This is a genomic window from Microbacterium tenebrionis (assembly GCF_903645325.1).
Lineage (GTDB): Bacteria > Actinomycetota > Actinomycetes > Actinomycetales > Microbacteriaceae > Microbacterium > Microbacterium tenebrionis.
Map to the genome: position 1 here is coordinate 1 of NZ_CAHJXQ010000005.1, position 55,338 is coordinate 55,338.

Genomic DNA, 55,338 nt, shown 5'->3' on the forward strand with positions numbered 1-55,338 from the left:
GTCCCACATGACGGCATCCGTGCGTCCGATGAGCTGCCAGCCGCCGGGGCTCTCGCGCGGGTACACGCCCGTGAAGGCTCCGGCGAGCGCGACCGACCCTGCGGGCACGCGCGTGCGCGGTGACGACCGGCGCGGCACGTCGAACAGCGGATCATTGCCGACGACGTACCCGAACCCGGGGGCGAAGCCCGAGAACGCGACCTGCCAGTGCGCGGCGAGGTGCCGGTTCACGAGCTCTTCCGCCGAGACGCCCAGGAGCGCCGCGGCCTCGGCGAGGTCTTCGCCGTCGTACTGCACCGGAATGGTGACTGCGCTGGTGTGCGGCACGTGCTCGGCATCCACGACCGTCGCCGAGAGCACCGCCGCCAGGGAGGCAGCTGTCGTGCGCACCGGGTCGAACCTGACGAGGACGGTCCGAGCGCCGGGAATGCGCTCGACGACGCCGGGCGTGCCGTCCCACGCGAGGTTCAAGCGCATCGCCTCGTCGAGATCGGCCGCCTCGACGAGGAGTGACCGGTCGGATGCCGTGAGGATGCGCATCAGACGATGTACTCCGCATCGGGCACGTCGGTGATGAACATGTATCCCGGCGCGTGGGTCACCGCGAACGGGGGCTTGGACGCCATGATCGCCGCCTGCGGGGTGACGCCGCAGGCCCAGAACACGGGGATCTCGCCGTCGCGCACCTCGGGGGCGTCGCCGAAGTCCGGCCGCGCCAGGTCGGCGATCCCGAGCGAGGCCGGGTCGCCGATATGCACGGGCGCGCCGTGCACAGCCGGGGTGCGACCCGAGATCTGCACGGCATCCGCCACCCGCCCCGCGGGGATCGGCCGCATCGAGACGACCATCTCGCCCCGCAGGCGTCCGGCGGGGGTGCAGTCGATGTTCGTGCGGTACATCGGCACATTGCGCCCGAGCTCCTGGTGACGGATCGGGATGCCGGCATCCACCAGCCCCGTCTCGAACGTGAAGCTGCAGCCGATGAGGAACGCGACGAGATCGGGATGCTCCTCCCACGCGTCGCGTGCATCGTTCTGCTCGCTGACGAGCTCACCGTCCCGCCAGATGCGGTACCGCCCGATGTCGGTGCGGATGTCGCTCCCCGGCGCGAGCGCGGACTCGACCTGTCCCGCCTCGATGACCTCGAGCACCGGACACGGCTTCGGGTTGCGCTGCGCGTACAGCAGCGTCTCGTAGGCCCAGTCCGCCGGCACCGCGATGAGGTTCGCCTGCGTGAGGCCTGCGGCGATGCCGCTGGTGGGCTCCGAGACACCGGAACGGTATGCGGCGCGGGCTGCCCGCGCGGAGGCGAGCTGATCGGCGGACGCGAGCACGGCCACGCTCACGCCCCCGCAAACGGCGCGATCGTGATGCCGGCGTCCTGCAGCATCCGCTTCGTCTCGGCCGCCATCGCGATCGACCCGGGGCTGTCGCCGTGCACGCAGATCGACTGCGCGTCGACGCGCACGTCGGTGCCGTCGATCGCGCGGATCACGCCCTGGTCCGCAAGCCGCACCATGCGCTCGGCGACCGCGGCCGGGTCGTGCAGCACGGCCCCGTCCTGGGCGCGCGAGACGAGCTGACCGTCAGGCTGGTAGGCGCGGTCGGCGAACGCCTCGGCGGCGACCTGCAGGCCGGCGCGGGATGCGACCTCGAGCACGACGCCGCCCGCAAGCCCGAGCAGCACGAGGTTCGGATCGATCGCCTTGATGGCCGCGACGACATCGGCCGACTGCCGCTCGTCGCGGGCGATCGTGTTGTACAGCGCGCCGTGCGGCTTCACGTAGGCCACGCGTCCCCCGACAGCGGAGGCGAGTCCGATCAGCGCGCCGAGCTGGTACTCGACGTGCGCCTGCAGCGTCGGCGAATCGATCTCGACGTTGGTGCGGCCGAAGTTCTCGTAGTCGCGGTAGCCGGGGTGGGCGCCGATCACGACGCCGCGCTGCACGGCTGCGGCGAGTGTCTCGCGGATGCCTTCGGGGCTCCCCGCGTGGAAGCCGCACGATACGTTCGCGCTCGTGACGATCTCGAGCATCGCCGCGTCGTCGCTGACGACGCGGTCGGCGACGTTCTCACCGAGGTCGGAGTTCAGGTCGATCACTGCCATGGTCAGGCCCCCGTTCCGAGGAAGGCGAAGATGGGTCCGACCGAGACGATACCCATGTACCAGGTCAGAAGGGTCACCAGGGTGCCGGCGATGAGCAGCCACAGCGGGTACTTGCGGGTGCCGAGCAAGTCGCGGCGGAACCACCCGATGTACATGAACACCGTGAGGCCGATCGGCAGGATCAGGCCGTTGAAGCCGCCGACGAACACGAGGATCGCTGCGGGCGCTGTGCCGATCAGCAGATAGATGATCAGCGAGACGATGATGAAGCCGATCGTCGCCCACTGCAGCGACCAGCCGCCCAGGAACCGCTTGTGGAATGTCGAGAGGAACGTCGCCGAGGTGTAGGCGGCGCCGATCACCGAGCTGATGGCGGCTGCCCAGAAGATCGCGCCGAAGATCCGCAGACCCGCCTCGCCGAGGACGATGCCGAACGCCTGACCCGCCGGGTTGGCGGCCTGCGTCGTGAGGTCGAGGGCGACGCCGGATGCCACGACACCGAGGATCGCGAGGAACAGCACGTAGCGCATGATGCCGGTCACGAGGATGCCGTTGGCCGCGGCGCGCATGACGGGGCCGGCGTGCTCGGGGCCCGTGTGACCGGAGTCGAGGTAGCGGTGCGCACCCGAGTAGGTGATGTACCCGCCGACGGTGCCGCCGACGATCGTGGTGATGGTGGCGAAGTTCAGGGTGTCGGGCACGAAGGTCTGCCGCAGCGCGTCGCCGATCGGCGGCTGCGACATGATCGCGACGATCACCGTCATCACGATCATGCCGACGCCGAGGACGACGAGGACGATGTCCATCACCTTCCCGGCCTTCTTGATGAGGAAGATGATGATCGCCAGGGCGCCGGTGAGCAGTCCGCCCCACTTGGCGTCGATGCCGAGGAGGGCGTTGAGGCCCAGCCCGCCGCCGGCGATGTTGCCGATGTTGAAGGCGAGGCCGCCGATGACGACGAGGATCGCGATGACGTGGCCCGAGAACGGGATCGCGGCGTTGGCCAGTTCGCCTGCGCGCTTGCCCGAAGAGGTGATCATCCGCCAGATGTTCAGCTGCACGGCGATGTCGACGAGCACCGAGATGAGGATGGCGAACGCGAACGCCGCGCCCATCGTGGCGGTGAAGGTGGCGGTCTGGGTGATGAAGCCGGGGCCGATGGCGCTGGTGGCCATCAGGAAGATCGCGCCGATGACGGCGCTGCGACCTGCGCGCTTCTTCACGGCCACGAGCTTCGCGTCGGTCTGAGACTGCTCTGATTGCGTGTGCTCAGGCATGGAGGGGGTTCCCATCGTCGTTGTTGGGTGTCGAGTGACACCGAGTGTAGAACACTTCAGGGTCTGATTGTTCTACAACTTTGTTTCGGGGATGCTACGACCAGGTCGCAGACGCCTAACATGAAGGCGTGATCCAACAGGGCCTGATCCAGCAGGGCGTGCTGGCCGACTCGCTCCGGCAGAGCATCATCGACGGCGAATTCGCGCCGGGATCGAAGCTGTCCGAGGCGATGCTGTCGGAGCGGTTCGAGGTCTCCCGCAACACCGTGCGCGAGGCCTTCCGCGTGCTCGCGGAGCAGGGGCTGCTCGACCACGCACCGCACCGCGGCGTCTCGGTCGCCGCCCCCACGATCGGCGACGTCATCGACATCTACCGAGCGCGGCGCACGATCGAGTGCACGGTGCTGCGCGAGTGCGAACCGGAGCACCCTGCCGTGCAGCGCATGCGCGACGCGCTCGCCGAGTCGGAGCGGTGGCTGCCCAAGGAGCAGTGGCAGCGCGTCGGCAGCGCCAACATGGCCTTCCACGTGGCGATCATCGATCTCGCCGACAGTCCGCGCCTGGCGCGCACCTATCGCAACCTGGCCGCAGAGCTGCGACTCGTCTTCCTCGAGATCGACGACCCGAGGGCGCTGCACGAGCCGTTCGTCCGGCGCAACCGGATCGTCCTGGATGCCCTGCTCAGCACGGGTCCGGCCGCTGCTGCCGACGCGCTCGAGGACTACCTGATCCAGTCCGAGCGACTCGTGCTGGGCGCTTTCGCCCGGATGGGCCGGAGCTAGGGAATAGATCGCGACCGGAGGCGTTTCACCAGTCATGAACGAGAAGCTTGCCGCGGCAACTACGATGGGTGCCGTCACCCTCTACGTCGCCGATCTCGACGCCATGACAGCCTTCTACCGCGACGTCATCACCCTGCAGGTGCTCGGCGCCGAGGGCGACGCCGTGACGCTCGGGCGGGCCGGCGTGCCGCTGGTCGTGCTGCACCACTCGCCCGGCCTCCAGCATGCGGCGCGCGGCTCGGCCGGCCTGTTCCACACGGCGATCCTGTTCGAGAAGCAGGCAGCGCTGGCCTCCGCCCTGCTCTCGGTCGCGCAGCGCGCGCCGCAGCTGTTCACGGGCAGCGCCGACCACCTCGTCAGCCAGGCGTTCTACCTGAACGACCCCGAGGGCAACGGCATCGAGCTGTACTGGGACCGCGACCGCACGGAGTGGTCGTGGACGCACGGCCAGGTCGAGATGGCCACGCTGTACCTGGATCCGAACACCTTCCTGCAGGAGCATCTGACGGAGCAGGCTGCGGCCGGCGCCACGGCGTCCGACGCCGCACGCATCGGCCACGTGCACCTGTCGGTCGGCGACGTCGCGACCGCCCGCGACTTCTACGTCCGCCGGCTCGGGTTCGACACCACGGCATCCCTGGGCGAGCAGGCTCTGTTCGTCAGCGCCGGCGGCTACCACCACCACATGGCGATGAACGTCTGGAACTCGCGCGGCGCAGGGCCCCGCATGCCCGCGCTCGGCCTCGGCCAGGTCGACCTCGCCCTGCCGGATGCCGACGCGCTCGGCGAGCTCGGCGAGCGTCTGACGCACTTCGGCACGCAGGTCGCCGACGACGGGCGGACGCTGACCTTCCAGGACCCGTGGAACAACACCCTCAAGGCGCAGCTGGCCGCGTAGGCGCCGCCGCGCGACGGCGCGCCGCTCACGCCGATCCGCGCACCACCAGCTCGGTCGGCAGGATCGTGACCTCGGGCGGCTCGTTGCCGGCCAGGCGCGACAGCAGAACCCCTGCCATCGTCTTGCCCATCGCGTACATCGGCTGCCTGACCGTCGTCAGCTGCGGATCGGTGCTCAGGGCGACCTGCGAGTCGTCGAAGCCCACGATCGCCACATCGTCGGGAACGCGCACCCCCTTGGCGCTGAGCATCCGCAGCGCGCCGCGCGCCATGAGGTCGCCGGCGGCGAAGATCGCATCCGGCCGTCCTGCGGCCAGCAGACGCCTGGCCGCCTCCGCCCCGCTGGCCTCGCTGTAGTCGCCCGCCGTCTCGGCGAACGGCTCGAGCCCGGCATCCGCGAGCGCCGATCGAAACCCCTGGAGCCGATCGACCGAGGCGAGCATCGTCCGCGGGCCCGCGATGGTCGCGATGCGCTTGCGACCGGTGTCGATGAGGTGCTGCGTGGCCGAGCGCGCGGCCGAGGCGTTGTCGACGTCGACGACGTACTCACTGGGCCGTTGGTGCAGCGGCCGGCCGCCCCAGACCACCGGGACGGCGTCGGCGATGCGCTCGACGAACGCGTCACTGGTGTGGTGCGAGACGATCAGCGCCCCGTCGACCCCGCCGTTGCGCACGAAGCTCGTCATCTTGTCACCGGGGTCGTCGGTCGCGATCAGCAGATTGAGCAGATAATCCGAACCGCCCAGCGCACCCGTGATCCCGGCCACGATCGACGCGAAGAACGGGTCGCCGAAGAAGCGCGTGGTGTCCTCGGGAACGATCAGCGCGATCGCGTGCGTCTGCCGGGAGGCGAGCGAGCGCGCCGCCCTGTTCGGGACGTAGTTGAGCTCGGCGATCGCCGACTGCACGGCGTGCAGCGCCTCGGGGCTGACCGCGGCGGAGCCGTTCACGACGCGCGAAACCGTCGACCGGGAGACCCCGGCCGCGGCGGCCACCTGTTCGATCGTCGCGCGTGAAGCCACGATGCTCCCTTCTGCCGCCGCTCCCGGCGGTCAGAGGGATCGTGCGGCGATGATCCGAGCGTACTCGCGACCGCTGTCCTTCACCGTGCGCTGCTGGGTGTCGTAGTCGACGCGGACGATGCCGAAGCGCTTGTCGTACCCCCACGCCCACTCGAAGTTGTCCATGAGCGACCAGTAGAAGAAGCCCCGCACGTCCACGCCGGCGTCCACGGCATCCAGCACCGCGCCGAGGTGCGCACGCACGTACTCCGCGCGATCCGCATCGCGGATGCGGCCGTCGGCATCCACGACGTCGTCGAACGCGGCGCCGTTCTCGGTCACGTACAGCGCCACACCGCGCTCGCCGGTGTACTCGTCGGAGAGCCGGCGCAGGAGGCGCGTGAGCCCTTCAGGCTGGATCTCCCAGTTCTGCGCGGTGCGCGCGAGCCCGCGCTCGACCGCATGGATACCGGCGTCCGAGGGGTAGGGGCTGCGCCCGTTCCGCGTCGTCGCCGGTGCACCGGAGACGGGCGGATGCTCCGGCGCCGTGCCCGACAGGAGGTCGCCGTGATAGTAGTTCACGCCCTGCGTGTCGATGCGCTGCGAGATGGTCGCGAGGTCGCCGTCGTGCACCGCCGCCTCGAAGCGGGCGACCGCCTCGGCGTCGACCGCGCGGATGTCCTCGACGATGTCGGCCGGGTACTCGCTGCGGTGGATGGGGTCGAGGAACCAGCGGTTGAACTGCCCGTCGACCCGGCGCGCGGCATCCGCATCCGCTGGATTCTGCGGGTCGGCCGCGTCGGCGACCGTGTGGTTCAGGGTGATGCCGAGGTTCAGGCCCGCATCGCGCCCGCGGAGCTCGCGGATCGTCTCGCCGTGCGCGAGCAGCTGGTGGTGCGCGGCGAGCAGACCGTCGGCGATGCTCATCCGTCCCGGGGCGTGCTCACCGCCGGTGTACGAGAGGAACGACGAGCACCATGGTTCGTTGAGGGTCGTCCACACGTTCACGCGGTCGCCGAGCGCGTCGTGCACGGCTCCGGCGTAGTCGAGGAACCTCCAGACGACATCGCGGTTCGTCCAGCCGCCGTCCTCCTCGAGCGCCTGCGGCATGTCCCAGTGGTAGAGCGTCAGCCAGGGCAGGATGCCGGCGCCGAGCAGCTCGTCCACGAGGCGGCTGTAGAAGTCGATGCCCTTCGCGTTCACCGCGCCGCCGTCCGGGCGCACCCGCGACCAGGACGTCGAGAAGCGGTACGTCTGCAGCCCCAGCTCGCGCATGAGCGCGACGTCGTCCCGGTAGCGGTGGTAGTGGTCGCACGCGAGGTCGCCGTTGTCGCCGCCGATGACCGCTCCGGGCACGCGGGAGAAGGCATCCCAGATCGAAGCCGTGCGCCCGTCTTCGAAGGCCGCCCCCTCGATCTGATAGGCGGCGGTCGCCGCACCGAAGAGGAACGGATCCGGGAACGGCCGAGACGTCATAGGGGTCATCCTTTGTTCGCATCAATCTATGGGAGCGCTCCCAGAATTGTCAAGAGGCTGTTGTCCACCGCATGACGAGTACCCTTGCTCCGTGCCCTCCTCCGCGCTATCACCTGCTCTCGCCCGCGCCGAATCGCTGATCCGCAGCATCCCCGACTACCCGGAGCCCGGCATCCTGTTCCGCGACATCACGCCGCTGCTCGCCGACGCCGAGGCGCTCCGGGCGACCACCGACGCGATCGTCGAGCCGTTCGCCGGGCAGTTCGACGTCATCGCCGGCATCGAGGCGCGCGGTTTCCTCATCGCCGGCGCCGCCGCGATCGTCGCCGGTGTCGGGCTCATACCGATCCGCAAGGCGGGAAAGCTGCCGCGCCCCGCGGCATCCGTCGACTACGCGCTCGAGTACGGCACTGCGACGATCGAGATGCACGACGACCTCCCGGCCGGATCACGCGTCCTGCTCATCGACGACGTGCTCGCCACGGGCGGAACCCTCGCCGCCGGACGCGAACTCGTCGAAAGGCTGGGCTCTCACGTCACGGGCATCTCGGTGCTGTTCGAGATCGACGGGCTCGGCGGACGCGACGCGATCGGCGACCTGCACACGGTCTTCCACTCCTGAGGAGTCCGGCCTCGCCGCCTCAGCGTCCGGCGGCGGGCGGCTTCGCGAGATCCGGCGGCGCGACGCCGAGCTCGATCGCGGTTCGGATCGACATCGCCGCATGCGCGAGACTGCTCACGGCGACGAGCTGCCGGGCTCGGGCGTTGACGGCCAGGAGCATCCGCCGGGCGACCACGTCCGGAGATCCGTCCGGCTGGAGGGCTGCGATGTTGCGACCGGCGAAGGGCTCGAGCGCGTCGGCGTACTGCATGAGCTCGTCGACGTCGTAGTCGAGGCCCACCTCGGCGGCCTGCGCGAGCGCGTGGGCGAGACCCCGTTCGGCGGCCCCTGGGTAGCCGCGCCAGTCCCGCCGCCGCATCAGCTCGTACGTGCGCTCGCGGTACGCCGCCAGTCCGGGGTCGGTCTCGGATCCTCTCGGAGTCCCCAGCGCGAACGACTGGCAGGCGTTCATCACCTCCAGCGTCGAGACCCCGTCCGAGTCGATGAGGTCGGTGAGCGCGCGGATGGCCGCGGTGGATGCTGCGTACGAGTCGCGCATCACCGCGATCAGCAGCGCCCGGTCGACGTGACTCTGCTCGTAGACGGCCGTGGTGCGATTGCGCAGCGTGCCCGCAGGCAGGATGCCGACCCGCATCCAGTGCTTCAGCGTCGTCGTGCTGACCCCGCTCTGAGCCGAGAGCTCGCTGAGCTTCATGCTTCCTCCCCCGATCCGACCGTTGGAGAGCGGCGGGCCCCACCACTCTCCACGGTGCGAGATCTGTGCCAAGACTCTAGCCTGCCTTGTGCAGGGACACCCTCGCCGCTGGGGAACAGGGTGCGGGATCGTCGATGAGCATCGCTCTCGACGCGCCTGGGCGGATGACCGGGGGGTTCCAACGTCCGCCCGGGCAGCCTCTCCCGGCATCGGCCCCGCAGCCTGGGCGATAGACTGAGCCCGCCCGCCATCCCGCGACATCCGGAGCCGTTCATGCCCACCATCGTCGTCGACGTCATGCCCAAGTCCGAACTGCTCGACCCGCAGGGGAAGGCCGTCTCCGGTGCGTTCGCGCGCCTGGGCGTCACGGACTTCAGCGACGTCCGCATCGGCAAGCGCTTCGAGCTCACGGTCGACGGCGAGGTGACCGACGAGGTGCTCGCCGCGGCCGAGAAGGTCGCCGGCGACGTCCTGTCGAACTCGGTCATCGAGGACGTCGTGGGCATCGAGGTCGTCCAGTGACGCAAGGAACGGCCGCGACCGGCAAGAGGACCGTCCGCATCGGGGTCATCACCTGGCCGGGATCGCTCGACGATCGTGACGCGCAGCGCGCCGTCCGCCTTGCCGGCGCCGAACCGGTCGCCCTGTGGCACGGCTCGCACGACCTCGAGGGCGTCGACGCACTGGTGCTGCCCGGTGGATTCAGCTACGGAGACTACCTGCGCTCGGGCGCGATCGCCGCGCTCTCGCCGATCATGGCCGAGGTGAAGGATGCCGCCGCGAAGGGCATGCCCGTGCTCGGCATCTGCAACGGCTTCCAGATGCTCGTCGAGGCGCACCTGCTGCCCGGCGGACTCATCCGCAACGATCACCAGCACTTCGTGCGACGCGATCAGAAGCTCACGGTCGCGAACTCCGACACCGCGTGGACCAATACGTTCAAGACGGGTCAGGAGATCGTCATCCCCCTGAAGAACGGCGAGGGCGGCTACATCGCCGACGACGAGACGCTCGACCGGCTCGAGGGCGAGGGGCTGGTGGCCTTCCGCTACGCCGGGGTCAACCGAACGGTCGGCGCGCGACATCGCCGGCGTCACGAACGAGGCGGGCAACGTCGTGGGCCTCATGCCGCATCCGGAGCACGCCACGGAGCCGGGCCGGCCCCGACACGTCGGCGGCCATGCGCTCCGGCACCGACGGCCTCGGCTTCTTCGCGAGCGCCATCGCCGCCGTCGCCCGCGTCGCGGCGTAGATCCCGCTCAGACCGAGCCGAGGAAGAACGACCCATCGTAGAAGTGCCAGGCGATGGCGGATGCTCCGGCGAGCACCCACTGCGGTCGATAGGGTCGAAGGGTGAGACTCTTCGTCACCGTACCCACAGCTCGGCTGGCCGAGGACCTCGGCACCCTCCCCGAGGGGGTCGAGCTCGAGATCTGGGATCTCGAGTTCCCCGCCCCGCGCGAGCGCATCGACCTCGTGGTCGGTCCGTACATGGGCGGCACGAAGGCTCTCGGCGCTCTCGCCGGCCTCGACATCGGTCTCGTGCAGAGCCAGTCCATCGGCTACGACGGCGTCGAGGACACCCTGCCCGCCGGCATCCCGTTCGCGAACGCCGCGAGCGTGCACGAGACCTCGACGGCAGAGCTCGCGCTCGCCCTCACGCTCGCCGCGCAGCGTCAGCTCCCCCGGTTCGTGCTCGCTCAGCAGAGCGGCCAGTGGTCGCCGGTGTTCGCCGAGAGCCTCGCGGATCGCAAGGTGCTGCTGGTCGGCTTCGGCGGCGTCGGCGAGGCGATCGCGATGCGCCTGGAGCCCTTCGAGGTCGACATGACCGTCGTGGCCCGGACCGCGAGGCCGGTCTGGCACGAGCGACTGGGGCGCGTGCAGGTGCACGCGATCGATGAGCTCCCGGCGCTGCTGCCCGATGCCGAGATCGTCATCCTCGCCCTCCCCGGCGGACCCGAGACCCGCCACCTGTTCGACGACGGGATGCTCGGCCGCATGGCCGACGGCGCGCTGCTGGTCAACGTCGGCCGCGGCACGCTGGTCGACAACGACGCGCTCGCCCGCCAGCAGGGTCGCATCCGCGCCGCACTGGACGTGCTCGACCCCGAGCCGCTGCCGGCGGAGCATCCGCTGTGGAGCACACCCGGAGTCCTCATCGCGCCGCACGTCGGTGGGGCATCCACCGCCATGAATCCGCGGATCACGCGCCTGATCCGCAAGCAGATCGAGCGGATGCTGCGCGGCGAGACCCCCGCGAACATCGTCATCGACGGCTGAACATCGAACCGATTCGATCCGCACGGTAGCGCGTCTGTAAGCGCTTGCCGTAGGCTCGAGCCATGACAGAGCTCGAACAGTTCGCAGCCCCCGGTTCCGAGTGGTGGCGCAGCGCCGTCATCTACCAGATCTACCCCCGCTCCTTCGCCGATGCCTCCGGCGACGGCATCGGCGACCTGCCCGGCATCACCAGCCGCCTGGACGCGCTGAAGGACCTCGGCATCGACGCGATCTGGCTGAGCCCGTTCATGACGAGCCCGCAGAAGGACGCCGGTTACGACGTCGCCGACTACCGCGACGTCGACCCGATCTTCGGCACCCTGGCCGACTTCGACGAGATGCTCGCGCAGGCCCACGCCCGCGGCATCCGCGTCATCGTCGACCTCGTCCCCAATCACTCCTCCGACCAGCACGCCTGGTTCCAGCAGGCGCTGAAGGCGGCCCCCGGCAGCCCCGAGCGCGCCCGCTACATCTTCCGCGACGGCAAGGGCGAGAACGGCGAGCTGCCTCCGAACAACTGGGAGAGCGTCTTCGGCGGCGGCCAATGGACCCGCATCACCGAGCCCGACGGCAGCCCTGGCCAGTGGTACCTGCACATCTTCGATGTCTCCCAGCCCGACTTCGACTGGACGAACGACGAGGTCCGCGAGGAGTTCCGCGGCATCCTGCGCTTCTGGCTCGATCGTGGCGTCGACGGCTTCCGCGTCGACGTGGCGCACGGCATGATCAAGAAGGACGGCCTGCCCGACTACACGCCCCCGGCCGATGCCGACTCGATGGGCGGCGGCGAGGACGACGTGCCGTACTGGGGTCAGGACGGCGTGCACGACATCTACCGCGACTGGCACGAGGTGCTCGCCGAATACGACGGCGACCGCGCGCTGTGCGGTGAGGCGTGGCTGCCGACGCTGAAGAAGACGGCGCTGTGGGTGCGCCCCGACGAGATGCACCAGACGTTCAACTTCCCGTACATGATGACCGAGTGGGATGCCGAGAAGATCCGCGACATCATCCGCGAGTCGCTCGACGAGTTCGGCGGTGTCGGAGCCCCGAGCACCTGGGTGCTGTCGAACCACGACGTGATCCGCCATGCCTCGCGGCTGGCGCTGACCGCCGACAGCCCGCAGGGCGACGGCATCGGGCCGAAGTCCCAGGGCAAGCCCGACCAGGCGACCGGTCTCGCGCGCGCCCGTGCGGCGACGACCGTCATGCTGGCGCTGCCCGGTTCGTCGTACCTGTACCAGGGCGAGGAGCTCGGACTCCCCGAGGCCATGGAGATCCCCGACGAATTCCGTCAGGACCCGACCTGGTTCCGCACGAACGGCGAGCGCTACGGCCGCGACGGATGCCGCGTGCCGCTGCCCTGGGAGGCGGACGCCCCCGCCTTCGGCTTCAGCCCCACGGGCGCCTCGTGGCTGCCGCAGCCGGCCGAGTGGGCGTTGTTCGCGCGCGACGCCGAAGAGGGGGATGCCGCATCCACCCTCAACCTGTACAAGCGGCTGCTGACCCTGCGCCGCGAGCGCGAACTCGGCACCGGGTCGCTCGTGTGGGAGGACCTCGGCGAGAACGCGGTCGCGTTCCGTCGCGGCGACCTGCACGTGGCCATGAACCTCGGCGCAGAGCCGCTCGAGCTCGGCGAGGGCGTCTCCTTCGTCGTGCAGAGCCAGCCGTTCGAGGGCACCGCGTTGCCGACCGACCACGCCGTCTGGTACACGAAGGCCTGAGCAGACGCCAGATGGTGAGCATCGATGAGGTCGCGCGGAAGGCCGGGCTGTCCACGGCCACGGTCTCCCGCGCCCTCAGCGGTCGCGGCTACGTCTCGGCGGCGTCACGCGAGAAGGTGCTGCTCGCCGCGCAGGAGCTCGGCTACGTCGTCTCCTCCCGCGCGTCGAGCCTCGCCTCGGGCCGCACGCGCAACATCGGCGTGATCGTCCCGTACCTCGACCGGTGGTTCTTCAGCATGGTGCTCTCCGGGGTCTCCAGCGCCCTCATGAAGCACGGTTACGACATCACCCTGTACAACATCACCGCCGACAGCGACGCCCGCAAGGACGTGTTCGAGACGGCCCTGCGCCGCCAACGGGTCGATGCCGTGATCGCCGTGGCGATCGAGCTCGACGAGGACGAGACGGAGCACCTGCTGGCACTCGACCTGCCGGTCATCGCGATCGGAGGGCCGAACCCGGCCCTGGACACGCTGTCCATGGACGACGTCGCCCTCGCACGCCTGGCCACCGAGCACCTGCTCGGGCTCGGGCACACCGAGATCGCCCACATCGGCGCGAACCCCGAGTTCGACATCGACTTCCACATCCCCACCAACCGCCGGCTCGGATTCGAGCAGGCGCTGGCGGACGCCGGCATCGCGCCGAACCCGGCCTACCTCGAACCCGCCGACTTCACGGTCGATGGCGGCTACCGGGCTGCCAAGCAGCTGCTCGGACGGCCCGGTCCACGGCCGACCGCGGTGTTCGCGGCATCCGATGAGATGGCGATCGGCGCCGTGCTCGCGGCGCGCGACCTCGGCTACCGGGTGCCGGAGGACCTCTCGGTCGTCGGGATCGACGGCCACGAGCTCGGCGAGTTCTTCCGTCTGACGACCGTCGACCAGTTCCCGCTAGCGCAGGGCGAGCGGGCGGCGGATGCCGTACTGGCCAAGCTCGAGTCGAGCGACGAGCCCACCGCGCACGGCGAGCTGCCCTTCGAGCTCATCGTCCGCGGCACGACGGCCCGGCTTCCGAAGGCCTGAACGGAGTCGAAGCCGCACAGCTCCCACGCTAAACTGGTCCGCGGAGCGTCGGGAAGCCTGGTCGACATGTACTGCTGTCGACCCGAAAGGCGCCCATGTCGCGCATCCGCTCCTTGTTCCCCTCGTCCTCCGCCTCGGAGTCGATCCGCATCGGCGAGATCCTCCGCAAGGAGACCGTCGGCGGCATCCTGCTCGTCGCCTGCGCCGTCGTCGCGCTGGTCTGGGCGAACTCGCCATGGGCCGAGACGTACTTCGCGGTCCGTGACTTCGAAGTCGGATACGAGCCCTGGCACCTGAGCCTGAGCATCGGGGCCTGGGCGGCGGACGGTCTGCTGGCGATCTTCTTCTTCCTCGTCGGTCTCGAGCTCAAGCGCGAGTTCGTCAGCGGTGACCTGCGCCGTTTCAGTACGGCGGTCGTGCCGATCGTCGCCGCCGTCGGCGGTGTCGCCGTGCCCGCCCTGATCTACCTGGCCGTCACGGCCGGCTCCGCTGAGGCATCCCGCGGATGGGCGATCCCGACCGCGACCGACATCGCCTTCGCCGTCGCCGTGCTCGCCGTGATCGGCTCGCACCTGCCCAGCGCCCTGCGGATCTTCCTGCTCACCCTCGCCGTGGTCGACGACCTCATCGCGATCGGGATCATCGCGATCTTCTACACCGAGACGGTCGAGGTCGTCCCGCTCCTGCTCGCGCTCGGAGTGATCGCCGTCTACGGCACGATCGCGCAGCTGTACCGCCGCTTCTTCCGGCTGCGCCCCACCGCGGCCTGGTTCATCCTGCTTCCGATCGGGCTCGTCGCGTGGGCGCTGCTGCACGCCTCCGGCATCCACGCGACGATCGCCGGCGTGCTGCTCGGATTCACGGTGCCCGTGCTGCACCGCAGAGCCGACCGCGGCGAGGATGCCGGGCCCGGCCTCGCCGAGGAGTTCGAGCACCGGTTCCGTCCGCTGTCGGCCGGGTTCGCCGTGCCGGTGTTCGCGTTCTTCTCGGCCGGCGTCGCGGTCGGCGGTGCGGACGGGTTCGCCTCCGCGTTCTCCGACCCGATCGTCATCGGCATCATCGTCGCGCTCGTGGTCGGCAAGCCGCTCGGGATCACAGCCGCGACATGGATCATCACCCGCATTCGGCGGATCGACCTCGACCCGGCACTGCGCTGGATCGACATCGCCGGGGTCGGCATCCTCGCCGGGATCGGATTCACGGTGTCGCTGCTGGTGGCCGAGCTCAGCTTCGCCGCGGGCAGCGCGGCGGCCGATCATGCCAAGGTCGCGGTACTCACGGCATCCGTGGTGGCCGCCGCCCTGGCGTCCGTCCTGCTGGGCGCACGCAACCGGCGGTACCGGCGGCACCGGAATCAGGACAGTTGACCGAGATCAGGATGATTCGGCGCGAAGGATCCTGATCCGGGGCACCCCTCCTGATCTCAGATGATGTCGCCGGTCAGGCCGGCGGAACCCCCCGCCCCCCGCTGAGCCGTCCGTGGAAGCGGCCGCTCGGCTCGTTGAGTCCGATGAGCTCGACCGTTTTGCCGTGCCGCACGTACTTGGTCTCGATGGCGTCGAGCGCGGCGACCGTCGACGCATCCCACACGTGCGAACGCGACAGGTCGATCACGACGTGGTCCGGGTCGGTGCTGTACTCGAACTGGGTCGTGAGGTCGTTGCTGGAAGCGAAGAACAACTCGCCGTCGACGGCGTAGTGCGCAGCATCGGCCGTCACCGTGCGCGTGACGGTCGCGAAGCGCGCCACGCGCCTCACGAACAGGACGGATGCCGCGATCACTCCAGCCACGACCCCGATCGCCAGATTGAGGGTGATGACCACGGCGAGCACAGTCAGCACCATGACCGCGGTCTCGCTCTTCGGCATCCGCTTCAGCGTGGACGGGCGGATGCTGTGCCAGTCGAACGCCCCGATCGCGACCATGATCATCACGGCGACGAGCGCGGCCATCGGGATCGTCGCGACGAAGTCGCCGAAGGCGACCACGAGCAGGAACAGGAAGACCCCCGCGAAGAACGTCGAGATGCGGGTGCGCGCGCCGGATTCCTTGACGTTGATCATCGTCTGCCCGATCACGGCGCATCCGCCCATGCCGCCGAAGATGCCCGACAGGATGTTGGCCGCGCCCTGCGCCCAGGCCTCGCGGGTCTTGCTCGAGTGGGTGTCGGTGATCTCGTCGACGAGCTTGGCGGTCAGCAGCGACTCCATGAGCCCGACGACCGCCATCGCGAGCGCGAACGGCGCGATGATCGTGAACGTCTCCCACGTGAACGGCACGTTCGGGATGAACAGCTCGGGGAGGCTCCGCGGAAGCTCGCCCTGGTCGCCGACCGTCGGCACCTGGATGGCGAGAACGATGACGACAGCGGTCACGATGATCACCGAAACCAGCGGTGCAGGAACCACTCTCGTGATGCGCGGCATGACGATCATCACGATGATGCCGAGCGCGACGAGCGGATACACCAGCCACGGCACGCCCAACAGGTGCGGCACCTGCGAGCTGAACACGAAGATCGCCAGCGCGTTGACGAACACCTCGGGGGTCAGATGCGGGGGCTCTTCAGCGCGGTGAGGACGGTGGGGTTCGACAGGTAACGGGCACGGTCGTCGAGGATGCTCATGCGGACTCGGTGACCTTTCGAACCGGGGGAATGCTCCGAGTGGGGCAGGTCAACTGTAGCGAGACGAGCCAGTTCGCGATCCGCGCGATCGTCAACGCCGTGCTGAAGCCGGGCCCCGCGCTGGAGACGTACGCACACAGCTAGGCTCGGCCCCATGAGCATCGACCTCGACGCGCTGTACCGCGATCTGCACCAGCATCCCGAGCTGTCCTTCCAGGAGACCAGGACGGCCGGCATCGCCGCCTCGCACCTTCGAGACCTCGGGCTGGAGGTCGAGGAGAGCGTGGGCATCACCGGCGTCGTCGGCATCCTCCGCAACGGCGACGGCCCCGTCGTCTGGGCGCGCGCCGACATGGACGCGCTGCCCGTGGAAGAACTCACCGGCCTGCCGTACGCGAGCACCGCGACCGGCATCGATCCGGACGGCAACACCGTGCCGATCATGCACGCGTGCGGTCACGACATGCACGTGACGGCCATGATCGGCGCCGTCGAACGCCTGGTCGCCGAGCAGAGCGCCTGGTCGGGCACGCTCGTCGTGCTCATCCAGCCGGCCGAGGAGTACGGCGCCGGCGCCAGGGCGATGCTGGATGCAGGGCTCCTCAACCGCCTGCCGAAGCCCGATGTCGTGCTCGGGCAGCACGTCACTCCCCTGCCGGCCGGTGTGATCGGCGTGCGGCCGGGCCCGCAGATGGCGGCCGCCGACGGCATCACCGTCACGCTGCACGGCCGGGGCGGGCACGGCTCGCGCCCGCACACGACGATCGACCCGGTGGTCATGGCCGCCGCCACCGTGATGCGACTGCAGACGATCGCCTCGCGCGAGCTCGACCCGCGCGAGGTCGGCGTCGTCACGGTCGGCTCGTTCCACGCCGGCACCAAGAGCAACATCATCCCCGCGGATGCGACGCTCGCCCTGAGCCTGCGCTACCCGGACGACGCCGCCCGCGCACAGATCATCGCGGCGGTCGAGCGGGTCGTGCGTGCGGAGGCCGCGGCATCCGGGGCAGAACGCGAGCCGGAGTTCCGCACCGAGCACACCCTGCCGCCGACCATCAACGACGCCGAGGCGACTGCGCGGGTGACCGCAGCGATGGAGCGCGCGCTCGGCGAAGGCACCGTGATCGACCCCGGCATGTTCACCGGCAGCGAGGACGTGTCGTGGTTCGCCCGTGATGCCGGAGTGCCGCTGGTGTTCTGGTTCTGGGGCGGGGTGGATCCCGAGGTGTTCGCGCAGGCGAAAGCCGCGGGGACGCTGTCGAGCAGCATCCCGACGAATCACTCGGCGTACTTCGCACCCGTCATGCACCCCACGATCGAGGTCGGAGTGACGGCGATGGCGACCGCGGTGCGCGAGTTCCTGGACTGAGAACGACCCCCTAGACCTGCACGACGCGAGGCGGCGGCGGGGGCGGCAGTTGCCGACGCGGCACGCCGTGCGCCTCGCGGTGCAGCCGCTCCATGCGGGCGTCGAGCTCGGATGCGGCATCCGCGGCGTCGGTCAGGCTCTCGACGAGGTGCGAGGGCACCTGGTTGGAGAACTTGTAGTAGATCTTGTGCTCGAGGCTCGCCCAGAAGTCCATCGCTATGGTGCGGAACTGCACCTCGACCGGCACCGGCAATGGCCCGGTCGAGAGGAACACCGGCACCTCGATGATCGCGTGCAGACTCTTGTAGCCGTTGGCCTTGGGCTCAGCGATGTAGTCCTTGACGACGCGGACCGTGACGTCGTCCTGCTGGGTCAGCAGCTCGAAGAGCTGGTAGACGTCGGCGACGAAGCTGCAGGTCACCCGCACGCCGGCGATGTCGGTGATCTCGGCGCGGATGCGCTCGAAGTCGGGCTCGTCGATGCCCTTGCGCGCGATCTTCTCGACGATGCTGTCGGGCGTCTTCAGCCTGCTCTTGACGTGCTCGATCGGGTTGTAGGCGTGGTCGTGCAGGAACTCGTCGCGCAGGATCGAGATCTTCGTCTCGACCTCCCGCATCCCGAACTCGTATTCCCGGAGGAAGCGCTGGAACTCGTCGCGGAGCTCGCGGGTCTGGCGGACGGAGTCTTCGGTGACCTCGATGGTCGTCATGGTTTCGACGTTACGGGTTCGTGATCGGAACGGGCTGTGCGTTCGGCACGAGCGGACAGGATGCCGCTTCCGCCGCCCGCGCTCGTAGGATCGCAGCATGACCGATGCTCTCTGGCCCCTCCACACCGAGCGACTCGAGATCCGGCCGGCCGCCGCCGCCGACCTCGGTACGATCTGGGAGTACCGGCGCCTGCCCGAGGTGAACCGCTGGCTGGGGCCGGCGCCCGCGACGCGCGAGGCCTTCGACGAGCTGTACCTCGACCCCGAGCGGCTCGCGACGACCCTCCTGATCACGCGGCAGCAGGACGGCGCGGTGACCGGCGACCTCATGCTGAGGATCGGCGATGCCTGGGCGCAGCGCGAGGTCATCGAGCAGGCGAAGGGCACCGAGGCGGAGCTCGGCTGGACGCTCGCACCCGAGCACACCGGCCAGGGCTACGCGACAGAGGCGGTGCGCGGGGTGATCGACCTGTGCTTCGGGGCTCTCGGCCTGCGCCGGGTGCACGCCGGATGCTTCGCCGACAACGAGCCGTCCTGGCGCATGATGGAACGCCTCGGGATGCGGCGCGAGGAGCACAGCCGCAAGACGGCGCTGCATCGCTCAGGCGAGTGGATGGACGGCATGAACTACGGCCTGCTCGCGGAGGAGTGGCCGGCCTCCGGCTGACGCCGTGAGGATCGCGTGAGGGTCGCGCACGCCGCCGTAGGGATTTCGTGAGGATGCCGTCCGGACGGCTGCCGCGAGCGTAGGTTCGTCGTTCGTGACAGACCAGACCCCGGATGCCCCGCCGCTCGCGAAGCGGCTCATCATCGGCGACCCGCTCACGAGCGAACAGGCCGACGAGCAGCTCCTGCCCAAGCGCCGCGCGCTGCCGATCTTCGCCTCGGACGCGCTGAGCTCGGTAGCGTACGCGCCGCAGGAGCTCGTGATGATCCTCCTCATCGGCGGACTGTCGTTCCTGTCGTTCAGTCCCATGGTCGCCGCAGCCGTCGTCGTGCTGCTCATCGTCGTCGTGCTCAGCTACCGGCAGCTCATCAAGGCGTACCCCTCCGGCGGCGGCGACTACGAGGTCGCCCGCACCAACCTCGGCGAGATCCCCGGCGTCGTCGTCGCCGCAGCTCTGCTCGTCGATTACGTCCTCACGGTCGCGGTGTCGGTGGCATCCGGCGTCGACAACATCATCTCCGCCCTCCCCGGTCTGAACCCCTGGCGGGTCGAGCTCGCCGTCGGGTTCGTGATCGTGCTCGTCATCGTGAACCTGCGAGGCGTCCGCGAGGCATCCACCGTCTTCGCGATCCCGACGTACGTGTTCATAGGCTCGGTGGGCGTCATGATCGTCACCGGCCTCGTGCGCACCGTCCTCGGCGACGCCCCGGTGGCCTCCAGCGCCGAGTTCGCGGTGCACGCCGAGAGCCTCAGCCAGGCGGCGGTGATCCTGCTGATCCTGCGCGCGTTCTCGAGCGGATGTTCCGCCCTCACCGGCGTCGAGGCGGTCTCCAACGGCGTGCCGGCATTCCGCACCCCGAAGATCCGCAACGCCCGGAACACCCTCGTGCTGATGGGATCGATCGCGATCTGCCTGTTCGCCGGCCTCACCGCCCTCGCGCTCATCACCGGCGTGCACTACGCCGAGAACCCGTGCGACCTCATCGGGTTCGACTGCTCGAACCCGCAGCCGAGCCTCATGGCCCAGGTCGCCGCCGCGACGTTCGGCGGAGGCAGCATCCCGTTCTACATCGTGCAGGCGGCCACCGCCTGCGTGCTGCTGCTCGCGGCCAACACGGCCTTCAACGGCTTCCCGCTGCTGGGCGCCGTGCTCGCCCGCGACGGCTACGCCCCCAAGGCGCTGAACACCCGCGGCGACCGATCAGGTGACCGACTCGGGCTATCTGCGGCTGTACATGTCGCAGCTGCGCAAGAAGCTCGAGGCGACGCCCGCCGAGCCCGTGCACCTGCTGACCGAGGCGGGCATGGGGTACCGGCTCGTGGTGTAGCCGGCCGGTCCCGACTAAGGCGTCATCCGGTTCGTCCGCGCACCCCGCCCGACGCCGTTCACCGTCAGCAGCGACCCGGTGTCGGTGAACTCCTGCAGGATCTCGTTCTGCCGTTCGGAACCCTCCCGGTAGGTGAGCAGGCTGACGACCACGGCGACCAGCAGGGCGCACACGAATCCGGGCAGCAGCTCGTACATCTGCGGCCATACGGCCTTCCAGAAGAAGACGCCGGCGGCTCCGACGAACATGCCGGCCAGCGCACCCCAGTTCGTGAGCTTCCGCCAGAACAGGCTCAGCAGGATGATCGGGCCGAAGGCCGCACCGAACCCCGCCCACGCGAACGACACGAGTCCGAGGATCGTGTCGTTGGGCACGATCGCGAGCAGCGCCGCGATGATGCCCACACCGAGCACGGTCAGCCGGCCGAGCGTCACCAGGAGCTTCGGCGACGGGTCCTTCCTGACCACCTTGAACAGGTCCTCCACGAGCGCGGACGACGCCACGATCAACTGACTGGAGATCGTGCTCATGATCGCCGCGAGCACGGCGGCCAGCACGAGGCCGGCGACGAACGGATGCAGCAGCGTCTGCGACATCACCAGCACGACGGTCTCCGGGTTGCTCAGGTCGATCCCCTGCTGCGCCATGTAGGCGATGCCGACGAGCCCCGAGAACACCGCGCCGATCAGCGAGATGATCATCCAGGTCATGCCGATGCGGCGAGCGCTCTTCGCCTCGCGCGGGCTGCGCAGCGCCATGAACCGCACGATGATGTGCGGCTGCCCGAAGTAGCCCAGGCCCCAGGCGAGCGCGGAGACGATGGCGAGGATCGTGCCGCCGGTCAGTGCGGTGCCGCCGATGAGCGACACGTGATCGGGTGCCAGCTCGTCGATGTACGCACCGACCTCGCCGAAGCCGCCGACGGCGATGACGGCCGCGACCGGCACGACGATGAGGGCGATGACCATCATCAGTCCCTGCACCACGTCGGTGAAGGATGCGCCGAGGAACCCGCCGAACAACGTGTAGAGCAGCGTGACCCCGGCGACCAGCCCCATGCCGAGCAGGTAGTCCGAGTTGAACGAGCTCTCGAAGAACACGCCGCCGGCGACCATGCCGCTAGAGATGTACAGCGTGAAGAACACCAGGATCACGATGCCGGCGAGGATCCGCAGCAGGCGTGACGAGTCGCGCAGCCGGTTCTCGAAGAAGCTCGGCACCGTGATCGAGTTGCGCGACACCTGCGTGTACGCGCGCAGGCGCGGCGCCACGAGCAGCCAGTTCAGGTACGCGCCGATCGTCAGGCCGACGGCGATCCAGGCCTCGATGAGCCCGGACAGGAAGATCGCGCCGGGTAGGCCCATCACGAGCCATCCCGACATGTCGGATGCCCCGGCGCTGAGCGCCGCGACCCACGGCGGCAGATTCCGCCCGCCGAGCATGTAGTCCTCGTGATCGGTGGTGCGGCGGAAAGCCAGATAGCCGATGAGGAGCATGGCTGCGAAATACAGCCCCAGTGCGATGAAGATGAAGATCTGATCGGACATCGTCGTCCCTTTCGTCATCGATCGTTCCCCCGATAGTGACAGGGTTGCACTGCGACGGCTACCCCTACCCTCGCAGCAGCGAGGCGCGCACCGACGGTCTGGTCCGATCGGGGGTGAGCACGGCGAGCACGCGTACGAGCGTGGTCAGCCACAGCAGCGCCAGCCCGATGATGATCGCCTCGAGCGCCGTGATCGAGAACAGCCCGAACGCGAACGCCAGCACGACGGCGACGACGATGAGCAGCGCCACCCCCGCTGTGGTCAGCATCAGGGCGGGCGGCGGGCCGGGGATCGTGGTCACGGTCAGGACGCCGGCCACGACGAATAGCACGAGGGTCGAGAAGGCGGCGACGTTGTGCACGACGACGATGCGCTCGAGGGGGAACAGCCCCACGGCGGCGAGCGCGCGCCGGCGGCCGCCCAGAGCACGACGACCCCGCGACCCGCCGCAGCGCCGCGTCGCCCTGGATGCGGTGCAGATCGCGGCCGATGTACGAGCCGACCGTGGCGGTGAGGATGCCGGCGACGACGAGCGTGCCGTTGAACGCCCACGCACCGGTTCCGATGCCGAGCTGCGAGAAGTTCAGCTCCCACCACTGCGGGTCGGCGGCCGTGATCATCGCGAACAGGGTGCCGATGATGAGGTACCCGAACAGCAGGTTCGCGAGGTCGGCGGTGCGCAGGCCGATGCCGGCTTCGAACGCGAGGCGGCCGGCCACGGCGCTCGCGACACCGGTGATGAGGCCCCCGCCGACGGCCGACAGCTGCAGGCCCTGCAGGCCGGCGCCGAGCACCTCGGTGGTCAGCAGCACGCCGAGCGCGGTGACTCCGGCGAAGGCGACGGTCAGCGCGATGGCCGACAGCGTCGAGACGGCCGCCTGCCAGCGCGGCATGGCCGCGTGCTCGCCCCGGCGGTGCAACCGCGAGCTGACTGCGAAGGATGCCGCGGCAATCGCACCGGCGACGATCGCAACGGGAATCCCCACCGATCCGTCACCGGCGACGGGCCGCGGAGTGCCCCACAGTAGCAGCGTCCCGGCCAGGGCACCGACGAGGAAGCAGACGACGGTGGCCCAGATCGCTCTGGTCTCCTGCGACATCCGCTGCTCGGCATCCATGCCCTCATCACATCACGGAGGTGCGACGTGGCGCGGTCGCCGTCCCCCGATCTGCGGATGTCGTCCCGATCTGCGGGCGTTCTCGAAGGATTCCTCCGCAGATCGGGAGCGGCTCAGCGGATCGGGTCGCTCATCAGCCGCGCATGGCGACGCCGCGGCGCCAGTAGCCCATGAACGCGACCTGGGCCCGGTCGATCCCGAGCTCCTTCACGAGGTGGCGGCGCAGGGTCGTCACGACACCGCTCTCGCCGGCGATCCAGAAGTATCGGTCGACATCGGCAACGCCGGCGCCGAGCGCCTCGCCGCTACCGGAGTAGATCGGCGTCTCCCAGACGAGGTCCTCGCCGGCGGCATCCTGAACCGCGATCTCGGTGTGCCCGGTGTCGCCGAGATAGTCGAGCACGGTCGGGATGACGCGCAGCCCGTGCGCGGCATCCCCGCGGGCCAGCCAGTGCACCTCGACGCCGTCCGGCGCATCGATCGGCAGGACGTCCTCGCCGACGGGCACCTCGATGAACGCGATGCCGCGCAGGTCGCGCGGGGCGTCCTCGAGGATGCGGGCGATCGCCGGCGCCGCCGTCTCGTCGCCGACGAGCACGACCGAGGATGCCGCCCCCGGGGCGTACTCGATACCGCTGCGGTCCGCGCGGCCGCGCCGAGGACCGACGATCCACAGCTCGTCGCCGACCGCTGCCCTGCTCGCCCACAGCGAGGCAGGGCCTGTGAGCCCCGGCGCCAGGTGCAGCACGAAGTCGACGACGACCTCGGTGCCGGACGCTTCGACGTGCTCAGCGGCCGGAGTGCGCAGCTCGCGGATCGAGTACGTGCGCATCGAGCCGCGCTCGTCCTCCGGGACGGCGAGGTACGCGCCCCACCAGTCGTCGGTCTCGCGATCGATGTCGGGCAGGATGCCGGATGCCGGCGGGAAGACGAGCTTGATCCGCGCGTCGTAGACGTCGCCCGGGGTGCCGAACTCGTCGAGCTCGCCGCCGCCGAAGGTGACCCGCACGAAGTTCGGCGAGACGCGTTCGACGGCGCGCACCTCGGCGCGGGCGAGGACGTACGGCGGACGGGTGCGCGTGTCAGCGGACATGATGCCTTCCGATCGGGGACACCATGGGCTTGCCCGAGACCGGGTCCGTGGTGACCTGGTTCGCCATGCCGAAGACCTCTTCGACGAGCGTGCGGGTGAGGACCTCGCTCGGCGCGCCCGCCGCGTGCACCCGGCCCTGGCGCATCGCGACGAGCTCGTCGCTGTAGCGGGCCGCGAGGTTGAGGTCGTGCAGCACCATGACGATCGTGGTGCCGCGGGCGCGGCTGAGGTCGGTGAGCAGGTCGAGGACCTCGACCTGGTGGGCGACGTCGAGGAACGTGGTGGGCTCGTCGAGCAGGAGGATGTCGGTCTCCTGCGCGAGGGCCATGGCGATCCAGACGCGCTGGCGCTGGCCGCCGGGGAGCTCGTCGACGCTGCGATCGGCGAGATCCGAGATGCCGGTGGCCTCCAGCGCATCGGCGACCACCTCATAGTCGTGGGCCGTCCAGCGCGCCAGGACCTTCTGATGCGGATGCCGTCCTCGCCCGACCAGATCCGCCACCGCGATGCCTTCGGGCGCGATCGGCGACTGCGGCAGCAGGCCGAGGATGCGCGCGACCTCCTTGGTGGGCCGGGAGTGCACCGACCTGCCGTCGAGGACGACCTGGCCGGATGCCGGCGACAGCAGACGCGCGAGCGAGCGCAGCAGCGTCGACTTGCCGCATCCGTTCGCTCCGACGATCGAGGTGATCCTCCCCGGCGCGATCTGCAGGTCGAGGCCGTCGATGACGGTGCGGTCGCCGTAGCCGAGAGTGACGGCGCAGGCTTTGAGGGTGTGCGCTTCGGTCACAGCGAGCCTCCCGAGCGGTTGGTGCGGATGAGCAGGTAGATCAGGTACGGCGCGCCGAGGACGCCCGTGACGACCCCGACCGGGTACCGGGTGCCGAGGGCGAACTGGGCGAGCAGGTCGCCGCCCAGCACGAGCACGGCGCCGACCAGCGCGGACGGCAGGAGCAGGTTCGCGCCAGGGCCCACGATGCGCGCGGCGATCGGCCCCGCCATGAACGCGACGAACGCGATCGGGCCCGTGCCGGCGGTGGCGAAGGCGAGCAGTGCGACGGCGCCGATGATGAACAGCACGCGGGTGAGGTTCACGCGCACACCCAGGCCCGCGGCGGAGTCGTCGCCGAGCTGCAGCATCCCGAGGGCCCTGGCCTGCGCGAACAGCAGCGGCAGCAGCACCAGACTCGCGATCGCTAGCGGGGCGACGTCGTCCCACGAGGCGTTGTTCAGGCTGCCGGCGATCCACCGCATGGCGGTCTGGATGTCCCACTGCGCGGCTCGCGAGAGCACGTAGGAGATGACGCTCTGCAGCATCGCCGCGATGCCGATCCCGATGAGGATCAACCGGATGCCGGAGAATCCGCCCTTGTTCGAGAGCAGGTAGATGGCGATCGCCGTGACCAGCGCCCCCGCGACCGCGAGCGCCGACACGGACGGCCCGCTGAGCCCGAGGACGACGATCCCGACGACCGCGGCCGCGCTCGCGCCCTGCGTGATGCCGATGATGTCGGGGGCTGCGAGCGGGTTGCGCAGCAGCGTCTGGAACGAGACGCCGCCGATGCCGAACGCGATGCCGACGAGCAGCGCCATGGCGGTGCGCGGCAGCCGCAGCTCGCCCACCGTGAACGACGCTCCGGGCACCGTCTCGCCGAGGATGACGCGGATCACCTCGTCCGGCGTGTAGAAGGTGTTGCCGACCATGAGTGCCGTCGCGGCGAGCGCGACGAGGAGCGCCCCGAGGATGCTGTTCGCGACGACGTGCCTGCGGCGGCGCATCCGGCGCCCGGCGGCGATCGCCGCCCCCGCATCCGATCCCTGAGCCTGTCGAAGGGTCGGCACCCGCGCGGCCATCACAGCTCCCTCACCCTCTGACGGCGCACGATCCAGATGAAGAACGGCGCACCGATGACGGCGGTGATGATCCCGACCTGGATCTCCTCCCCGTTCGGCGCGATCACGCGGCCGACGATGTCGGCCGCCAGCAGCAGGGCAGAGCCTGCCAGCGCGGTGAACGGCAGCAGCCAGCGGTGGTCGGTGCCGATGAGCATCCGGCAGAAGTGCGGAACGACGAGGCCGACGAATCCGATGGGCCCGGCGATGGCGGTGGCGGCGCCGGCGAGGATGACGGCGCCGAGCGCCGAGATGAGCCGCGTGCGGAAGACGTTCTCGCCGAGCCCTGCGGCCATGTCGTCGCCGAGCGCGAGCGAGTTCATGCCGCGCGAGCACGCGAAGCAGATGAGGGCGCCCGCCGCGAGCGCGGGCGCGGTGATCGCGATCCTCGGCCATTCCGCGCCGCCGACGCCGCCGACCTGCCAGGACTGGAAGGCTGTCAGCAGATCGACGCGCGGGAGCATGACCGCGCTGATGAGCGAGGCGAGCGCGGCGGATGTCGCGGCTCCCGCGAGCGCGAGCTTGAGGGGGGTGGCGCCGCCGCGGCCGAGCGACCCGACGGCGTAGACGAAGACGGCGGCGAGCGCTGCGCCGACGACGGCGACGGCCATCTGCGTGAAGGCGCCGGTCGCGCCGAAGAAGGCGAGGCCGATGACGACCGCGAGCGATGCGCCGTTGGCGACACCCAGGATGCCGGGGTCGGCGATGGGGTTGCGTGTCACTGCTTGCATGGTCGCACCGGAGAGCGCGAGGGCGGCTCCGACGAGGATCGCAAGGACGGTGCGCGGCATCCGCTTGACGATGGCGGCCTGTTCGACGGTGTCGGTGTGCCCGCCGAGGGCGGCGAGGATGTCGCCCGGCGAGACGGCGCGGACGCCGAACGACACCGACAGGATGCTCAGGACGAGGATGACGCCGACGCCGATGAGCAGCCACGCTGTGCGCACCGATGCCGGGCGCCGCAGACCTGCGGCGCCCGGCTTCGGTGCTGTGGCGATCGAGGTCACTTGCCCGTCAGCGGTGCCTCGAGGATCGAGAAGTACTCGTCGATCCCCCACGGGATCGACAGCGGCGACGGGTTGGCGGAGTTGGCGATCGGGGTGGCGTCGGGCAGGATCGCGATCTGCCCGTGGGCGACCGCGGGGATCTTGCCGAGCAGCGGGTCCGCCTGGAGGGCGGCGACCATCGACTCGTCGCCGTAGGTGATGAACAGGTCGACGTCGTCGAACTTGTCGACCTCTTCGGCGCTGACGGTCAGGTAGAAGTCGGTCGCGTCGGCGTTGTCCTTCAGGATCTGCGGCTCGGGAAGACCCAGGTCGAGGAGGAATCCGGGGCGCGTGTCGATGGGCGTGTAGAAGCCCACCTGGCTGAAGTCGTTGGGGTCGATGTAGGTGAACAGGACCTTGGCGTCCTTCAGAGCCGGGTGCGCGTCGAGCGCGTCCTGCGTCTGGGACTCGAGGTCGGCGACCAGCTCTGCGCCCTCATCGGCGAGCCCCAGAGCTGTCGCGTTCATGGTGATCATGTCCTGGTAGGAGGTGCCCCAGGCGACCTCGGGGTAGGCGATGGTCGGCGCGATCTTGGAGAGCGTGTCGTAGTCCTCCTGCGTGAGTCCGGAGTAGGACGCCAGGATCACGTCGGGGTTCGTGTCGGCGACGGCCTCGAAGTCGATGCCGTCCGCCTCGTCGAAGAGCACCGGGGTCTCGGCGCCGAGCTCGTCGAGCTTCTCCTCGACCCAGGGGAGGACGCCGTTGTCGTCGTCGTCACCCCAGGCCACCTTGCTCATGCCGACCGGCACGATGCCCAGCGCGAGCGGCACTTCGTGGTTTGCCCACGCGACGGTGGCGACGCGCTCGGGCTTCTCGGTGATCGTCGTCTCGCCGTAGACGTGCTCGATCGTGACGGGGAATGCGTCGTCGGATGCCGGGTTGGAGCCCGCTGCGGTGTCGTCGGTGCTCGTGGGTGCCGTCGAGGAGCATGCGGCGAGGCTGAGCGCGAGGACCGCAGCGGCGCCGAGGGCGAGGAGTCGGGAGGTACGCACGGGCGTTCCCTTCAAGGGTTTCGGTGGGTTCGGGAGGCGGCCGGGAGCCGGACGGCTTTGGTAAGCCTCCCCTAAGGTAGCACGGGGTTAGGGTGACCTCAGTTGCTGATGACGTGATGGCGACGGCGCTAGCGTTGTGCCATGAGGGTCACGGCGTCGGTGCGCAGCGCGAAGCGCAGTCCGCTGCTGCAGGTCGCGAAGTCGGCGATCGCCACGATCGGCGCGTGGTTGATCGCGGGCTGGCTCATCCCCGGTCCTCTGCCGGTGTTCGCGGCGATCGCCGCGCTGCTGGTGGTGCAGCCGAGCGTCAACCAGTCGTTCGCGAAGGCGCTGGAGCGCAGCATCGGCGTGATCGTCGGCGTCGTCATCGCCGTGGCCCTGAGCCTGCTGCTCGGCGCGCAGAGCTGGGTGGTGCTGCTGGCGATCGTCGTGGCGATGCTCGTCGCGTGGGCGCTGCGCGCCTCACCGGGAACGGGCAATCAGGTCGCGATCTCGGCGATGCTCGTGCTCGCTCTCGGATCGTCGAACCCCGAGTACGCGATCGATCGGATCCTCGAGACGCTGATCGGCGTGAGCTTCGCGCTCGTCGTCAACGCGCTGCTCGTGCCCCCGGTGCTCATCGCCCCCGCCCGTCGAGACCTCGGTCTGCTCGGCACCGAGATCGCTGCGAGCCTGGACCGCCTGGCCGCCGCCCTCTCGAGCACGCAGCGGCCGGGCGATCTGCAGGGGCTGATGGTCGAAGCGCGCCTGCTGCGCCCGATGCAGGCGGCGGCTGCGGCATCCGTATCGGCCGGCGAGGAATCCCTCACGCTCAACCCGCGCCGCGCGGCCAGAGGCGAGATCGCCGAGATGCGCGCGCTGCTCGATCGCCTCTCGCCGATCGTCACGCAGGTGATCGGGATGACGCGCGCGTTCTTCGACCACTACGACGACACGCTCGCCGAGGAGCCGACGGTGCACGCGATCGCCGAGCAGCTGCGCCGCGCGGGCCACGACCTCAGGCTCGCGGTGCAGGTCGCCGACATCGCTCCGGAGCCCGCGGCCGAGACCTCGGCGATCCCGGCGCTGACCGCACCGCTGCAGGTGAAGCCGCCGGCATCCGGTCACTGGATCCTCATCGGGTCGCTCATGGAGGACCTGCGCCGGATCCGTGGGGGGATCATCGGCGACGACTGAAGGTGAAGGTCGATCACGCCGTCGCGAAGGGGCTGTGGGCGACGGGCGAGACGCCGACCCGACCGTGAACGCGGCCGCGTGGTCGCTGACATCCGAACGCGTCGTGAAGAAGCCCGAGGGCCTCGACCTCGAGCACCTGCTCGACCTCATCGAGCGCGACATGAAGGATGCACCGAGCATCTCGCCGTTCGCGCCGATCTGGATCACCGAGATGTCGAAGAGGCTGGATCACTGACCCCGCGGATCAGCTTGTGCGTGCCGTCGCACCACGGTTTGATCGCTGAAGACCCGCAACGACAGAGCGCGACGGTTCGACGAGGATTGTCGATGGTCTGCCCGTCTTCACCGACGACCTGAACCGCACCGCGCACGAGGAGCGGCCCGTCGGCGCACGCGGTGATCTGCACGTCGCGCTCAGGCATCGTCGCCCCCGGGTCGCAGAGAGCTCTCGCCCGCTTCGAACGCAGCCCTGACATGCTCCGCAGCTCGATCGTCGAGCATCAGGCAGGCACCGGCCCCGAAGAAGATGTCCTCGATGAGTTCGGGGTGATCCTCCCCGAGCCCGCCGGCAAGATCACGCGCCGCGATCTGCTCATGCACAGCATCCGCCTCCACATGCTCGTCGAAGTACTCCGCGACGTCGTCCCCGAAGCCGAGCCTGCGCACACCCTCGGCATACGAGCGGTTGGGCAACGACGAGGTCATCTCGAAGGCGGCCAGGTGGCCCACGATCGCGCCGATCAGCGACCGGTTCAGGCCGAACATCGACATGGCGTTCTGCGAGGCCAGCGTCACCGCCGGAACCCGATCGAGGTAGCCGCCGTAGTGTGCGTCGAGCCCGAGTCCACGCATCGTACGGGCGAAGATCTCCGCGTGCATGCGCTCGGGCCGTCCACCTCCGTACTCATCGGACTGGATCTCGACGAGCGCAACCTTCGCGCGACCGGTGAGCCGAGGAATGGCCCAGGAGTGCGGGTCGGCTTCGCGCAGCGTGTAGATGCTGCGCTGGATCACGAACTCCCTCACCTGGTCGAGCGTCGCGTGTTTGGCGATGTACCGAGCAAGGGAGGGGCCGGGGTTCGGCGCCGTGAGCTCGAAAAGCGCGGCGGCGATGGACTCAGCATCCGCGGGCGATACTGCGCCCACGGCGACGTCGCGGCGAAGCTCGCGTTCGAACTCCCGCTCGATCCCTCGCCGGACAGCCAGCAGCTCAGGGTTCCACTCCCATGCAGGGTCGATCCAGTCCAGAGATCCGTACGCGCACGCGTACAGCAGGAACAGGGTGATCTGCAGGTCGTCATCCGTTGCGATGCCGGAGCTCGCGGTGAGCGCGTCAGCCGCGAGTTCGACCAGGTCTGCGCTTCGCCCATCGGCGATCGAGCCGGTATGAATCGGGTCGTCGAATCGGAGCCGGTTCAGCAGTGCGGCGCTGAGCGCCCCTCGTGCCGACACGGCATCGACGGCGTGGCTGTCGATCACGGATCCCCTTTCGCGGGCGCTCGCGGATGCACCCGGCGACCAACATTTCACGGGAACAGCCCAGAGCATCGGGGGTTGACGCAGACCCTCAGCGTCTGATCGCCCGCTCGGGGCTCACGCCTCCGGAGATATCTGCCTGATGATGAGGGAGGATCGTAAGGACATGGCTTCCCTCACCGACTCCCTCCCCGACGGCTCCGATGCGGATGCCGTCTACACGGCGTTCGTCGAATGGGCGGAGTCGACCGGCATCCAGTTGTATCCGGCGCAGGACGAAGCGGTCATCGAGATCGTCTCGGGGAACAACCTCATCCTCTCGACCCCAACCGGCACGGGGAAGTCGCTCGTCGCGATCGGTGCGCACTTCGCCGCCCTTGCCGACGGCCGACGGAGTTACTACACGGCCCCGATCAAGGCTCTGGTCAGCGAGAAGTTCTTCGCCCTCGTCGACGTGTTCGGCGCCGAGAACGTCGGCATGGTGACCGGCGACTCGGCGGTCAACGCGGACGCCCCGATCATCTGCTGCACCGCCGAGATCCTCGCGAACCTCGCCCTGCGTCAGGGCGATGCCGCTGATGTCGGGCAGGTGGTGATGGACGAGTTCCACTTCTACGCCGATCCCGACCGCGGGTGGGCCTGGCAGGTCCCGCTGCTGACGCTGCCGCAGGCGCAGTTCGTGCTGATGTCGGCGACGCTCGGGGACGTGACGTCTCTGGCTGACGATCTGACGCGGCGCACGTCGCGCGAGACGTCGGTCGTGACGGGCGTCGAGCGGCCCGTGCCCTTGCACTTCTTCTACGAGCTGACACCGATCCACGAGACGATCGAAGACCTGCTCGGCACCAGCCAGTCCCCGATCTACATCGTGCACTTCTCGCAGGCTGCGGCGATGGAGCGCGCGCAGGCGCTGTCGAGCACGAAGATCGCCACGCGGGAGCAGCGCGACGAGATCGCAGCCGTGATCGGTGAATTCCGGTTCACGACCGCGTTCGGGCGCACGCTGTCGAAGTTCCTGCGGGCCGGCATCGGCGTGCATCACGCCGGTATGCTGCCGAAGTACCGCCGCCTCGTCGAACAGCTCGCGCAGCGCGGGATGCTGCGCGTGATCTGCGGCACTGACACCCTCGGGGTCGGCATCAACGTTCCGATCCGCACGGTGCTGCTGACGGCCCTGACGAAGTTCGACGGCACGCGGATGCGGCAGCTCAATGCCCGCGAGTTCCATCAGATCGCCGGCCGCGCAGGGCGCGCCGGTTTCGACACCGCGGGCACCGTGGTGTGCCAGGCACCGGAGCACGAGTCCGAGAACGCCGCCGCGATCCGCAAGGCGGGCGACGACCCGAAGAAGAAGCGCAAGATCATCCGCAAGAAGGCGCCGGACGGCTTCGTCTCGTGGGGCGAGCCCTCGTTCCGCAAGCTCGTGGATGCGGAGCCGGAGCCGCTGACCTCCCACATGCAGATCACGAGCGCCATGATGCTGAACGTCATCGCTCGCGGCGGCGACGTGTTCGGCAATATGCGCGCGCTGGTATACGACAATCACGAGCCCCGCGCGCGGCAGCGACAGCTCGCGCTGCGGGCGCTGGGGATCTACCGGACGCTGCGCGAGTCGGGCATCGTCGAGGAGTACGAGGACCGGTCCCTGAGCCCGTCGAAGGGCGTCCGTCTCACCGTCGACCTGCAGCCGAACTTCGCGCTGAACCAGCCGCTGTCGCCGTTCGCGCTGGCGGCGTTCGAGCTGCTCGACCCGGATGCCGCGACCTTCGCGCTCGACATGATCTCGATCGTCGAATCGACGCTCGACGATCCGCGGGCGGTCCTCGGTCAGCAGGAGTTCCTCGCCCGCGGCGAGGCGGTCGCAGAGATGAAGCGCGAGGGCATCGAGTACGACGAGCGGATGGAGCTGCTCGAGCAGATCACGTATCCGAAGCCGCTGGAAGAGCTGCTCGGAGCGGCGTTCGAGACGTACAGCGCTGCTCAGCCGTGGATCCGCGACTTCGAGCTGCATCCGAAGTCGGTCGTGCGTGACATGTACGAGCGAGCCATGTCGTTCGGGGAATACGTCGCGTTCTACAAGATCGCCCGCTCGGAGGGCGTCGTGCTGCGGTACCTGTCGGACGCATACCGCGCCGCGTCGCAGACCGTCCCCGAGGAGCTGAAGAACGAAGACCTCCGCGACCTCATCGAATGGCTCGGCGAGCTCGTGCGGCAGGTGGACTCGAGCCTGCTGGACGAGTGGGAGGAGCTGCGCGCCGGCACGGACGACGGCCGGGTCGACCTCGCCGCCCTGAGGAGCGCGGAACACGTGGACGAGCCGATCGTCCCTCCCGCACCCAAGCGACTGACCGCGAACGTCCGCGCCTTCCGCACGCTCGTGCGCAACGAGCTGTTCCGGCGGGTGCAACTCGCCGCCCTCGAGGACGTCGACGCTCTCGTCGAGCTCGATCCCGCGTTCGGAGCCGATGCCTGGAACGACGCCCTGGATGCGTACTTCGCCGAGCACGACGAGATCCTCACCGGGGCGGATGCCCGCAGCTCGAAGATGCTTCTGCTGACCGAGGGATCATCGCAGTGGACGGCGCGTCAGATCTTCGACGATCCCGCCGGGGATCATGACTGGGGTATCTCGGCGACCGTGGATCTGGCGGCATCCGATGAGGCGGGCGAGGCCGTGGTGACCGTCACCGCCGTCGACCGCCTCTAGCGGGGCCCGCTCAGGCCTGCCTGACGGCGAGGACGTTGCCCGCCGGGGCGCGGAACCACGCGATGTCGGGGCTCTGTCCCCCGCCGCACACGATGCCGCGCTCGTCGGACGGGAACTCCGCGTCGCTGTAGATCTTGGTCTGCACGCCGCGGGCGATGAGGTCGTCGACGACGGCATCCACGTCCGCCACCGGGATGTCGTCGACGCTGAAACCGCTGAACGCACCATCCACTGGGAATCTCTCTCGCGGTCGAGGGGTCGGCGCCTGGCGCATCCGGGTCGCCGGCGCTGCTGCAGCAGCTCGTCGTGAACCTCGTGCACAACGCGATCGCGCACAACCGCCCCGGCGGTTCGGTCACGGTGCGGGTCGAGGCGGCGCCGGGCGGACGCGCGACCGCGATCACGCAGGGACGGGACTCGGTCTCGCGATCGTCGACGGCATCACCCGGGCGCACGGCGGGATGCTGGAGCTTGCACCGCGCGGGGCGGCGGGCTCGTGGCGACCGTGCGACTGCCCGGGTGATCGGGTCACGCCCGGCGACCCGGCGACACATCGGGGGCCGTTTGCACAGATGTCGGACGGATCCTGCCGAAGCATCCGACATCCGCGATCGCGGCCCCCGATGTGTCGGGCGTGACGCTGCCCGGCCTCAGGCGACCTTGCCGCGCGTCGCGGCGAGCTCCTGCCCGAAGGAGCGCGCCGACTTCTCCGCGTTCTCCTTCAGCTCGTTCGCGACGTCGGTGAAGGCGTCCAGGGCGGGTTTCACACCGACGAGCGTGAACGGACGCTGCACGACGCGCAGGTCGAGGCCCCAGACATCCTCAGCCAGCTCGGCCAATGGGCGTCGGCGAACCTCGAAGTGCCGGAGCACTGAACGACCTCAGCCTCGCGGTCGCGAAACCGATCCGCGTTCGATGAGTTCCTGCGGGAGCACGCGCACGCGCATGGGGCCGGTCGCACCTTCGATCCGCTCGATGAGGATCTGAGTCGAAAGCGCGCCGAGCTCGCGTGAAGGCTGAGAGATCACGGTGATCGTCGGCTCGGTCACCGACGTCCATGGCGCGTTGTCGAACCCGACCAACGAGATGTCATCGGGGATCCGCAACCCGAGGTCGCGGATCGCACGAAACGCGTGGAACGAGACCATGCTGTCGGACGCGACGATCGCGGTGACCGCGTCGTCGCCGGTGACCAGATCAGTCACGATCCGACGAGCGTTCTCCTCGTCTGCGCCGAGGCGCACGTAGGCGAGCGGGTCTCCGATGCCGGCGCGCTGAAGGGCCTCCGCGAACCCAGCAATGCGCTCGGCGATCACCGAGGACTTGAGACCCGGTACGAACTCGCGGGACTCCGCATCCCACATCGACCGGAACCCACCAGAGGATATGTCGTCGAGCGCCGACACGTACGCGATGCGACGATGCCCGGCTCGCACGAGCACATCGGCGAGACGCGTCGCGCCCTCACGATTCGCCGCGACGACGGCATCCGCCTCGACCCCGTGCACGAGTCGGTCGAAGAACACCATGGGACGGCCGGCGTCGACGATGTCGAGAAAGCTGGCGGGGTGGATGGACGACGCGGGCGCGATGACGAGCCCATCGACCCGCTTGGCGAGATGCAGATCGATGGCCTTGCGCTCCGCCTCGACCTCCTCGCGAGAGTTGGACAGGATCAGGTCGTACCCTGCAGCCTCGGCGACATCAGCAGCCCCGCGAGTCGCCTGCGCGAATGCCGAGTTCTCGATGTCGCCCACGATGATGCCGATCGCCTTCGATCGCCCGGTGCTCATGCTGCGCGCGACGGCGTTCGGCCGGTACCCGAGCGCGGATGCTGCATCCTGAACGCGGGCGCGGACCTTCGCGCTCACCGCTCCGTAGTCGCCGAGCGCACGCGCCGCGGTCGCCTTGGCGACGCCGGCTCGTGCGGCCACGTCCGCTACCGTCACGTCGCGAAGCCCGTCCTCGTGTCCGCTCACCGATCGCCGCCCTTTCACTTCATCGTCGGGTTCCACCCTATTGACGGCCCGATCTCTGCCGTGTACTGTCCAACTCAACGCAAAACTGAGACCGGTCTCAATTTAGCCGAGCTTCGCCACAGCGTCCACCCCGTTCCGATAGTGCAGTCCTCTGAGAGGAGCCATCCGATGGCCAAGAGAACCCTGACATTCCGTCGCTTCGCAGTCGCCGCCGCAGTAGCAGGAGCCCTGGCGCTCACCGCCTGCAGCTCGACCGGCAACGCCTCAGCCGGCGGTGACCAGGACGAGAACCCGTACGGCCTGATCACGCCCGGCCAGATCCGGGTTGCGAGCCTGGGCGACTCGAAGCCGTACACATTCACCGACGCGAGCGGTGAGTTCACCGGCTTCGACGTCGAGCTGTTCACCGATGTCGCCGAGCGCATCGGCATCGACGACGTCGTGTTCACCGGCCAGGACTTCTCCGGACTGCTCGCCGCTGTCGCCAACGGGCAGTTCGACGTCGGCGTCGCGGCGATCGGGATCACCGAAGAGCGCGAGCAGACGGTCGACTTCTCGGATGGCTACCTCGCCGGATACCTCACCGTCATGGCCAGCCCCGACAGCGGCATCACCGACGAGAAGAGCCTCGCGGGCAAGCGGCTCGGCGTCGTGCAGGGCACCCTGCAGGAGGCGTACGCCGTGAAGAACTTCACCGACACCGAACTCGTGCGCTTCCCCGACAACAACTCCGCGATCTCCTCCGTCAACAGCGGCGCGATCGACGCGCACTTCCTCGACTACGAGGCCGCGAAGGAGTACGCCGAACAGTACGGTCTGGAGAACGCCATCGACATCCCGTCGTTCGACGCGCCGGCCGGATTCGCGATCGCCAAGGGCAACGACGAGTTCAAGGATGCTCTGAACGAGGCGCTCCACGACGCGATGGAGGACGGCACGTGGAAGGAGCTCTACCAGAAGTGGTTCCCCGGCTCCCCGATGCCCGACCAGTACCTGCCCAGCGATGAGCAGGGCGAGGACACCGGCGACAGCAAGTGACGGCTGCTGTGGGTGCGGGCGCTGCCCGCACCCACAGCCCGAAGGGAGATCCGCATGGATTGGCTCGATAACCTCATCAGGACGTTCCTCGACTTCGACGCGATGATCGCGGTCCTGCCGCAGCTGCTCGGCATCGGTCTTGTGAACACCCTCGTCATCTCGGTGTTCGCGACACTGCTGGGCATCGTGATCGGCATGATCCTCGCAATCATGGGCGTCTCGCGCACCGCATGGTTGCGCCTGCCCGCACGCATCTACACGGACATCTTCCGCGGACTTCCCGCGATTCTGACCATCCTGCTCATCGGCCAGGGCTTCGCCAGGATCAGTCAGCAGCTCTTCGGACCGTCCCCGTATCCACTCGGCATCCTCGCGCTCAGCCTGATCGCCGGCGCCTACATCGGCGAGATCTTCCGCGCCGGCATCCAGAGCGTCGAACGGGGGCAGCTGGAAGCGTGCCGCGCGCTGGGCATGACATACGGCAGCGCGATGCGCCTCGTCGTCGTTCCGCAGGGGATCCGCAGGGTGCTGCCCGCCCTGGTCAATCAGTTCATCGCGATTGTCAAGGATTCGAGCCTCGTGTACTTCCTCGGGCTGCTCGTCAGCGAACGGGAGCTGTTCCGCGTGGGACAGGATGCCGCCGTGCTGACCGGAAACCTGTCGCCGCTCGTCCTGGCCGGCGTCTTCTACCTCGTGATCACCGTGCCGCTCACGCACCTCGTGAACTACTTCGACGACCGGTTCCGCACCGGGCGCCGTAAGGCGACCCCGCCCAAGAGCGGTCTGGACGAGATCGATGAGAGGCCCGTGAGCCCCGCACTGGCCCAAGGAGAGAACACATGACCTACACCTCCCCGCTCCCCGTGACAGAGGGCCGCTTCTACGAAGGATCGCGCCTGCAGATCGACAACCTCGTGATGGCGTACGGCGATATCGACGTCATCCGCGATGTGTCGATCGCCGTCGAACCCGGCACGACCACCTGCATCATCGGACCATCCGGATCGGGCAAGTCGACGCTGCTGCGCGGTGTGAACCGACTCCACGAGCCGAAAGCGGGCAGGGTGATGCTCGCAGACGACGACGCCCTCGCCCTGAAGCCGGATGTGCTGCGTCGTCGCGTCGGTCTCGTGTTCCAGCACTTCAATCTGTTCCCCGACCACACCGCGCTCGAGAACGTCGCCCTCGCGTTGCGCAACGTCAAGAAGATGTCCAAGGGAGAGTCCCGGCGCATCGCCCTGGCACGGCTGACCGAAGTCGGCCTCGCAGAGCGGGCCGACCATCGCCCGCGCGACCTCTCCGGCGGGCAGCAGCAGCGAGTGGCGATCGCGCGCGCCCTGGCGATGGAACCCGAGGTCATGCTCTTCGACGAGGCGACGAGCGCGCTCGACCCCGAGCTGGTCAAGGGTGTGCTCAACCTCATGGCAGAGCTCGCCCAGCGCGGCATGACGATGCTCGTCGTCACTCACGAGATGGGCTTCGCGCGCAAGGTCGCAGATCAGGTCGTCTTCATGGACGAGGGCCGAGTCGTCGAGGCGGGAACTCCGGACGAGATATTCGACGCCCCGAAGAGCGACCGGCTGCGGCTGTTCCTCTCCGAGGTCCTCTGATGGTCATCCGCACAGCGATCATCGGCTTCGGCACCGCGGGGGGCCTCTTCCACGCACCGTTTCTGGCCGCCGATCCAGCCTTCCGCATCGACGCGATCGTGACGCGAGATCCCGCTCGCGTCGAGCGTGCGACGAGCGAGCATCCTCAGGCCCGCATCCTCGCCGATACCGCCGCCCTGTGGGAGATGACGGACTCGATCGATCTGGTCGTCGTCGCCTCGCCAAGCGGCAGCCATGCCGCTCACGCCGAGTCGGCGCTGCGTGCCGGTTACCACGTCGTCGTCGACAAGCCGTTCGTCGCCGACGCGGAGACCGGCGAAACCCTGATCGCGATCGCCGCGGCTCGAGACCTGATGCTGACGGTGTTCCAGAATCGTCGTTGGGACGGCGATTTCCTCACCGTGAGCGACCTGGTGAAGTCCGGGCGTCTCGGCGAGATCCGCCGCTTCGAGTCGCGATTCACCTGGTGGCAGCCGCAGGCGCCGGAAGGATGGAAGGCAGAGGCACCGGTCGCCGAAGCTGGCGGCATCCTGTTCGATCTCGGGCCGCACCTCATCGATCAGGCGCTGCAGCTGTTCGGACCGGTCGTGGACGTGTACGCAGAGATCGACACCGTGCGCGAGGGCGTCGCGGCGGACGACGACGTGTTCATCGCCCTTGAGCATGAGTCCGGCGTGCGCTCGCACCTTTGGATGAGTGCGGTGGCTCCAGAGCCCGGGCCGCGGTTTCGCGTGCTGGGCGCCGAAGGCACGTACGTCTCCTGGGGGCTCGACGGCCAGGAGACTGCACTGGTCGCCGGGCGGCGACCGGGCGATCCCGGCTTCGGCGAACGCGACCAGGCCGAGTGGGGATCGATCACCACAGGCGACAACGGCGAGAGCGTACCCATGACACGCGGCCAGTACGAGCGCTTCTACGCCGGCGTCGCGGCATCCATCAACAGCGGGTCGCAGGTCCCTGTCGATCCGGCAGACGCCGTCGCGGGCCTGCGCGTGATCGCCGCAGCTCGCGCAGCAGCAGTGTCAAGAACCAAGAAGTGAGGAACAAGATGTCAGCAAACGGTTCGAAGAAGGTCATCGTCATCGGCGGGGGCATCCTCGGCGCATCGACCACAGCCCATCTCGCTCGCGCAGGCGCCGATGTGACCCTCGTCACCCAGGGCTCGCTCGCCGACGGCGCCTCCGGTCGTTCGATCGCGTGGCTCAATTCGTCCGGAGACCGCTCCTCCAGCTACCACTACCTACGGCTGCTGGCCATCGACCGGTACCGCACGTGGGCGGCGAGGCACGCGGACAGCAACGCCTATCTCCGCTTCGACGGGGCGCTGAAGTGGGCCGGCCCTGAGGACAGCTTCCGCCGGACATTCCAGTTCGAGCGATCGGTGGGCTACGACTCGCTCTGGATCGACAGGGACGACGTCGAGCGGCTCGCGCCCGGTGTCGACGCCGCCGCGATCGCCGACGAGGGTGCGATCTTCAACCCTGGCGAAGGATGGGTGAGCCTGCCCGACATCATCGCCGTGCTGGTTGCGGAGGCGAAAGACGCTGGCGCCACCGTCATCGAGAACGCCGGCGAGGTCCGCGTCGACGTGAACGAAGACAAAACGGTCGGCGTCATCCTCGGCGACGGGTCCGCGGTCGCAGCGGATCACGTCGTCCTCGCGACGGGACCCGCGGTTCCGGCGCAGCTGGCCGCACTCGGCGTCACCGTTCCCGATGCTTCGCCCGCCGCATTCGTCCTGTTCACCGATCCGGTGGACTTCACCATGAAGACCGTGCTGAACACGCCTCGAGTGGCGGTGCGCCCGACACCCGACAACCGCCTGGTGCTGGATGCGGCATGGGCGGAGGAATCGATCGTGGTCGGCGACGACGGCACCATCGAGGTTCCCGACGAGTCGGTTCACGGGCTGCTCGACGAAGCCTCGAAGGTGCTGACGGGCAGGCCGACTCTGACGGCGTCGCACGTGGGCGCCGGATGGAAGCCCATCCCCGGTGACGGCGACCCGGTAGCGGGTCCCGTGCCCGGAGTCGCCGGGCTGTACGCACTGTTCACCCATTCGGGGGCGACGCTGGGCCTCGTACTCGGCGAGCTCGCCGCGGACGAGGTGATGACCGGCGAGCCGTCCCCCGTGCTGGAGGCGTTCCGCTTCGAACGGTTCAACGACCAGGCACTTCCAGCCACGGTGGGAACCGATGCCTGGTCACCCGTAGCGGAGGCCTGAGCCCCGGCACGCTCTGGGGTCGACACGCCACTCGTCGGATGCTTCGGCCGATTCGGTCCGAAATCCAGCGTGTCGACCTCCGAAGTGTCGTTCACTACCGGCGGCGGAACTCACCAAGGGCTGGGCTTGTAGTCCTTCAGGAACACGCCGTGCAGGTCGACGCCGGCCTCGCCCTGCACGATCGGGTCGTACACGCGGGCGGCGCCGTCGACGAGGTCGAGTGGTGCGGGCGCTCGTCGGTGATCCATCCGGTGTCGACGGTGGTCATGAGGATGCCGGATTTCTCGAGCATCTCGAGCGGATCGACCTGCTCGACCGACTGCACCCAGCTGTTGATGTGATCGATGTCGGGGACGAGCCCGCCGGCGTCGAATCGTTCCGCCGGCGGGCGAGCGCCCACCGCAGCTAGAGCCGGTCGACTCCCGTCGCAGTGACGACCGCCTCGCCGGCCTCGTCGGATGCCGCGAGGCCGACCGGCTCGAGACCGCGCACCCGTCAGCAGAACGCCTCCACACCACCCCACCCGCCGACCCAGGCCTCGACCCGAGGATCGGTCCGCAGCACGTGAGTTCCCACCGCCGTCGTCCGCCGCGTCCGGAACGCATCGTCGTGCCCCCAGCGGTCGGCACGTCGCGTCGCGCGTCGCGAGCGCAGCCTTCCGATGGGTGCGCCATCGCCGTCGACGAGGTCGACAGCGCCCAGATCTCCCGTGCCGAGGCCGTGGACGAGGTCGACGAGCCAGTCCGGATCGAGCACGACGACGGGTCGGCGCATCTCCCACAGCACCCGGGAGTCCACAGGGCGCCGGGCGTCACGGGCATCCACGACCCGCGGGTCGTCGGCGAGCGCATCGGGCACGACGTCGAGCATCAGCCTGGCTCGGGGAAACGCGGCGAACAGCGAGTCGGCCATGATGAAGAGCGCTGCCGGCGGGTGCTCACCCTGCACCTGCACGACAAGGTCGGCCGCACCGGGCCACAGCGCCCGCGGAGACGACCCGGGAACCGGAATGCTCGACTGCAGGCGCAGCGTCTGCGCGTTCGCGCGGTCGATGCCCGACCCGTCCCGATCGGCCCACTCGGGACCATCGTGCCAGGCTACCGCACCCGCGATGTGCGCGAACACCGCACCGGCCTGCCACATGCGGTGCGCCCACTCCCAGTCCTCACCCCCGTACGACGTGAATGTCTCGTCGAAGCCGCCGACCTCATCGAACATGCGTCGCGAGCAGGCGATCACGGCGCCGATCATGAATCGGTAGGAGCGGTCGTCGGAGTCGAGCAGATCCCCGCTGCGGGCATACTCCTCGGCGAGCCACTCGGGTTCCGGCAGCTCCCGACCCGCCGCCGCTTCGACGATCGGCACGTCGGGCGCGACCGCCGAGAGGTCCGCGTGGCGGCGACGACCGACGACCACCGCCTCGGGCAGGAGCGCGGGGAGCCTGCTCAACGCCCGCACGTAGCCGGGTTCGGGCGCGGTGTCGGCGTCGAGGAAGCACAGCACCTCGCCGCTGCTCGCCCGCACTCCGAGGTTGCGGACCGCTGCCAGACGGAACCCGCGATCCTCCTGCCGCACGAGCGTCACCCCGTCGGGCACGTCGAGCCCGCCGGGCGAGCCGTCATCGGCGACGATGACCTGCAGCAGCTCCTGCGGATAGTCCTGTGCGGCGAGCGCACGCAGGGTGCGGGCGAGCTGCCCCGGCTGGTCGTAGTGTGCGACGATCACCGACACGGCGGGAAGCGGATCCGGGTGGATGCCGTCGAGCGAGTCCCATCGATTCCCGACGACCCACCCCGCTGTCACGAGGCCCTCCCGGCCCACAGGCGGACATACCCCTGTGCCGCCTCAGCGCGTGACAAGGGCAGACACGTGAGCCCGTGCCAGGTCGCGTCAGGATTCGCACGTGCATGACGCAGCGCACCGACCAGGTCGCTCTCGCCGACGGGTGTGAGCGTGCCGGGGCGCAGCGCGGCCATCTCGTCGACGTAGCGGTTGCGCACGGCCACCGGGCGCCGGCCCCAGCCGATCCACGAGGCGAGCGATCCGGATGCCGAGATGTGCCGGTGCGCGATCACCGGCACGCTCACCGCGCGCCCGCGACGAGCGATCTCGGCGTCGTCCAGCCATCCGGTCACGTCGACCTCGACGCCGATGGCGGCCGAGCGCCGCACGAAGGCCTCGAGCTCGGCCGCGTGCCCGTCAGACGCGCGTCCCAGCACCGTGAGCGCGCCGATCCCCGCGGCAGCCGCGGCGTCCGCCGCCTCGTCGTGGCCCTTGCCCGGATAGAAGAACCCGAGCACCCCGACTGACCCGTCGGGTCGCCCCCGCCCGGCGTCCTTCTCCAGTTCCACCGGCAGCGGGATGACCTCGGCCGCCCCGGACCAGACGTCCTCCTCGCGCAGCAGTTCGCGCTCGTGCTCACTGTTCACGACCACTGCGCTCGCAGCCGCCGCGACGCGGGCGTACGCCGCGCGACGGCGAGGCCGATTCAGCTCACCGTCGGATGCCTGGGGCACGTCGTGCAGGGTGACGCTCACTCGCAGGCGCGATGCGAGCTCGGCGAACGTGCGGGATGCCTGCTCGGGCGACGCACCCCAGAGCCGATCGGTGAAATGCGCGTGCACGTCGGTGCCGGCGGGCAGTCGAGCGAGTCCGGCGGCGTCGACGGTGTGCGCCTCGGTGACGTCTCGAATGGCATCCGCCATGCCGCGGGCATAGACCGCGACGCCGTGATCACCAAGGTGCACGAGCAGCAGCGGCGCACCGGTCATGCCGCACGCCAGTCGGTGAGGAGCGGCGCGAGCCGAGCGGTCGCCGCGGCGACGAACCCGGGATGCTCGGCGTACCAGGCGAGGTGCGCCTCGCGCACCGCCGCGTCGCTCACGGGCCTCCCCTCGACGATCCACTGCTCCTGCGGCTCGTCGCTCAGCGCCCAGGCCTCGATCACCTCGGGAGCAAGTGGTGCGCGCACCGAGTCGAGCAGCGGGCGCCCCGGGTCGACGGGTCCCTCCGCCGCCCCCAGCGCGTCGAGGATGCGGGCACCCAGCGGCAGCCAGACCGCGTTGCCGGGGTGGTTCACGGTGCGCATGTGGTCGCCCGACACGGCCTCGAAGAGGTCGGACACCGGAATGTGGGTCGATCGCTCACGCTCACGCAGGACTTCGACCGAGGCCCGGCCGATGGCCCGCACCGCATCCGGTGTCAGCGCAGACGCAACCGGCAGCCCCGCGGCCGCCGCGAGCGTGCGCACGTCGTGGTACGCCACGAGCGGTGGATCCTCATCGACGCCCGGAACGCGGATCGCGGCCTGGAACGGATGCAGCCCCGCGAACCGCACGGGCGGCACCGTGAGCACCCTGGCTGCGGTCGCAGCAGCCACCTGGCGCGTGCCGAGCGGAAGGTCGTGATAGTCGTCGCGCACCGGCTGCGTGACGACCGTGTGGGCCGCGGCCACCACCTCGTGCAGGCGTCGCGCATCGTCGGCCGACATCTCGTGCACCGGCGGAACCCGGATGAACCGACGATCCTCGGCATCCATCACCAATCGCAACGACTCGGCCTGGCAGTTTCCCAGCACGACTCCGAAGCTGTCGGGCAGGGGGGTGATCGCGTAGAATTCGCCGTAGTGCCTTCGACGTCCTAGCACCGCCGGCTCGACGGGCGCAACGGTCGTGACGTCGGGCGAGTTGGGGTTCATGCTTCGAACGTATACCTGTGGATCTCTTCGTCTCACCCCGTTGCTTTTCCCGAGATCCATCACTTCGGTACGCGCGCAACGCCCGTCTGAACGAGGAGGAATCCATCGCCACAACCTCTGCGCGCATCCGCGTCGCCTCCGTCCCTGCCGCGCACCCGTACGTGCGCGCCATCACCGATCCCCGGCGCGTCACTCTCCTGAGCGACCCGCCCGTGCCGGACGCACCCCCCGAGCAGTGGTGGCCGCCGATCGCGATGACCGGACAGTGGCTCAGCGAGAACGCCGCCGAGTACGACCTGCTGCATGTGCACTTCGGGCTCGAGTCGTTCACCCCTGACGAGTTGCGCGCAGGACTCGACGCGGCACGCCTCGCGGGCCGGCCCGTGGTGTTCACGGTGCACGACCTCGACAATCCCCAGATCGTCGACCAGGAGCCCTATCGCGAGCTGCTCAATGTGATCGTCCCGGCGGCCGATCACCTCATCACGCTCACGCCCTCCGCGGCGGCGGAGATCGAGCGCCGGTGGCGTCGTGCCAGCACGGTGCTCGCCCACCCGACACTGCTCGAGCAGACCGCCGCGGACAGCCGGGTGAGCAGGGCAGGCACCGTTCGGGTCGGCATCGCGCTGCGCGACCTGCGTCCGAACATCGACGCAGAGGGCGCGGTGCGCGCAGCCGCGCGGGCGGCCGGGCTGCTCGAGGCAGCGGGCCAGGCGGTCGAGATCGAGGTGCTGATGAACGACCGGGTACGCGATGACCGTGCAGCGGAGCGGGTGATCGACGCCGCCGACGGGCATGCCGCTGTGCGAATGCGCAGGACCCCCTATCTCAGCGACGCGGAGATCGAGGAGTGGCTCCGGGGGCTGGACCTGTTCGTTCTTCCCTATCGGCACGGGACGCACTCGGGCTGGGTGGAGCTCTGCTACGACCTGGGGGTGCCGGTGGCGGGAACCGACGTGGGCCACATCCGGTCGCAGCATCCGTCCGAGTTCTGCGTCATCGATCTGGACGACCCCCGCACGCTGGCCGCCGCGGTGATGTGGGTCCACCGCTCGCCGGCGTCGTCCTCGCCGAGGGCGACGCACCTGGCGAACCGCCGCGCCGAGCGCCAGCAGCAGCGACGCGCGATTCGGGCGGCGCACGCCCGCCTCTACTCGGATGCCGTGGCAGGCGTTCGGACACATGCCGCCGCGGGAATTCAGGCGTGAGTGCCGCGCAGCGCCTTCGCGTGCTCGTCGTCGCTCCCGAACGACATCCCCTGCGACAGCCGCACGCGGGCGGACTGGAGGCGGTCGTGTGGAATCGTGTGCGGTGGCTGAAGCGTCGCGGACACGACGTCGAGCTGTGCGCCGCCGCCGGATCCGACTTCCTCGGATCGGGCGCCGACCTGCAGCTGCCCAGCCCTCGCTGGCGTTGCATCGATGAGACCTCCGATTCGGAGAACCCGGCGGGGCACCGAGGACGGATCGCGGATGCCTTCGCCCGGGTGCGCCGCCGGCTGACTGACCCGGTCGACGGCGTCGATGTGGTCGACAACCACAGCCTGCACGGCGATCCGATCCTGTGGAGCCGCGACGCGGGCATCCCAGTCGTCACGACCCTGCACACGCCGCCCCTCCCCGACATGGTGCATGCGGCGCGCTCCCTGCCGCCGACGGCGCCGCACCGCTTCCTCGCCGTCAGCCAGTACACGGCACGAGCGTGGTCCGACGAGGGAGTCGACGCCTTCGTCTTCCCCAACGGTGTCGACAGCAGCGAGTGGCGACGAGGACGCGGCGGCGAGCAGTGGGTGTGGTTCGGTCGGATCGTGCCCGAGAAGGCTCCCCATCTGGCCATCCGCGCAGCCCGGCTCGCAGGCGCGCGCCTGCGGATCGCCGGCCGGATCGGCGACCAGCGGTACTTCACCCGTGAGGTCGAGCCTCTTCTCGGCGACGGCGTGGAGTACGTCGGGCCGCTGCGCCAACCCGAGCTTTGCGCTCTCGTCGGAGCGTCGTCGGTCGCGCTGGTCACCCCGGTCTGGTCGGAGCCATTCGGCCTGGTGCTGGCCGAGGCGCTGATGACGGGCACTCCTGTGGTCGCGTTCGACGCGGGCGGTGCGAGCGAGGTGCTGGCGGGGCTGCCCGGATGCACGGTCGTGCCCGCCCGTGACGTGAGCGCCCTCGCTCAGGCGGCCCTCTCCCTAGCCGCTCGGTCGGCGTCGCCCGCGTTCCGGGATCGCGTGCGCGCGGCGGCATCCGCCCGCCACTCGCTCGCGCGCCGTCATCGCGAGGTCGAGCGCGTGCTCACCGTCGCCGCGCACAGTCGTATGGCCGAGGTCGACTCGCTCATCGCAGGCGCGGAGGCGGTCGGCGCATGATCGGCTGGTACGTGCACCATCACGGATGGGGCCATCTCACGCGGATGCAGGCGATCCGCCCGCATCTCGACGACGAGGTCACCGTGTTCTCGTCGCTTCCCGCTCCTGGTGACCTCGGCGACGACACCGCGTGGGTCCGCCTGCCTGCGGACGCGGATCCGGTGGTGACCGCCGACGGCGCCGTCCGCGCCGCGCACGAGCTCGGCGATGTCACCGCCGGCGGGCGCTGCACTGGGCACCGGTCGGGCATCCAGGCCATCAGACGCGGCTCGCGATGATCGCCGACTGGATCGCCCGCCACCCCGTTTCGGCGTTCGTGGTCGACGTCAGCGTGGAGGTCACCGCATTCGTCCGCCTTCTCGGCGTTCCCACCGTGGTGTTCGCGCAACCCGGCGATCGGTCCGACCGCCCGCACCGGCTCGGCCACGCCCTCGCCGATCGGATCGTGGCACCGTGGCCGGAGGGCATGTTCGATGCGTCCGAGCTGTCCGATCACCGTGCGCGCGTACGTCATGTCGGCGGGATCTCGCGGCACGACGGGCGGTCGCGCCACACGGCCGACGATGCCGCTCGTCGGGCGCTGTTCCTCAGCCGTACGCTCGACGAATCACGACTCGAGCAGACGATCGACCTGCTGACGGCTCGAGGCTGGGAGGTCGAGACGGCCGGCGCCCGTGACGACGATCGGGTCGCCGACGTGTGGCCGCTGCTCTGCCGCGCGAAGGTCGTGATCAGCGCCGCCGGCCTGAACGGGGTGGCCGATCTCGCGACCGCGGGCGCGCGCGCGGTCGTGCTGCCCCAGGACAGACCGTTCGGCGAGCAGGAGCACACGGCCAGAGTCCTGCAGGCCGCGGGCCTCGCCTCGACAGCGCCCGCCGGATCGTCTCCCGCACAGGTGGTCGAGCTCGTGGAGCGGGCAGCGGTCTCCCCGCCCGACTGGAGCGGATGGGGCGTCACCGGCGCCGCTGCGCGTGCCGCCCGAGGCATACAGGAGGTCGCCTCATGACGCGGATCGCCGTGATCACACCGGCGTCGCACAACCGCCTCGCACATCTGCATCGCCAGCGCCGCTTTCTGCGCGAGGTGCTGCCGCCCCATCATGACGTGGTGCGCATCGAGGCGTGGCTCGACAGCGAGCCCCCGCCACCGTTCGACGGCGTAATTCACGTGCACGTCCCACCGGGCCGCGATGGGATGCGCGTCGGCGCAGGACGCAACGCCGCCGCCGAGATCGCTGTCTCGCGCGACGTCGATCTGCTCGTGTTCCTCGACGTGGACTGTCTGCCGGGCCCGCAGCTGCTCGATCGATACGCTGAAGCGATTCGCTCGCACCCGAACGGGCTGCTGTGCGGTCCGGTCACCTACCTCGAGAGCGTGCAGCGACCGTCAGCCGCCGAACAGCTCGAGGCGATGGTCCGACCGCATCCCGTGCGTCCGAACCCGGCCGTCGGCGTCGTCGCGACCGCCGACGCGAACGAGTACGACCTCTTCTGGTCGCTGTCGTTCGCGGTGACGCCGGCGACCTGGGCGCAGCTGGGCGGGTTCGACGAGCGGTACGAGGGCTATGGCGCCGAAGACACCGATCTGGGCCGACGGGCGCGGTCGCAGGGCGTGCCCCTGCACTGGGTGGGCGGCGCGCATGCGTTCCATCAGTGGCATCCGGCCGGCACTCCCCCGTGGCGTCATCTCGACGACATCCTGCGCAACGGCGCCCTGTTCGCCGAGCAGTGGGGCGAGTGGCCGATGGGCGGCTGGATCGACGAGTTCGTCGCAGCGGGCGCGGTCGAATCCCACGACGGCGGCTACCGCCGGACGGTGCGCGCCCCTGCCGTCCCGGGGCCGTGACGGCGCGTTCTTGCCGCGTCCGGTCACCAGGGGCTGGGCTTGTAGTCCTTCAGGAACACGCCATACAGGTCGACGCCGGCCTCGCCCTGCACGATCGGGTCGTACACGCGCGCGGCGCCGTCGACGAGGTCGAGCGGGGCGTGGAAGCCCTCCTCCGCCAGACGCACCTTGGTGTGGTGCGGGCGCTCGTCGGTGATCCATCCGGTGTCGACGGCGGTCATAAGGATGCCGGATTTCTCGAGCATCTCGCCGGCGCTGGTGCGCGTGAGCATGTTCAGCGCGGCCTTGGCCATGTTCGTGTGCGGATGCCCCGGGCCCTTGTACCGGCGCGAGAACTGTCCCTCCATCGCCGAGACGTTCACGATGTACTTCCGGCGGGCGTCCGATGCCTCCATCGATGCCCGCAACCGGCTGATGAGGAGGAACGGCGCGGTCGTGTTCGCCAGCTGCACCTCGAGCATCTCGAGGGGATCGACCTGCTCGACCGACTGCACCCAGCTGTTGACGTGATCGATGTCGGGGACGAGGCCGCCGGCGTCGATCGCCGAGCCGTCGGCGTGCTTCGCGAGTGACGACGACCCCGGCGCCATCGCGAGGCGGGCGAGGTCCTCCGCCGTCAGCGCCTGGCCGCCCTGCTCGGCGACAGTTCCGCCGAGGATGCCGCCGAGAGCGCGGATTCGCCGCCACAGACGCCTCGAGCGCCTGCGGGTGCGGGTCGGCGGTGTGCCCGAAGGTCTCCATCTCGGGCAGGGGCCCGTCGGGGAGCGGCTGCATCTCGGCATCCGCCAGCAGCGAGTACGCACCCGGCGAGCGCCGGACGGTCTGCGCGGCGTTGTTGATGAGGATGTCGAGCGGCCCCTGAGCCGCGACGGAATCGGCGAGTGCGATCACCTGGGCGGGGTCGCGCAGGTCGATGCCGACGATGCGCAGGCGGTGCAGCCAGTCGGCGGCGTCCGGCAGCGACGAGAAGCGCCGCACGGCGTCCCGCGGGAAGCGCGTCGTGATCGTCAGGTGCGCGCCGTCGCGGAGCAGACGCAGCGCGATGTGCATGCCGATCTTGGCCCGCCCGCCGGTGAGCAGCGCGCGACGGCCGGAGAGGTCGGTGCGCGCGTTGCGCTTGGCGTGGCTGAAGCGGGCGCAGTCCGGGCAGAGCTGGTGATAGAACGCGTCGACGAGCGTGTACGGCTGCTTGCAGATGTAGCAGTTGCGGGGCCTCCGCAGCTCGCCGGCGATCGGGGCATCCACGCTCGAGGCGAGGTCGTTGCCGCGGGTCTCGTCGTCGATGCGGTCCGGGGCGCCGGTCGCGGTCTTGGCCACGACCGCCTTGTCGGCCTCGGCGATCGCGTCGCGGATCTCCTTGCGGCGGGCGCGCTTGACGGCCTTGAACATCCGCCCGGTGGCGCGGCGGACGGCGATGTAGTCGGGATGCTGCTCGCTCATCGAATCGAGCGATGCGAGCACCCGGAGTGTGGTGGCGAGGTCGTCGGGGTCGAGGCCGTCGCCGAGGTCTGCGGGGCTGTCGGCGGGGGCATCGGTCACCATGCCGATTCTACGCGAGCGACCTGGGAGGGCGTGCTCCCGCGGCGGCCGTGACTCTGTCGGCGACCCCGCGTATCGTCGGCCCCATGGAAAGCGCACACGGCATCATTCCGGCATCCCTCCGCGCCCGCCTCGCCCAGTCGGGCCGGTTCCCGAAGGCCGCGGATGCTGCGCGCCAGACCCTGCTCGCCGGCAGACCCCAGTTCCGTGCCCGCCTGAACCTGTCGATCGACGAGCACGGCGACCTCGTCGCCGAGCTGACGGATGCGCCGAATCGCACGATCAGCGATGCGAACGGCACCGAGACGCTGCCCGGGGCCGTCGTCCGCAACGAGGACGACCCGCCCGTCGACGACGCCTCGGTCAACGAAGCCTTCGACGGACTCGGTGCGACGTTCGAGATGCTGCTGGCGGCGTTCCAGCGCAACTCCCTCGACAGTGCCGGAATAGGGCTCGACGCGACCGTGCACTACGGCACCGACTACGACAACGCGTTCTGGGACGGTGAACGCATGGTGTTCGGCGACGGAGACGGCGAGGTCTTCCAGGGGTTCACGCGATCGATCAGCGTCATCGGTCACGAGCTCGGGCACGGTGTGATCCAGCACACCGCGAACCTCGAGTACCAGGGTCAGCCCGGTGCTCTGAACGAGTCCATGGCAGACGTGCTCGGTGCGCTGACCGAGCAGTTCGCGCTCGGCCAGACGGCAGATGCGGCGACCTGGCTGATCGGCGCCGGCATCTTCACCGACGAGGTGCAGGGGCAGGCGCTGCGGTCGATGATCGAACCGGGCACCGCCTACGACGACGACGAGCTCGGCAAGGATCCGCAGCCCGCCCACATGAGCGACTTCGTGCAGACGACCGAGGACAATGGCGGCGTGCACATCAACTCCGGCATCCCGAATCGGGCCTTCGCTCTGACGGCGCGCGCCCTCGGCGGCAACGCCTGGGAGCGGGCCGGAACGGTCTGGTACCGCGCGCTGACCGGGGGCCTGTCTCAGGCCGCGACGTTCCGCGCTTTCGCGGACGCCACTGTCGAAGCGGCCGAGCGCGAGTACGGTGAAGAGGTGACCGCCGCAGTTCGCGACGCCTGGACGACCGTGGGAGTGCTGGATGCCGAAGGAGCTCGACGCGCCGGATGACGACGACCGGCTGGTCGTCGCCGTCGTCCGATCCGGCGGTGTCGCCGGCATCAGCCGCCGGTGGACGGTCGCGCCGCCCCGGCCCGAGATCGACGTGTGGGTCGGCCTGATCGAGCGCTGCCCGTGGGACGCGCCGCAACACAAGGATCGGGGGGCGGATCGCTACGTGTGGAGCATCCAGGTGCGGATGCCGCAGCAGGTGCGCGAACGCGAACTCGCCGACTCCGAACTGCAGGGCGCGTGGCGGGAGCTCGTCGAGGCAGTGCGCGAGGCCGACAGCCCGTCGCCCTCGCCTACACCCGCGCCGAGTCCGATCCCGCCGCGGGAGGATCCAGCATCACCCGAGTGACCGGCAGCGCCTCAGGGTGCTCCTGCTGCAGCCAGGTCATGATCTTCTCCCGCACGAGGCACCGCAGGTCCCACTGGTCGTCGGAGTCCTTCGCTGAGATCGTGAAGCGCAGCGTGACGTGACCGCCCTCGGAGCCGGTGACGACCACTCCGGCCTTGCGGCGGTCCCAGGCGTCGGATCCTTCGACGATCTCCATGAACTTCGCGCGGACGGCATCGACCGGCACTCGCCAGTCCAGGTCCATGAACACGGTGCCGAGGATCTTGTCGCTCCTGCGCGTCCAGCTCTCCACCGGCTGCGAGGTGAAGTACGTGCACGGCAGGATCAGCCGGCGCTCATCCCAGATGTAGACGACGACATAGGAGAGGTTGATCTCGCCGATCCGCCCCCATTCGCCTTCGACCACGACGACGTCGCCCACGCGGATCGAGTCCGTGAAAGCGATCTGGACGCCGGCGATGAGGTTGCCGAGTGTCGACTGCGCAGCCAGTCCCGCGACGATGCTCACCACGCCGGCGGACGCCAGGATGCTGGTGCCCACCGCCCGCACCTCCGGGAACGAGAACAGCACGACGCCGACGGCGATCACCCCGACCAGCACGACGACGAGGCGGTTGAGCACCGTCAGCTGCGTCTGGCGGCGACGGGCCTCCGCGCTCGTGGCGTCGCGTCTGCTGTCGTACTGCATGAGCCGTTCCATGCCGAACGTCACGAGCGTGGACAGCAGCCACGCACCGACGAGAACGGTGGCGATGAAGAGGATGCGCTCGAGCACCGCCCACCACGACAGCGCCGCCGGGGCCGTCGTCGCGCACACGATCCAGGACGCGACGACGAGCGCCAGCGTCATGGCCGGCACGCGGATGCGCCGTTCGAGATCGCCGATCCAAGCCGAGCGTCCGCGCGCACGCCCGGCGATGAACCGCACGACGATGACGGCGACCGAGACCAGCACGACCGCGACGGTGGCGCCGACGAGAGTGCCGACCCACGAGGACCAATCGAGAGCGAGTTCTGCGAGTGACATCATCGCTCCACCATAAACACGGGTGCCCGCCGTGACGCAAACAGACCCTTGCCTCGTCGCGGCGGTCGGGCGCGTACGCGAAGATGATGGGGATGAAGAAGATCATCATCGCCGATCTCTGAAGGAGGCCATGGGACTTTTCTCGCAGCGCAAGGACGAGGAGAGCACCTGGGCGGCGCTGCCCGGTGAACCGCGCGGGTCGCAGGACGCCGCCGATGTTCTGGATGCCGCGCCCGCGCTCGATCCGATGCAGGTGGGGCTGGGCGCCCAGTACACCTCGATCGTGTTCCCGGTCGCACCGCCGGCGCCCGACGCCGCCGAGGCATCGGATGCCGCGCCGAAGGATCCCGTCGAACCCGACCCGCACGTGCTGGGCCCCGGACTCCTGCCGACCCCGTTCACCGCCGACGAGATCCGGGATGCGGCGCGCGGCGGCAAGACGATCCGCATCCTCGTGGAGGAGCCGGACGGCACGACGGTTCACCGCGTCAACCGGTTCCGCGACCTCGACGATGAGGGCGCGACGCTGGAGCGATGGACCTCGGGCCCGACCGGGATCGTCCAGGGCGAGATCACGAGCTCGCGCGTCACCTGGCGCGAGCTGCAGGGGCATGCGACGTTCCGCGCCGAGCAGACGACGCTGTCGTCCGAGACCCTGGAGCTGCCGATCGGAAGCGTGGACTGCCTGCGCTACGAGGTGCGCGCCTCGGCGGATGCCGAACCCGATGTCTTCTGGTTCGCGACGGCGCATCCCGGGATGCCCGTTCGCTTCGAATCGCCGACGGATGCGGGCGTGCAGCGCACCACCGTCGTGAAGATCGAGCGCCCCTGATCCGTTCCGCACCGGCGCCCGTGCGGAACGATCTGCGAGGATGCATTCACGACAGACCGAGGGGACTGACCATGCCCACTGCCGACGAGGCATCCAGACTGCTGGGTCTCGCGCACCACACCCACGAGCGGGGCGACGGCCTGCTGCAGATCGCCGTGGACGTCAGTCTGCTCACCGGCGAGAAATCGTCGTTCGGCTCGGCAGGCAACACCGCGACGCACGACGAGAGCATCGGCTACTTCCTCGGCGAGGTCGAGAAGATCGGGTGGCGGCTGGAGTCCAGCGGCTTCACGTTCATCGAGAGCGGGGCGACGACCTCGGCGCGCATGTGGGGCACGGGCGAGGGCGTCGTGAATCACGGCGCCGTGGTCGGGTACTACGTGTTCCGACGGGCCTGAGGCCGCGCCGTCGCCCGTTACGGTTGAAGGATGACGATCACCGCCGCGGCAGACGGCTCCGCCCTCGGCAACCCCGGCCCGAACGGCTGGGCCTGGTACATCGACGACGCCAACTGGGCGGCGGGCGGATCACCGCACGGCACGAACAACCAGGGCGAGCTGCAGGCTGTGCTCGAGCTGCTGCGGGCGACCGCCGGAACGAACGAGTCGCTGCTGATCATGTGCGACAGCAAGTACGTGATCGACTCGATCACGAAGTGGATGCCGGGCTGGAAGCGCCGCGGATGGCGCAAGGCCGACGGCGCACCTGTGCTCAACCGCGACCTCATGGAGGCGCTGGACGGCGCAATGCAGGGCCGCGACGTGAAGTTCGCGTGGGTGAAGGGGCATGCGGGCCACGATCTGAACGAGGCCGCCGACGAGCGCGCGAACGCCGCCGCGAAGGCGTACCAGGCGAAGCGCGAGCCGAACCGCGGACCGGGGTTCGTGATGGGTGGCGGTTCGGACGCTTCGACAGGCTCAGCGACCGGACCGGCGAGCCCCGCGCCCGTCGCGACCCCTGAGCCTGTCGAAGAGTCGCGCGCACCGTCGTCGCAGCCGCTCTGGGCCGAGACGTCGTCGCTGTTCGACGATCTCGACGCATCTGAGCCCATCGAAGACCCCGAGGCATCCGCCATCGATCTGCACGTGACCCTCACGCCCGACGAGCACGCGCGCCTGCGCGACCGCGCCGTCGCGCAGAGCATCTCGCTCGAGCAGGCGCTGCGTCGCCTGATCTGAGTTCCGCTTCGACTCGTCCCCGCAGTTCGGCACTGCGCCGTCGCCAGTGATTCGGGCGCTCTGGTGCCGTAGGCTCCTGTCATGGATTCTCGCGCGCGCACCGTCTCCCGTGTTCTGCTCGGCGCATCGCTGGTGTTCGCCGGGGTCTCGCACCTCACATTCGCCCGCGACGAGTTTCAGGCCCAAGTGCCCGAGTCGGTGCCGCTCGACCCGGACACGACGGTGCTCGCATCGGGAGTGGTCGAGGTCGGACTGGGCGCGGCGCTGCTGTTCGCACGCAAGCGGCGAGGGCTGGTCGGCGTCATCGCTGCGCTCTTCTTCATCGCCGTGTTCCCCGGAAACATCGCCCAGTGGATGCATCACCGCGACGGGTTCGGTCTGAACACCGAGGTGAAGCGATTCGTCCGACTGTTCTTCCAGCCCGTCTTGGTCTGGATCGCCTTCTGGTCGACCCGGCGTTGACCGGCTCCGCCGCGCACGGCGGAGTTACGAACGCGGGGCGCCCAGCACCTCGCGCTCGAGACGGGAGAACGATTCCTCCATGCCGTCGGCCATGCCGGTGGCGAGGATCATGTCGCGGGTGTCCTTGTCGGGGTACTCGATGAGAACCGTGACGAGGGTGGCGCCGTCCTCTTCATAGAGGTTCAGGTCGTTGAGCGTCTCGATCGGCTGGCCCTGCATTCGCTCGGTGGTGACCGCGCGGCGCGGAGCGTCCACGAGCAGCACTTCACCCTCGAAGCCGAAGGGCTCGCCCTCGGTGTCGCCGACAGGCGCCCACGAGGTGCGGTAGCTGTCGCCGACCGTGGCGGAGACGCTGCACTCCGTCATCTCCCAGCCGTCCGGACCGAGCATCCACTGCCGGACGAGGTCGGGCTCGTGGTGAGCG

54 protein-coding genes and 7 pseudogenes (1 of these 61 only partly in view) are annotated in these 55,338 nt (G+C 69.5%); 33 read left to right on the forward strand and 28 right to left on the reverse strand.

Annotation, left to right across the window (positions count from 1 at the left end; all coding sequences use genetic code 11):
* The 4 genes from HWX58_RS08840 to HWX58_RS08855 form a co-directional block, all read right to left on the reverse strand.
* Positions 1 to 540, reverse strand: a 540-nt coding sequence (locus tag HWX58_RS08840) for a 5-oxoprolinase subunit B family protein (protein ID WP_175987090.1), incomplete at its 3' end; no start/stop codon positions are given.
* Positions 540 to 1,346, reverse strand: coding sequence for a putative hydro-lyase (locus HWX58_RS08845; protein WP_438268250.1), 807 nt, complete (start codon positions 1,344 to 1,346; stop codon positions 540 to 542). The genes HWX58_RS08840 and HWX58_RS08845, both read right to left, overlap by 1 nt.
* Positions 1,343 to 2,107, reverse strand: a complete 765-nt coding sequence (locus HWX58_RS08850; protein WP_175987092.1) for a LamB/YcsF family protein — start codon at positions 2,105 to 2,107, stop codon at positions 1,343 to 1,345. The genes HWX58_RS08845 and HWX58_RS08850 overlap by 4 nt, the downstream gene beginning before the upstream one ends.
* Before the next feature lie 2 nt (positions 2,108 to 2,109).
* Entirely contained in the window at positions 2,110 to 3,384 is a 1,275-nt protein-coding gene (locus HWX58_RS08855) for an NRAMP family divalent metal transporter (protein WP_175987094.1), read from the reverse strand.
* Between the two features lie 128 nt (positions 3,385 to 3,512).
* Between HWX58_RS08855 and HWX58_RS08860 the strand changes: the two genes are divergently transcribed.
* Together HWX58_RS08860 and HWX58_RS08865 are read left to right on the forward strand one after the other, a co-directional pair.
* A complete protein-coding gene (locus HWX58_RS08860; RefSeq protein WP_227529883.1) occupies positions 3,513 to 4,166 on the forward strand; it encodes a GntR family transcriptional regulator in 654 nt (217 codons plus the stop codon).
* A gap of 34 nt (positions 4,167 to 4,200) precedes the next feature.
* The gene (locus HWX58_RS08865; RefSeq protein WP_175987096.1) at positions 4,201 to 5,064 is read left to right on the forward strand and encodes a VOC family protein; all 864 of its coding nucleotides are present in this window, start codon (positions 4,201 to 4,203) and stop codon (positions 5,062 to 5,064) included.
* A 25-nt stretch (positions 5,065 to 5,089) separates the two neighbouring features.
* On the opposite strand, the gene HWX58_RS08870 is transcribed toward HWX58_RS08865, so the two are convergent.
* On the reverse strand, positions 5,090 to 6,085 hold the full coding sequence (locus HWX58_RS08870; protein WP_175987098.1) for a LacI family DNA-binding transcriptional regulator: 996 nt from the start codon (positions 6,083 to 6,085) through the stop codon (positions 5,090 to 5,092).
* 30 nt (positions 6,086 to 6,115) lie between these two features.
* Positions 6,116 to 7,540: a GH1 family beta-glucosidase gene (locus HWX58_RS08875; RefSeq protein ID WP_175987100.1), complete on the reverse strand. Its 1,425-nt coding sequence runs from the start codon at positions 7,538 to 7,540 to the stop codon at positions 6,116 to 6,118.
* A 91-nt stretch (positions 7,541 to 7,631) separates the two neighbouring features.
* Here HWX58_RS08875 and HWX58_RS08880 point away from each other — a divergent pair, with 91 nt between their 5' ends.
* Positions 7,632 to 8,162, forward strand: a complete 531-nt coding sequence (locus tag HWX58_RS08880) for an adenine phosphoribosyltransferase (RefSeq protein WP_250646172.1) — start codon at positions 7,632 to 7,634, stop codon at positions 8,160 to 8,162.
* 19 nt (positions 8,163 to 8,181) lie between these two features.
* On the opposite strand, the gene HWX58_RS08885 is transcribed toward HWX58_RS08880, so the two are convergent.
* On the reverse strand, positions 8,182 to 8,928 hold the full coding sequence (locus HWX58_RS08885; protein ID WP_175987105.1) for a MerR family transcriptional regulator: 747 nt from the start codon (positions 8,926 to 8,928) through the stop codon (positions 8,182 to 8,184).
* A gap of 201 nt (positions 8,929 to 9,129) precedes the next feature.
* Between HWX58_RS08885 and purS the strand changes: the two genes are divergently transcribed.
* The 6 genes and pseudogenes from purS to nhaA all read left to right on the forward strand — a co-directional run bounded on the left by purS (position 9,130) and on the right by nhaA (position 15,252).
* Positions 9,130 to 9,378 carry a phosphoribosylformylglycinamidine synthase subunit PurS gene (gene purS, locus HWX58_RS08890; RefSeq protein ID WP_175987107.1) on the forward strand — a complete coding sequence of 83 codons (249 nt, stop codon included), beginning with the start codon at positions 9,130 to 9,132 and terminating at the stop codon, positions 9,376 to 9,378.
* A pseudogene (gene purQ, locus HWX58_RS08895) lies at positions 9,375 to 10,108 on the forward strand (phosphoribosylformylglycinamidine synthase subunit PurQ). The gene purS and the pseudogene purQ overlap by 4 nt, the downstream one beginning before the upstream one ends.
* 101 nt (positions 10,109 to 10,209) lie before the next feature.
* Complete coding sequence (locus HWX58_RS08900; RefSeq protein WP_175987109.1) at positions 10,210 to 11,136, forward strand: 2-hydroxyacid dehydrogenase; 927 nt, start codon at positions 10,210 to 10,212, stop codon at positions 11,134 to 11,136.
* Between the two features lie 62 nt (positions 11,137 to 11,198).
* Positions 11,199 to 12,860: a glycoside hydrolase family 13 protein gene (locus HWX58_RS08905; protein WP_175987111.1), complete on the forward strand. Its 1,662-nt coding sequence runs from the start codon at positions 11,199 to 11,201 to the stop codon at positions 12,858 to 12,860.
* An 11-nt stretch (positions 12,861 to 12,871) separates the two neighbouring features.
* Positions 12,872 to 13,885, forward strand: coding sequence for a LacI family DNA-binding transcriptional regulator (locus HWX58_RS08910; RefSeq protein ID WP_175987113.1), 1,014 nt, complete (start codon positions 12,872 to 12,874; stop codon positions 13,883 to 13,885).
* A 95-nt stretch (positions 13,886 to 13,980) separates the two neighbouring features.
* Entirely contained in the window at positions 13,981 to 15,252 is a 1,272-nt protein-coding gene (gene nhaA / locus HWX58_RS08915; protein WP_175987115.1) for a Na+/H+ antiporter NhaA, read from the forward strand.
* Positions 15,253 to 15,325: 73 nt separating this feature from the next.
* Here the strand turns inward: nhaA and HWX58_RS08920 are convergent.
* Positions 15,326 to 16,423: pseudogene (locus HWX58_RS08920) on the reverse strand (SulP family inorganic anion transporter); the annotation flags it as partial.
* Between the two features lie 243 nt (positions 16,424 to 16,666).
* Here HWX58_RS08920 and HWX58_RS08925 point away from each other — a divergent pair.
* Positions 16,667 to 17,881, forward strand: a complete 1,215-nt coding sequence (locus tag HWX58_RS08925) for an amidohydrolase (protein WP_175987117.1) — start codon at positions 16,667 to 16,669, stop codon at positions 17,879 to 17,881.
* Between the two features lie 10 nt (positions 17,882 to 17,891).
* On the opposite strand, the gene HWX58_RS08930 is transcribed toward HWX58_RS08925, so the two are convergent.
* Positions 17,892 to 18,590 (reverse strand): GTP pyrophosphokinase, encoded by a 699-nt coding sequence (locus HWX58_RS08930; protein WP_175987119.1) that lies wholly within the window; start codon positions 18,588 to 18,590, stop codon positions 17,892 to 17,894.
* Positions 18,591 to 18,687: 97 nt separating this feature from the next.
* On the opposite strand from HWX58_RS08930, the gene HWX58_RS08935 reads away from it, so the two are divergent.
* The 3 genes and pseudogenes from HWX58_RS08935 to HWX58_RS08945 form a co-directional block, all read left to right on the forward strand.
* Complete coding sequence (locus HWX58_RS08935; RefSeq protein WP_175987121.1) at positions 18,688 to 19,257, forward strand: GNAT family N-acetyltransferase; 570 nt, start codon at positions 18,688 to 18,690, stop codon at positions 19,255 to 19,257.
* 139 nt (positions 19,258 to 19,396) lie between these two features.
* Positions 19,397 to 20,458: pseudogene (locus HWX58_RS08940) on the forward strand (APC family permease); the annotation flags it as partial.
* Positions 20,454 to 20,585: pseudogene (locus HWX58_RS08945) on the forward strand (winged helix-turn-helix domain-containing protein); the annotation flags it as partial. The pseudogenes HWX58_RS08940 and HWX58_RS08945, both read left to right, overlap by 5 nt.
* A gap of 14 nt (positions 20,586 to 20,599) precedes the next feature.
* Here the strand turns inward: HWX58_RS08945 and putP are convergent.
* The gene (putP, locus tag HWX58_RS08950; protein ID WP_175987124.1) at positions 20,600 to 22,132 is read right to left on the reverse strand and encodes a sodium/proline symporter PutP; all 1,533 of its coding nucleotides are present in this window, start codon (positions 22,130 to 22,132) and stop codon (positions 20,600 to 20,602) included.
* A gap of 64 nt (positions 22,133 to 22,196) precedes the next feature.
* Entirely contained in the window at positions 22,197 to 22,526 is a 330-nt protein-coding gene (locus HWX58_RS15090) for a hypothetical protein (RefSeq protein WP_250646173.1), read from the reverse strand.
* Positions 22,527 to 22,605: 79 nt separating this feature from the next.
* On the opposite strand from HWX58_RS15090, the gene HWX58_RS15095 reads away from it, so the two are divergent.
* Entirely contained in the window at positions 22,606 to 23,160 is a 555-nt protein-coding gene (locus tag HWX58_RS15095; RefSeq protein ID WP_250646174.1) for a hypothetical protein, read from the forward strand.
* Positions 23,161 to 23,383: 223 nt separating this feature from the next.
* On the opposite strand, the gene HWX58_RS08960 is transcribed toward HWX58_RS15095, so the two are convergent.
* Genes HWX58_RS08960 through HWX58_RS08980 form a run of 5 tightly spaced genes read right to left on the reverse strand, consistent with a single transcriptional unit; the run spans position 23,384 to position 28,274 of the window.
* Positions 23,384 to 24,343: a siderophore-interacting protein gene (locus HWX58_RS08960; protein ID WP_175987126.1), complete on the reverse strand. Its 960-nt coding sequence runs from the start codon at positions 24,341 to 24,343 to the stop codon at positions 23,384 to 23,386.
* Positions 24,333 to 25,133 (reverse strand): ABC transporter ATP-binding protein, encoded by an 801-nt coding sequence (locus HWX58_RS08965; RefSeq protein WP_175987128.1) that lies wholly within the window; start codon positions 25,131 to 25,133, stop codon positions 24,333 to 24,335. Before HWX58_RS08965 ends, HWX58_RS08960 begins: the two co-directional genes overlap by 11 nt.
* Positions 25,130 to 26,197: a FecCD family ABC transporter permease gene (locus HWX58_RS08970; RefSeq protein ID WP_175987130.1), complete on the reverse strand. Its 1,068-nt coding sequence runs from the start codon at positions 26,195 to 26,197 to the stop codon at positions 25,130 to 25,132. Before HWX58_RS08970 ends, HWX58_RS08965 begins: the two co-directional genes overlap by 4 nt.
* Entirely contained in the window at positions 26,197 to 27,243 is a 1,047-nt protein-coding gene (locus HWX58_RS08975; protein ID WP_175987132.1) for a FecCD family ABC transporter permease, read from the reverse strand. Before HWX58_RS08975 ends, HWX58_RS08970 begins: the two co-directional genes overlap by 1 nt.
* Positions 27,240 to 28,274: an iron-siderophore ABC transporter substrate-binding protein gene (locus tag HWX58_RS08980; RefSeq protein WP_175987134.1), complete on the reverse strand. Its 1,035-nt coding sequence runs from the start codon at positions 28,272 to 28,274 to the stop codon at positions 27,240 to 27,242. Before HWX58_RS08980 ends, HWX58_RS08975 begins: the two co-directional genes overlap by 4 nt.
* A 141-nt stretch (positions 28,275 to 28,415) precedes the next feature.
* On the opposite strand from HWX58_RS08980, the gene HWX58_RS08985 reads away from it, so the two are divergent.
* Both HWX58_RS08985 and HWX58_RS08990 read left to right on the forward strand, forming a co-directional pair.
* Positions 28,416 to 29,450, forward strand: a complete 1,035-nt coding sequence (locus HWX58_RS08985) for an FUSC family protein (protein ID WP_175987136.1) — start codon at positions 28,416 to 28,418, stop codon at positions 29,448 to 29,450.
* A gap of 34 nt (positions 29,451 to 29,484) precedes the next feature.
* On the forward strand, positions 29,485 to 29,685 hold the full coding sequence (locus HWX58_RS08990) for a hypothetical protein (protein WP_175987138.1): 201 nt from the start codon (positions 29,485 to 29,487) through the stop codon (positions 29,683 to 29,685).
* On the opposite strand, the gene HWX58_RS08995 is transcribed toward HWX58_RS08990, so the two are convergent.
* Both HWX58_RS08995 and HWX58_RS09000 read right to left on the reverse strand, forming a co-directional pair.
* Positions 29,654 to 29,926 (reverse strand): CDGSH iron-sulfur domain-containing protein, encoded by a 273-nt coding sequence (locus HWX58_RS08995; protein ID WP_368356422.1) that lies wholly within the window; start codon positions 29,924 to 29,926, stop codon positions 29,654 to 29,656. The two genes, HWX58_RS08990 and HWX58_RS08995, sit on opposite strands and share 32 nt — an antisense overlap.
* Positions 29,865 to 30,929, reverse strand: coding sequence for an iron-containing redox enzyme family protein (locus HWX58_RS09000; RefSeq protein ID WP_250646175.1), 1,065 nt, complete (start codon positions 30,927 to 30,929; stop codon positions 29,865 to 29,867). Before HWX58_RS09000 ends, HWX58_RS08995 begins: the two co-directional genes overlap by 62 nt.
* A 163-nt stretch (positions 30,930 to 31,092) precedes the next feature.
* Between HWX58_RS09000 and HWX58_RS09005 the strand changes: the two genes are divergently transcribed.
* A complete protein-coding gene (locus HWX58_RS09005) occupies positions 31,093 to 33,633 on the forward strand; it encodes a DEAD/DEAH box helicase (RefSeq protein ID WP_175987145.1) in 2,541 nt (846 codons plus the stop codon).
* A 10-nt stretch (positions 33,634 to 33,643) separates the two neighbouring features.
* Here the strand turns inward: HWX58_RS09005 and HWX58_RS09010 are convergent.
* The 3 genes and pseudogenes from HWX58_RS09010 to HWX58_RS09020 all read right to left on the reverse strand — a co-directional run.
* A pseudogene (locus HWX58_RS09010) lies at positions 33,644 to 33,829 on the reverse strand (VOC family protein); the annotation flags it as partial.
* A gap of 454 nt (positions 33,830 to 34,283) precedes the next feature.
* Complete coding sequence (locus tag HWX58_RS09015) at positions 34,284 to 34,505, reverse strand: hypothetical protein (protein WP_250646177.1); 222 nt, start codon at positions 34,503 to 34,505, stop codon at positions 34,284 to 34,286.
* 9 nt (positions 34,506 to 34,514) lie between these two features.
* Positions 34,515 to 35,612: a LacI family DNA-binding transcriptional regulator gene (locus HWX58_RS09020; protein WP_175987146.1), complete on the reverse strand. Its 1,098-nt coding sequence runs from the start codon at positions 35,610 to 35,612 to the stop codon at positions 34,515 to 34,517.
* 168 nt (positions 35,613 to 35,780) lie between these two features.
* Here HWX58_RS09020 and HWX58_RS09025 point away from each other — a divergent pair, with 168 nt between their 5' ends.
* Genes HWX58_RS09025 through HWX58_RS09045 form a run of 5 tightly spaced genes read left to right on the forward strand, consistent with a single transcriptional unit; the run spans position 35,781 to position 40,484 of the window.
* On the forward strand, positions 35,781 to 36,650 hold the full coding sequence (locus HWX58_RS09025) for an ABC transporter substrate-binding protein (RefSeq protein WP_175987148.1): 870 nt from the start codon (positions 35,781 to 35,783) through the stop codon (positions 36,648 to 36,650).
* Positions 36,651 to 36,704: 54 nt separating this feature from the next.
* Entirely contained in the window at positions 36,705 to 37,493 is a 789-nt protein-coding gene (locus HWX58_RS09030; RefSeq protein WP_175987150.1) for an amino acid ABC transporter permease, read from the forward strand.
* Complete coding sequence (locus HWX58_RS09035; protein WP_175987152.1) at positions 37,490 to 38,260, forward strand: amino acid ABC transporter ATP-binding protein; 771 nt, start codon at positions 37,490 to 37,492, stop codon at positions 38,258 to 38,260. Before HWX58_RS09030 ends, HWX58_RS09035 begins: the two co-directional genes overlap by 4 nt.
* Positions 38,260 to 39,300 (forward strand): Gfo/Idh/MocA family protein, encoded by a 1,041-nt coding sequence (locus tag HWX58_RS09040; protein ID WP_175987154.1) that lies wholly within the window; start codon positions 38,260 to 38,262, stop codon positions 39,298 to 39,300. The genes HWX58_RS09035 and HWX58_RS09040 overlap by 1 nt, the downstream gene beginning before the upstream one ends.
* 8 nt (positions 39,301 to 39,308) lie before the next feature.
* On the forward strand, positions 39,309 to 40,484 hold the full coding sequence (locus tag HWX58_RS09045) for an NAD(P)/FAD-dependent oxidoreductase (RefSeq protein ID WP_175987156.1): 1,176 nt from the start codon (positions 39,309 to 39,311) through the stop codon (positions 40,482 to 40,484).
* Positions 40,485 to 40,594: 110 nt separating this feature from the next.
* On the opposite strand, the pseudogene HWX58_RS09050 reads toward HWX58_RS09045, so the two are convergent.
* The 4 genes and pseudogenes from HWX58_RS09050 to HWX58_RS09065 form a co-directional block, all read right to left on the reverse strand.
* A pseudogene (locus tag HWX58_RS09050) lies at positions 40,595 to 40,960 on the reverse strand (short-chain dehydrogenase); the annotation flags it as partial.
* Between the two features lie 19 nt (positions 40,961 to 40,979).
* A complete protein-coding gene (locus HWX58_RS09055; protein WP_250646178.1) occupies positions 40,980 to 42,287 on the reverse strand; it encodes a glycosyltransferase in 1,308 nt (435 codons plus the stop codon).
* On the reverse strand, positions 42,284 to 43,255 hold the full coding sequence (locus HWX58_RS09060; protein WP_175987161.1) for a hypothetical protein: 972 nt from the start codon (positions 43,253 to 43,255) through the stop codon (positions 42,284 to 42,286). Before HWX58_RS09060 ends, HWX58_RS09055 begins: the two co-directional genes overlap by 4 nt.
* Entirely contained in the window at positions 43,252 to 44,181 is a 930-nt protein-coding gene (locus tag HWX58_RS09065; RefSeq protein ID WP_175987163.1) for a WcbI family polysaccharide biosynthesis putative acetyltransferase, read from the reverse strand. Before HWX58_RS09065 ends, HWX58_RS09060 begins: the two co-directional genes overlap by 4 nt.
* A gap of 161 nt (positions 44,182 to 44,342) precedes the next feature.
* Between HWX58_RS09065 and HWX58_RS09070 the strand changes: the two genes are divergently transcribed.
* The 5 genes from HWX58_RS09070 to HWX58_RS09090 are packed head-to-tail and all read left to right on the forward strand — an operon-like array spanning position 44,343 to position 48,382.
* Positions 44,343 to 45,389: a glycosyltransferase gene (locus tag HWX58_RS09070; RefSeq protein WP_284690605.1), complete on the forward strand. Its 1,047-nt coding sequence runs from the start codon at positions 44,343 to 44,345 to the stop codon at positions 45,387 to 45,389.
* Positions 45,386 to 46,537, forward strand: a complete 1,152-nt coding sequence (locus tag HWX58_RS09075) for a glycosyltransferase (protein WP_175987167.1) — start codon at positions 45,386 to 45,388, stop codon at positions 46,535 to 46,537. The genes HWX58_RS09070 and HWX58_RS09075 overlap by 4 nt, the downstream gene beginning before the upstream one ends.
* Positions 46,534 to 46,815 carry a hypothetical protein gene (locus HWX58_RS09080; RefSeq protein WP_175987169.1) on the forward strand — a complete coding sequence of 94 codons (282 nt, stop codon included), beginning with the start codon at positions 46,534 to 46,536 and terminating at the stop codon, positions 46,813 to 46,815. The genes HWX58_RS09075 and HWX58_RS09080 overlap by 4 nt, the downstream gene beginning before the upstream one ends.
* On the forward strand, positions 46,812 to 47,543 hold the full coding sequence (locus tag HWX58_RS09085) for a glycosyltransferase family 28 protein (protein ID WP_175987171.1): 732 nt from the start codon (positions 46,812 to 46,814) through the stop codon (positions 47,541 to 47,543). The genes HWX58_RS09080 and HWX58_RS09085 overlap by 4 nt, the downstream gene beginning before the upstream one ends.
* A complete protein-coding gene (locus HWX58_RS09090) occupies positions 47,540 to 48,382 on the forward strand; it encodes a glycosyltransferase family 2 protein (RefSeq protein ID WP_175987173.1) in 843 nt (280 codons plus the stop codon). The genes HWX58_RS09085 and HWX58_RS09090 overlap by 4 nt, the downstream gene beginning before the upstream one ends.
* A gap of 23 nt (positions 48,383 to 48,405) precedes the next feature.
* On the opposite strand, the pseudogene HWX58_RS09095 reads toward HWX58_RS09090, so the two are convergent.
* Positions 48,406 to 49,924: pseudogene (locus HWX58_RS09095) on the reverse strand (SDR family NAD(P)-dependent oxidoreductase).
* Between the two features lie 83 nt (positions 49,925 to 50,007).
* On the opposite strand from HWX58_RS09095, the gene HWX58_RS09100 reads away from it, so the two are divergent.
* Both HWX58_RS09100 and HWX58_RS09105 read left to right on the forward strand, forming a co-directional pair.
* Positions 50,008 to 51,066 (forward strand): M4 family metallopeptidase, encoded by a 1,059-nt coding sequence (locus tag HWX58_RS09100; RefSeq protein ID WP_175987175.1) that lies wholly within the window; start codon positions 50,008 to 50,010, stop codon positions 51,064 to 51,066.
* Positions 51,038 to 51,415 (forward strand): protealysin inhibitor emfourin, encoded by a 378-nt coding sequence (locus HWX58_RS09105; protein WP_175987177.1) that lies wholly within the window; start codon positions 51,038 to 51,040, stop codon positions 51,413 to 51,415. The genes HWX58_RS09100 and HWX58_RS09105 overlap by 29 nt, the downstream gene beginning before the upstream one ends.
* On the opposite strand, the gene HWX58_RS09110 is transcribed toward HWX58_RS09105, so the two are convergent.
* Positions 51,360 to 52,445: a mechanosensitive ion channel family protein gene (locus HWX58_RS09110; protein ID WP_175987179.1), complete on the reverse strand. Its 1,086-nt coding sequence runs from the start codon at positions 52,443 to 52,445 to the stop codon at positions 51,360 to 51,362. The two genes, HWX58_RS09105 and HWX58_RS09110, sit on opposite strands and share 56 nt — an antisense overlap.
* Before the next feature lie 127 nt (positions 52,446 to 52,572).
* Here HWX58_RS09110 and HWX58_RS09115 point away from each other — a divergent pair, with 127 nt between their 5' ends.
* The 4 genes from HWX58_RS09115 (at position 52,573) to HWX58_RS09130 (ending at position 54,914) form a co-directional block, all read left to right on the forward strand.
* The gene (locus HWX58_RS09115; RefSeq protein ID WP_250646179.1) at positions 52,573 to 53,274 is read left to right on the forward strand and encodes a hypothetical protein; all 702 of its coding nucleotides are present in this window, start codon (positions 52,573 to 52,575) and stop codon (positions 53,272 to 53,274) included.
* A 71-nt stretch (positions 53,275 to 53,345) separates the two neighbouring features.
* Positions 53,346 to 53,672, forward strand: a complete 327-nt coding sequence (locus HWX58_RS09120; RefSeq protein WP_175987181.1) for a hypothetical protein — start codon at positions 53,346 to 53,348, stop codon at positions 53,670 to 53,672.
* Positions 53,673 to 53,702: 30 nt separating this feature from the next.
* Positions 53,703 to 54,452 carry a ribonuclease H family protein gene (locus HWX58_RS09125; RefSeq protein ID WP_175987183.1) on the forward strand — a complete coding sequence of 250 codons (750 nt, stop codon included), beginning with the start codon at positions 53,703 to 53,705 and terminating at the stop codon, positions 54,450 to 54,452.
* Positions 54,453 to 54,533: 81 nt separating this feature from the next.
* Complete coding sequence (locus HWX58_RS09130) at positions 54,534 to 54,914, forward strand: DoxX family protein (RefSeq protein ID WP_175987185.1); 381 nt, start codon at positions 54,534 to 54,536, stop codon at positions 54,912 to 54,914.
* 24 nt (positions 54,915 to 54,938) lie between these two features.
* Here HWX58_RS09130 and HWX58_RS09135 read toward each other — a convergent pair whose 3' ends face one another.
* A protein-coding gene (locus tag HWX58_RS09135; protein ID WP_175987188.1) for an SRPBCC family protein crosses the window boundary here: on the reverse strand, positions 54,939 to 55,338 show its 3' portion. Its footprint extends 587 nt past the window's final position; 400 of the gene's 987 nt are visible here — the last part of the coding sequence; its start codon lies beyond the right edge, outside the window; its stop codon occupies positions 54,939 to 54,941.

Bases quoted from the DNA above. Each gene is read 5' to 3' on its own strand.
- HWX58_RS08935 (WP_175987121.1), top strand. From the start codon at position 18,688: ATGACCGATGCTCTCTGGCCCCTCCACACCGAGCGACTCGAGATCCGG.
- HWX58_RS09125 (WP_175987183.1), top strand. From the start codon at position 53,703: ATGACGATCACCGCCGCGGCAGACGGCTCCGCCCTCGGCAACCCCGGC.
- HWX58_RS09105 (WP_175987177.1), top strand. From the start codon at position 51,038: ATGCCGAAGGAGCTCGACGCGCCGGATGACGACGACCGGCTGGTCGTC.
- HWX58_RS09040 (WP_175987154.1), top strand. From the start codon at position 38,260: ATGGTCATCCGCACAGCGATCATCGGCTTCGGCACCGCGGGGGGCCTC.
- HWX58_RS08910 (WP_175987113.1), top strand. From the start codon at position 12,872: ATGGTGAGCATCGATGAGGTCGCGCGGAAGGCCGGGCTGTCCACGGCC.
- purS (WP_175987107.1), top strand. From the start codon at position 9,130: ATGCCCACCATCGTCGTCGACGTCATGCCCAAGTCCGAACTGCTCGAC.
- putP (WP_175987124.1), bottom strand. From the start codon at position 22,132: ATGTCCGATCAGATCTTCATCTTCATCGCACTGGGGCTGTATTTCGCA.
- HWX58_RS08865 (WP_175987096.1), top strand. From the start codon at position 4,201: ATGAACGAGAAGCTTGCCGCGGCAACTACGATGGGTGCCGTCACCCTC.
- HWX58_RS09100 (WP_175987175.1), top strand. From the start codon at position 50,008: ATGGAAAGCGCACACGGCATCATTCCGGCATCCCTCCGCGCCCGCCTC.
- HWX58_RS08905 (WP_175987111.1), top strand. From the start codon at position 11,199: ATGACAGAGCTCGAACAGTTCGCAGCCCCCGGTTCCGAGTGGTGGCGC.
- HWX58_RS09080 (WP_175987169.1), top strand. From the start codon at position 46,534: ATGATCGGCTGGTACGTGCACCATCACGGATGGGGCCATCTCACGCGG.
- HWX58_RS08970 (WP_175987130.1), bottom strand. From the start codon at position 26,197: ATGGCCGCGCGGGTGCCGACCCTTCGACAGGCTCAGGGATCGGATGCG.
- HWX58_RS09005 (WP_175987145.1), top strand. From the start codon at position 31,093: ATGGCTTCCCTCACCGACTCCCTCCCCGACGGCTCCGATGCGGATGCC.
- HWX58_RS08995 (WP_368356422.1), bottom strand. From the start codon at position 29,926: ATGTCAGGGCTGCGTTCGAAGCGGGCGAGAGCTCTCTGCGACCCGGGG.
- HWX58_RS09110 (WP_175987179.1), bottom strand. From the start codon at position 52,445: ATGATGTCACTCGCAGAACTCGCTCTCGATTGGTCCTCGTGGGTCGGC.
- HWX58_RS08855 (WP_175987094.1), bottom strand. From the start codon at position 3,384: ATGCCTGAGCACACGCAATCAGAGCAGTCTCAGACCGACGCGAAGCTC.
- HWX58_RS09120 (WP_175987181.1), top strand. From the start codon at position 53,346: ATGCCCACTGCCGACGAGGCATCCAGACTGCTGGGTCTCGCGCACCAC.
- HWX58_RS08850 (WP_175987092.1), bottom strand. From the start codon at position 2,107: ATGGCAGTGATCGACCTGAACTCCGACCTCGGTGAGAACGTCGCCGAC.
- HWX58_RS09045 (WP_175987156.1), top strand. From the start codon at position 39,309: ATGTCAGCAAACGGTTCGAAGAAGGTCATCGTCATCGGCGGGGGCATC.
- HWX58_RS09025 (WP_175987148.1), top strand. From the start codon at position 35,781: ATGGCCAAGAGAACCCTGACATTCCGTCGCTTCGCAGTCGCCGCCGCA.
- HWX58_RS09090 (WP_175987173.1), top strand. From the start codon at position 47,540: ATGACGCGGATCGCCGTGATCACACCGGCGTCGCACAACCGCCTCGCA.
- HWX58_RS08930 (WP_175987119.1), bottom strand. From the start codon at position 18,590: ATGACGACCATCGAGGTCACCGAAGACTCCGTCCGCCAGACCCGCGAG.
- HWX58_RS09035 (WP_175987152.1), top strand. From the start codon at position 37,490: ATGACCTACACCTCCCCGCTCCCCGTGACAGAGGGCCGCTTCTACGAA.
- HWX58_RS08875 (WP_175987100.1), bottom strand. From the start codon at position 7,540: ATGACGTCTCGGCCGTTCCCGGATCCGTTCCTCTTCGGTGCGGCGACC.
- HWX58_RS09085 (WP_175987171.1), top strand. From the start codon at position 46,812: ATGATCGCCGACTGGATCGCCCGCCACCCCGTTTCGGCGTTCGTGGTC.
- HWX58_RS09030 (WP_175987150.1), top strand. From the start codon at position 36,705: ATGGATTGGCTCGATAACCTCATCAGGACGTTCCTCGACTTCGACGCG.
- HWX58_RS09060 (WP_175987161.1), bottom strand. From the start codon at position 43,255: ATGACCGGTGCGCCGCTGCTGCTCGTGCACCTTGGTGATCACGGCGTC.
- HWX58_RS08925 (WP_175987117.1), top strand. From the start codon at position 16,667: ATGAGCATCGACCTCGACGCGCTGTACCGCGATCTGCACCAGCATCCC.
- HWX58_RS09115 (WP_250646179.1), top strand. From the start codon at position 52,573: ATGGGACTTTTCTCGCAGCGCAAGGACGAGGAGAGCACCTGGGCGGCG.
- HWX58_RS08985 (WP_175987136.1), top strand. From the start codon at position 28,416: ATGAGGGTCACGGCGTCGGTGCGCAGCGCGAAGCGCAGTCCGCTGCTG.
- HWX58_RS09065 (WP_175987163.1), bottom strand. From the start codon at position 44,181: ATGAACCCCAACTCGCCCGACGTCACGACCGTTGCGCCCGTCGAGCCG.
- HWX58_RS08960 (WP_175987126.1), bottom strand. From the start codon at position 24,343: ATGTCCGCTGACACGCGCACCCGTCCGCCGTACGTCCTCGCCCGCGCC.
- HWX58_RS09130 (WP_175987185.1), top strand. From the start codon at position 54,534: ATGGATTCTCGCGCGCGCACCGTCTCCCGTGTTCTGCTCGGCGCATCG.
- nhaA (WP_175987115.1), top strand. From the start codon at position 13,981: ATGTCGCGCATCCGCTCCTTGTTCCCCTCGTCCTCCGCCTCGGAGTCG.